Origin of the sequence: Niallia sp., assembly GCF_031978665.1 — a bacterium.
Taxonomy (GTDB): domain Bacteria; phylum Bacillota; class Bacilli; order Bacillales; family Cytobacillaceae; genus Niallia.
This window is the reverse complement of sequence record NZ_DALZDK010000018.1, coordinates 14,919-68,275: the sequence shown is the minus strand read 5'-3', so window position 1 is coordinate 68,275 and position 53,357 is coordinate 14,919. Positions and strand designations below refer to the sequence as shown.

43 protein-coding genes and 1 pseudogene are annotated in these 53,357 nt (G+C 35.0%); 27 read left to right on the top strand and 17 right to left on the bottom strand.

The genetic code is table 11. The features are described from left to right. Window positions 1-439 precede the first annotated feature (439 nt). Window positions 440-1,060 (bottom strand): glycerol-3-phosphate 1-O-acyltransferase PlsY, encoded by a 621-nt coding sequence (gene plsY / locus RTL21_RS11620; protein WP_312096051.1) that lies wholly within the window; start codon window positions 1,058-1,060, stop codon window positions 440-442. A 164-nt stretch (window positions 1,061-1,224) separates the two neighbouring features. Then, window positions 1,225-2,904 carry a hypothetical protein gene (locus tag RTL21_RS11615; protein WP_312096050.1) on the bottom strand — a complete coding sequence of 560 codons (1,680 nt, stop codon included), beginning with the start codon at window positions 2,902-2,904 and terminating at the stop codon, window positions 1,225-1,227. Between the two features lie 168 nt (window positions 2,905-3,072). Here RTL21_RS11615 and RTL21_RS11610 point away from each other — a divergent pair, with 168 nt between their 5' ends. The 6 genes from RTL21_RS11610 to rlmD all read left to right on the top strand — a co-directional run bounded on the left by RTL21_RS11610 (window position 3,073) and on the right by rlmD (window position 9,117). Next, window positions 3,073-3,654, top strand: coding sequence for an RNA polymerase sigma factor (locus RTL21_RS11610; protein WP_312096082.1), 582 nt, complete (start codon window positions 3,073-3,075; stop codon window positions 3,652-3,654). Next, window positions 3,651-4,118 carry an anti-sigma factor family protein gene (locus RTL21_RS11605; RefSeq protein WP_312096049.1) on the top strand — a complete coding sequence of 156 codons (468 nt, stop codon included), beginning with the start codon at window positions 3,651-3,653 and terminating at the stop codon, window positions 4,116-4,118. Before RTL21_RS11610 ends, RTL21_RS11605 begins: the two co-directional genes overlap by 4 nt. Beyond that, a complete protein-coding gene (locus tag RTL21_RS11600; protein WP_312096048.1) occupies window positions 4,115-5,200 on the top strand; it encodes a hypothetical protein in 1,086 nt (361 codons plus the stop codon). The genes RTL21_RS11605 and RTL21_RS11600 overlap by 4 nt, the downstream gene beginning before the upstream one ends. Before the next feature lie 96 nt (window positions 5,201-5,296). Continuing rightward, entirely contained in the window at window positions 5,297-6,214 is a 918-nt protein-coding gene (locus RTL21_RS11595) for a hypothetical protein (RefSeq protein WP_312096047.1), read from the top strand. 430 nt (window positions 6,215-6,644) lie between these two features. Beyond that, window positions 6,645-7,604 (top strand): diacylglycerol kinase, encoded by a 960-nt coding sequence (locus tag RTL21_RS11590; protein WP_312096046.1) that lies wholly within the window; start codon window positions 6,645-6,647, stop codon window positions 7,602-7,604. A 145-nt stretch (window positions 7,605-7,749) separates the two neighbouring features. After that, entirely contained in the window at window positions 7,750-9,117 is a 1,368-nt protein-coding gene (gene rlmD / locus RTL21_RS11585) for a 23S rRNA (uracil(1939)-C(5))-methyltransferase RlmD (protein ID WP_312096045.1), read from the top strand. 59 nt (window positions 9,118-9,176) lie between these two features. Here rlmD and RTL21_RS11580 read toward each other — a convergent pair whose 3' ends face one another. The 3 genes from RTL21_RS11580 to RTL21_RS11570 form a co-directional block, all read right to left on the bottom strand. After that, on the bottom strand, window positions 9,177-9,323 hold the full coding sequence (locus RTL21_RS11580; protein ID WP_483870167.1) for a DUF4368 domain-containing protein: 147 nt from the start codon (window positions 9,321-9,323) through the stop codon (window positions 9,177-9,179). A gap of 320 nt (window positions 9,324-9,643) precedes the next feature. Continuing rightward, the gene (locus tag RTL21_RS11575; RefSeq protein ID WP_312096044.1) at window positions 9,644-10,357 is read right to left on the bottom strand and encodes a GntR family transcriptional regulator; all 714 of its coding nucleotides are present in this window, start codon (window positions 10,355-10,357) and stop codon (window positions 9,644-9,646) included. Window positions 10,358-10,508: 151 nt separating this feature from the next. Next, window positions 10,509-11,708 (bottom strand): enolase C-terminal domain-like protein, encoded by a 1,200-nt coding sequence (locus RTL21_RS11570; protein WP_312096043.1) that lies wholly within the window; start codon window positions 11,706-11,708, stop codon window positions 10,509-10,511. Window positions 11,709-12,046: 338 nt separating this feature from the next. On the opposite strand from RTL21_RS11570, the gene RTL21_RS11565 reads away from it, so the two are divergent. The 4 genes and pseudogenes from RTL21_RS11565 to RTL21_RS11550 all read left to right on the top strand — a co-directional run bounded on the left by RTL21_RS11565 (window position 12,047) and on the right by RTL21_RS11550 (window position 15,861). After that, on the top strand, window positions 12,047-13,393 hold the full coding sequence (locus tag RTL21_RS11565) for a PTS transporter subunit EIIC (RefSeq protein ID WP_312096042.1): 1,347 nt from the start codon (window positions 12,047-12,049) through the stop codon (window positions 13,391-13,393). Window positions 13,394-13,767: 374 nt separating this feature from the next. Continuing rightward, window positions 13,768-14,217: pseudogene (locus tag RTL21_RS11560) on the top strand (DUF4372 domain-containing protein); the annotation flags it as partial. 222 nt (window positions 14,218-14,439) lie between these two features. Further along, the gene (locus RTL21_RS11555; protein ID WP_312096041.1) at window positions 14,440-15,288 is read left to right on the top strand and encodes a sialate O-acetylesterase; all 849 of its coding nucleotides are present in this window, start codon (window positions 14,440-14,442) and stop codon (window positions 15,286-15,288) included. A gap of 63 nt (window positions 15,289-15,351) precedes the next feature. Continuing rightward, window positions 15,352-15,861 carry a PadR family transcriptional regulator gene (locus tag RTL21_RS11550; protein ID WP_312096040.1) on the top strand — a complete coding sequence of 170 codons (510 nt, stop codon included), beginning with the start codon at window positions 15,352-15,354 and terminating at the stop codon, window positions 15,859-15,861. Between the two features lie 416 nt (window positions 15,862-16,277). On the opposite strand, the gene RTL21_RS11545 is transcribed toward RTL21_RS11550, so the two are convergent. From RTL21_RS11545 to RTL21_RS11535, 3 genes are all read right to left on the bottom strand, one after another. Continuing rightward, window positions 16,278-16,769, bottom strand: a complete 492-nt coding sequence (locus tag RTL21_RS11545; RefSeq protein ID WP_312096039.1) for a CBO0543 family protein — start codon at window positions 16,767-16,769, stop codon at window positions 16,278-16,280. A 213-nt stretch (window positions 16,770-16,982) separates the two neighbouring features. Continuing rightward, window positions 16,983-18,857 carry a serine hydrolase domain-containing protein gene (locus RTL21_RS11540; RefSeq protein ID WP_312096038.1) on the bottom strand — a complete coding sequence of 625 codons (1,875 nt, stop codon included), beginning with the start codon at window positions 18,855-18,857 and terminating at the stop codon, window positions 16,983-16,985. Between the two features lie 317 nt (window positions 18,858-19,174). Then, on the bottom strand, window positions 19,175-19,954 hold the full coding sequence (locus RTL21_RS11535; RefSeq protein WP_312096037.1) for a nitroreductase family protein: 780 nt from the start codon (window positions 19,952-19,954) through the stop codon (window positions 19,175-19,177). Between the two features lie 176 nt (window positions 19,955-20,130). Between RTL21_RS11535 and RTL21_RS11530 the strand changes: the two genes are divergently transcribed. The 6 genes from RTL21_RS11530 (at window position 20,131) to RTL21_RS11505 (ending at window position 25,383) form a co-directional block, all read left to right on the top strand. Further along, window positions 20,131-20,631, top strand: a complete 501-nt coding sequence (locus RTL21_RS11530) for a GNAT family N-acetyltransferase (RefSeq protein ID WP_312096036.1) — start codon at window positions 20,131-20,133, stop codon at window positions 20,629-20,631. 110 nt (window positions 20,632-20,741) lie between these two features. Then, entirely contained in the window at window positions 20,742-20,945 is a 204-nt protein-coding gene (locus tag RTL21_RS11525; protein WP_312096035.1) for a zinc ribbon domain-containing protein, read from the top strand. Between the two features lie 163 nt (window positions 20,946-21,108). Next, window positions 21,109-21,531 (top strand): ribosomal maturation YjgA family protein, encoded by a 423-nt coding sequence (locus tag RTL21_RS11520; RefSeq protein WP_312096034.1) that lies wholly within the window; start codon window positions 21,109-21,111, stop codon window positions 21,529-21,531. Window positions 21,532-21,582: 51 nt separating this feature from the next. Beyond that, on the top strand, window positions 21,583-23,523 hold the full coding sequence (locus tag RTL21_RS11515) for a GTP-binding protein (RefSeq protein WP_312096033.1): 1,941 nt from the start codon (window positions 21,583-21,585) through the stop codon (window positions 23,521-23,523). 19 nt (window positions 23,524-23,542) lie between these two features. Further along, window positions 23,543-23,995, top strand: a complete 453-nt coding sequence (locus tag RTL21_RS11510; RefSeq protein ID WP_312096032.1) for a GNAT family N-acetyltransferase — start codon at window positions 23,543-23,545, stop codon at window positions 23,993-23,995. 218 nt (window positions 23,996-24,213) lie between these two features. Beyond that, entirely contained in the window at window positions 24,214-25,383 is a 1,170-nt protein-coding gene (locus RTL21_RS11505) for a 3D domain-containing protein (protein WP_312096031.1), read from the top strand. Window positions 25,384-25,762: 379 nt separating this feature from the next. Here the strand turns inward: RTL21_RS11505 and RTL21_RS11500 are convergent, their stop codons facing one another. From RTL21_RS11500 to RTL21_RS11490, 3 genes are all read right to left on the bottom strand, one after another. After that, entirely contained in the window at window positions 25,763-27,061 is a 1,299-nt protein-coding gene (locus RTL21_RS11500; RefSeq protein WP_312096030.1) for an ABC transporter substrate-binding protein, read from the bottom strand. A 94-nt stretch (window positions 27,062-27,155) separates the two neighbouring features. Continuing rightward, a complete protein-coding gene (locus RTL21_RS11495) occupies window positions 27,156-27,983 on the bottom strand; it encodes a carbohydrate ABC transporter permease (protein ID WP_312096029.1) in 828 nt (275 codons plus the stop codon). Then, complete coding sequence (locus tag RTL21_RS11490; protein ID WP_396954441.1) at window positions 27,983-28,891, bottom strand: carbohydrate ABC transporter permease; 909 nt, start codon at window positions 28,889-28,891, stop codon at window positions 27,983-27,985. The genes RTL21_RS11495 and RTL21_RS11490 overlap by 1 nt, the downstream gene beginning before the upstream one ends. A gap of 290 nt (window positions 28,892-29,181) precedes the next feature. On the opposite strand from RTL21_RS11490, the gene RTL21_RS11485 reads away from it, so the two are divergent. The 5 genes from RTL21_RS11485 to RTL21_RS11465 all read left to right on the top strand — a co-directional run bounded on the left by RTL21_RS11485 (window position 29,182) and on the right by RTL21_RS11465 (window position 36,129). Beyond that, window positions 29,182-30,987 carry a sensor histidine kinase gene (locus tag RTL21_RS11485; protein WP_312096027.1) on the top strand — a complete coding sequence of 602 codons (1,806 nt, stop codon included), beginning with the start codon at window positions 29,182-29,184 and terminating at the stop codon, window positions 30,985-30,987. Next, window positions 30,968-32,554, top strand: a complete 1,587-nt coding sequence (locus RTL21_RS11480; RefSeq protein ID WP_312096026.1) for a response regulator — start codon at window positions 30,968-30,970, stop codon at window positions 32,552-32,554. The genes RTL21_RS11485 and RTL21_RS11480 overlap by 20 nt, the downstream gene beginning before the upstream one ends. A gap of 53 nt (window positions 32,555-32,607) precedes the next feature. Continuing rightward, window positions 32,608-33,207 carry a methyltransferase gene (locus RTL21_RS11475; RefSeq protein ID WP_312096025.1) on the top strand — a complete coding sequence of 200 codons (600 nt, stop codon included), beginning with the start codon at window positions 32,608-32,610 and terminating at the stop codon, window positions 33,205-33,207. Window positions 33,208-33,368: 161 nt separating this feature from the next. Then, on the top strand, window positions 33,369-35,450 hold the full coding sequence (locus tag RTL21_RS11470; protein ID WP_312096024.1) for a bifunctional diguanylate cyclase/phosphodiesterase: 2,082 nt from the start codon (window positions 33,369-33,371) through the stop codon (window positions 35,448-35,450). A gap of 448 nt (window positions 35,451-35,898) precedes the next feature. Further along, on the top strand, window positions 35,899-36,129 hold the full coding sequence (locus tag RTL21_RS11465; protein ID WP_312096023.1) for an excisionase family DNA-binding protein: 231 nt from the start codon (window positions 35,899-35,901) through the stop codon (window positions 36,127-36,129). Window positions 36,130-36,206: 77 nt separating this feature from the next. On the opposite strand, the gene RTL21_RS11460 is transcribed toward RTL21_RS11465, so the two are convergent. Then, window positions 36,207-36,518 (bottom strand): winged helix-turn-helix transcriptional regulator, encoded by a 312-nt coding sequence (locus tag RTL21_RS11460; protein ID WP_312096022.1) that lies wholly within the window; start codon window positions 36,516-36,518, stop codon window positions 36,207-36,209. 147 nt (window positions 36,519-36,665) lie between these two features. Here RTL21_RS11460 and RTL21_RS11455 point away from each other — a divergent pair, with 147 nt between their 5' ends. After that, complete coding sequence (locus RTL21_RS11455; RefSeq protein ID WP_312096021.1) at window positions 36,666-37,520, top strand: VOC family protein; 855 nt, start codon at window positions 36,666-36,668, stop codon at window positions 37,518-37,520. A gap of 650 nt (window positions 37,521-38,170) precedes the next feature. On the opposite strand, the gene RTL21_RS11450 is transcribed toward RTL21_RS11455, so the two are convergent. The 3 genes from RTL21_RS11450 to RTL21_RS11440 form a co-directional block, all read right to left on the bottom strand. Next, the gene (locus RTL21_RS11450) at window positions 38,171-38,833 is read right to left on the bottom strand and encodes a DUF4352 domain-containing protein (RefSeq protein ID WP_312096020.1); all 663 of its coding nucleotides are present in this window, start codon (window positions 38,831-38,833) and stop codon (window positions 38,171-38,173) included. Between the two features lie 59 nt (window positions 38,834-38,892). Then, window positions 38,893-40,251 (bottom strand): alkaline phosphatase, encoded by a 1,359-nt coding sequence (locus RTL21_RS11445; protein ID WP_312096080.1) that lies wholly within the window; start codon window positions 40,249-40,251, stop codon window positions 38,893-38,895. 173 nt (window positions 40,252-40,424) lie between these two features. Further along, complete coding sequence (locus tag RTL21_RS11440) at window positions 40,425-41,138, bottom strand: aspartate/glutamate racemase family protein (protein ID WP_312096019.1); 714 nt, start codon at window positions 41,136-41,138, stop codon at window positions 40,425-40,427. Window positions 41,139-41,255: 117 nt separating this feature from the next. Between RTL21_RS11440 and pdxR the strand changes: the two genes are divergently transcribed. The 3 genes from pdxR to RTL21_RS11425 all read left to right on the top strand — a co-directional run bounded on the left by pdxR (window position 41,256) and on the right by RTL21_RS11425 (window position 44,198). Continuing rightward, complete coding sequence (gene pdxR / locus RTL21_RS11435) at window positions 41,256-42,671, top strand: MocR-like pyridoxine biosynthesis transcription factor PdxR (RefSeq protein WP_312096018.1); 1,416 nt, start codon at window positions 41,256-41,258, stop codon at window positions 42,669-42,671. 73 nt (window positions 42,672-42,744) lie between these two features. Next, window positions 42,745-43,785 (top strand): SepM family pheromone-processing serine protease, encoded by a 1,041-nt coding sequence (locus RTL21_RS11430; protein ID WP_312096017.1) that lies wholly within the window; start codon window positions 42,745-42,747, stop codon window positions 43,783-43,785. Window positions 43,786-44,006: 221 nt separating this feature from the next. Beyond that, window positions 44,007-44,198, top strand: a complete 192-nt coding sequence (locus RTL21_RS11425; RefSeq protein ID WP_312096016.1) for a hypothetical protein — start codon at window positions 44,007-44,009, stop codon at window positions 44,196-44,198. Window positions 44,199-44,261: 63 nt separating this feature from the next. Here RTL21_RS11425 and RTL21_RS11420 read toward each other — a convergent pair whose 3' ends face one another. Beyond that, on the bottom strand, window positions 44,262-44,966 hold the full coding sequence (locus RTL21_RS11420) for an FHA domain-containing protein (protein WP_312096015.1): 705 nt from the start codon (window positions 44,964-44,966) through the stop codon (window positions 44,262-44,264). A 335-nt stretch (window positions 44,967-45,301) separates the two neighbouring features. On the opposite strand from RTL21_RS11420, the gene RTL21_RS11415 reads away from it, so the two are divergent. Both RTL21_RS11415 and RTL21_RS11410 read left to right on the top strand, forming a co-directional pair. Continuing rightward, window positions 45,302-47,974 (top strand): PBP1A family penicillin-binding protein, encoded by a 2,673-nt coding sequence (locus RTL21_RS11415; protein WP_312096014.1) that lies wholly within the window; start codon window positions 45,302-45,304, stop codon window positions 47,972-47,974. Between the two features lie 490 nt (window positions 47,975-48,464). After that, a complete protein-coding gene (locus tag RTL21_RS11410) occupies window positions 48,465-51,194 on the top strand; it encodes a tetratricopeptide repeat protein (protein ID WP_312096013.1) in 2,730 nt (909 codons plus the stop codon). Window positions 51,195-51,344: 150 nt separating this feature from the next. Here RTL21_RS11410 and RTL21_RS11405 read toward each other — a convergent pair whose 3' ends face one another. Next, window positions 51,345-52,994, bottom strand: coding sequence for a glutamine--tRNA ligase/YqeY domain fusion protein (locus tag RTL21_RS11405; protein WP_312096012.1), 1,650 nt, complete (start codon window positions 52,992-52,994; stop codon window positions 51,345-51,347). Window positions 52,995-53,357: the final 363 nt, after the last annotated feature.

Below are 53,357 nucleotides of genomic sequence, written 5' to 3'. Positions count from 1 at the left end.
TCTGAGCCCGAACGCAAGAAATTTAGCCGAAAAAGGTAACAGAGGACCGCTCTCTGAGCCCGAACGCAAGAAAGCCAGCAGGAAAAGGTAACAGAGAACCGCCCTCTGAGCCCGAACGCAAGAAATTTAGAAGGAAAAGGTAACAGAGGACCGCTCTCTGAGCCCAATCACCAGAAAGTCAGCAACAAAAGGTAACACAGACAGCATCTCAAAGCCCATATAATCAAAAAAGAACAAGGGGGGAATGGACCAATCATTTCCCCCTTGTTATAAACACATCAACTTTACTATTCAATTATTATGATCATCTTAAAGTAGGAACCTATCATTCCTATCGAATTTGTACATCTCAGTAGATCATTTTCTGTATTTCGACAGTATTTCCCAGGAAAAGTCCATAATCTACAATTTCCCAAAAAGCTTGTCCGATGAAGGGGGATTAGCCTATTTTCTTCGGGTTAATTCGATCTTTTTTTATATTTTTATCGTTTATTTTTGGTTCTTTGCTATAAATAAAATTAATAATATTAGAGCGGTGTAAAAAGATTAATAGTACTAAAAATAAGAAAAAGAGCCACTCATGCTGGATAGCAGGAGAAAATAGTGCATATAAGAAAATGGTAATCCCTACAGAAATACTACCTAGAAATACATACTTTGTTATAAAAATGACAGCGAAAAAAGCCAAATAGGTAATGAAAAACAGTGCTGGATTGGCAACGAGAAGGGTTCCAGCTGTTGTAGCAATTGCTTTTCCACCACGGAATCTTGCAAAGATTGGAAAGCAATGACCGATGACAGCAACTAATCCAGTGTATAACGGATTTACATCTACCATAAGTAAGTATGGTAAACACGCGGCTAGCGCTCCTTTTCCAACATCAAGCAGTAAAACAGCAATCCCGGCTTTTTTGCCTAATACACGAATGGAATTAGTCGCTCCAGGGTTAAAGCTGCCATGTTTACGTATGTCGATGCCATAAAAAACCTTACCGATAATTAAGGCAGTTGGAAAAGAACCGATTAAGTAAGAAGCTAGGATAATAATAATCAAGTACATTTCTCCTTTGACATAATCTTCAGTTTACTAGTGAAAAACATTCTTTTATTCTCTTCTTTTATTCTATGCAGCAAGAGGGAGAAGTTTGTTCCCTTCTCCCTATATTATAAATAATAGCTGCTGTTTTTTTATTTAATTTTCCAAGTCTATTTAATAAATAGATTTTATTGATGTAAATCTTGTTCTTCTACTACCAATTTTTCAACCGTTACAATCACTTCTTCTGTATCCACATAATCTACCGTTAGTTCCATCCCTTTTTCTAGGAAAATACTATAAGGAAAATCAGTGGAGGAAACTTGGAAAATGGTTTTATTTCCTTCCAGCATGAATTTTACAATCGTGCTATTTTCTATTTCTGATTTATATACATAGCTGACGGTTCCGGTGATTGTTTTTTGATCGGCAATATTGTTAGGAACCGATTTATCATTTTTTAAAAGGGTGACAAGGGCATATTTATAGTCATTAAAAAGCTTTGTTTTTTCTGTATGATAACTATAAACCTTTTCATCCTTGGCATTAATCAGCATAATTTCTCTTAATACATGATTGCTGTCCATAAGGGGAACAACCCATGTAAACTGCCCATAAATTGTATAAAGTAGTGGCGTGCCAGCTTCGTACTTTTGAGCGCGAAAGGTTTTTTCGGCAACATTGATAGCGGATTTACCATTTAAAGATCCGTTTGCTTCGGTGTAAAAGGTAAGAGCACCGGTGCGAGCATTAATCATCGAGTATCCAACCATACTTCCACTATCAGATTTTGGACGGGTGAAATCAGTAAACCAATGTAATTGTAAGTCTTCATTAAATACACCATTTACTTCGTCTATATTCTCCCAAGTGGTTGGCAATTTCATATCTTCTTTTGCAAAAAGAGTATTCCAGAAACCGTGAATATATTTTCCATACCACTCATTCCAGTCTTCGGCAACACTTGTAGGAATGACATGATCAATAAAATCAGGAATGTTGTTCATAGTATAGTCTTCTATTTTCCCAGTAGCGGGGTCAATAATATAGATTCCTTTAATATCAACAATCTCTCGGAATTTATTATATTGCCCATAAGGAACCACATAATATGGTTTATCCTTATCATCTGGTTCAAAGCTTGCCTCAAGCAAAATGGTATCTTTATGTTTATTTCTGACTAGCCTTTTTAAATCCTCATTAAAGTATGCAGATGGAACATACTTCATGGATGATTGAACTAAGACTGCATCTTCATTTTCGTCCTCTGCACTCATTTTAATAAAACCAGGAACGTCATTTCCTTTTACCCATTTGAAAAATCCTGTGTATTCAATAGGTGTTACCCAATAAAGATGATCATCAATTTTTTGTAAAGTAGAATCTCCTAAATCGTAATAGGAAGGATGCGTAATCTCCCCAAGCTTTTTCTCACTGCGATATCGTGCATAGCTTTCCGGTACAACTACGATATGCTTTTCATTTGTAGAGACAGCTTTTTTCTCGATAACGGTAGCCTTTTTCTCTACAAAATGAAATTTATCTCCTGTAATGGTTAATGGATAGATAAATTGAACGTATAGACTAAATAAGACAAAGTATAAAAATAGAATTCCAGTTATTTTATACCCCTTTACTTTTCCAAAAAGTAAATCTAAAAATAAGAAAAAAGCAAGATAAATAGCACCGTATTTAAAAAGGGCCTGTAAGGTATGGTCGATTAGCTGAAAATAATCTACGCAAAAAATAATAAGAATCCCAACAATCAATCGTATGATTTGAAAGACAAGGAACTTTTGTTTTTTTAGATGACTTTTCCAAATAAATGGATTTAGTGTTAAAGCCAGTAATGCAAATAAATAATGCATGCACATTCTCCTTTGATAATTTGCTTTAGAATTTAATACGAAAGAAATGGTAAAAAGTTTCAAATAATAATGGTACTATTACAAAGGAGATTCATGCAAATAAATTTAGATAGAATAATATCAAAAAAAATAAAAAGACTGTAGGGGAATGGCAATCAGTTTACGTCTATTAGTATAGAATGGCTAGGAAAGGGGGGAGAGGCCATTAGTGATCAAGTATTAATTGAAAAAGTAAAAGCAGGTAATGATCACGCATTTCGTCTGTTAGTAGAAAAGCATCGAGACTATTTGTTTCGTACGATATATAGTGTCTTGAAAGACCAAAAAGAAGCAGAAGATGCGACACAGGAAGTGTTTATTAAAATCTATACCTCTCTCCCCAAATACGAGAATCAAGGTTTTAAAACGTGGATTACAAGAATTGCTGTCAATCATGCTATTGATATGAGAAGAAAGAGACAAAGAAGAAAAGAAGAGATGACAGAAGAATTGGAATCTCATATAGGAGGCTCTCAAGCCGATGATGTAGAATTAGAAGTAATAAAGCGGGAACGACAAAAGCTTGTTCAACAAAGACTGGAAGAAGTACCTGCTAATTACCGGGATGTCATTTATGGATTTTACATTCAAGAAAAAAGCTATCAAGAAATGGCATCAGAACAAAATGTTCAAGTGAAAACGATTGAAACGAAGCTTTATCGCGCAAGACTCTGGATCAAAACGCATTGGAAGGAGGAAGACTTTTTATGACAACTCATTATTCTAGAGACCATTGGATGAAGTATGTGAAAGATGAACTAAATGAGACAGAAAGAATCGTGCTTGAAGATCATTTGTATACATGCGATCAATGCTTAGAATTATATATAGATGCAGTAGACAAGCAAGAGGAGATACTTCCTTCGATTTCAGATGAAGCAGCTTTTATGAATGATATTATGAAGAAAATATCCAATGATATGGTGATAGAAAATGTAGGGGAAAAGAAGCGTCCTTTTTATCAATCATCTATATTCCATTATGCAATTGCCGCGAGTCTCACATTGCTTCTGATGTCGGCAGGATTTTTTCAATCGATTATAAAACATACAGAAACGATCCAAAAAGCGGAATTATCCGTAAAACAAGAGCCAAAATCAGGTGGTTTAGTCGATAAGACATTTGCTTGGATGGATTCATTTGAAGGAAATAAAAAGGAGGATTTTAAGAAATGAAAAACCCGATTGTCGCAACAATCCTAGCATTTTTTCCAGGTGGAGGTCTTTTCTATATTGGAAAAAAGCTACGAGGCTTTTTATATGGGCTGGCTGTATTTGGACTAGCATTTATGTCCATTATTATTCAAAGTTCATGGTATTACGGCCAGTGGACATTTATCGTAATTGTTATAGGTTTTATTATCTATTGCATTAGTTTTATCGACACATTAATTACGACCAGCAGCTATTTAAAGGAGCGGGTGAATTTTGCTAGTAATACAGAAACTGAAGAGGCAGCGCCTGTATTAGTAAAAACAACTGAGTCGGAGCGTTTTTATACGATTGTTTTATCGTTTATTCCTGGATTAGGCCATATTCAACTAGGATTAGTATATCGAGGAATAACACTATTAACAGCTTTTCTAGGATTAGGAATTATGATTTTATTTATCACTTTTCTAACGTATACAAATGAATTTTTATTATTCTTGGCCATTTTGCCGGTTATTTGGATTTACGGTTTTTACGATGTCTCCCAGCAGTTTAATAAAAAACTCAAAGGGGAAACACTTGAGGATATTACCATTTTTCAGGACTTTGAAAAGAATAGGGAAGAGGGAAAGAAAAGTAAATTTATTGCGACCTTCTTATCTGTCTTCCCAGGTGCAGGGCATTTATATTTAGGATTGCAGCAAAGAGGGATTCAGCTAATGGCTGCCTTCTTGTTCTCCATCTTTATTCTTAATGAATTACGACTAGGTCTTTTCTTATTCGTTATCCCTATCATTTGGTTCTTTAGTTTCTTTGATGGATTACAAAAAGCGTCAAAGGTAGGAGAAGAAGAACTGGAGGATACCCCTGTTATTGCGTATCTAATTAACTACCAGAAATGGTTTGGTATTGGGCTACTCGTAATTGGATTATATTATTTAATGATTAATATCCTCTTGCCGATTTTTTCACCTATCATCAGAGACATAATAGACATTGATTTACGTTTCTTCTTTTACCAGTATTTCCAGACAGGAATTGTTTGTCTCGTTCTTATCGTCGGCGGAATTCATCTGTTAAAAGGTACGAAAAAGAAAAAAATGTAACAAGTATTGACTAGGTAGAAAGATAGATTATGCCATTGGTTTTTCGAGCCATCCATATTTGACAAAAAGCCAGTGGTTACATAAGGAGAGAAGAGAATGAGACAATGGCGGGTTGGCACTTTTTCGATGGGCCTATCTTTAGTATTTTTAGGAGTATTTCTGTTACTTACACAATTTTTTGATTGGGAAATTGTGACCGTATTAAAAGTTTGGTGGCCCATTATTTTAGTTATTCTTGGAATGGAAATTTTATTATACTTGTTTTCCTCCAAGCAAGAAAAACCTTATTTAAGTTTTGATCTATTTAGTATCATTATCGTAGGAATAATAGGGACAGCAGGAATATCCATGGTCTTTCTCCAAACCACTGGCATTATGGATATTCTAGAACAAGGATTAAAAAGAGAAGAAGTAACAAAAGATTTGCCAGAATTTAATTATGCAATGAAGGATAACATAAAAAGAATTGTTATTGAATCTGAGAGTCAGCAAAATCCAATTACAATAGAAGGAACAAATGAAGAGGTTCTTTCTTTGTTTGGAACCTTTCGCACAGTTCAATCGAAGGAAAGAGATATTGCTAAGCCAGAAGATTATCTCAATGTGTCACAAAAGGGAGATACTTTATTTATCCGCTTAAAGCAATTGCCATACCGAATGTCTGAATTTTATACGGACTATTCGTCCTTGCATACAACGATTCTTGTACCAACGAATAAGAAGTTAGAGATTATTGATTTGAATAATGATATTACATTAAATCCCCGTGATTTAAAAAGTAATTGGACCGTCCATAATGTTCCACAAATTGATTTAATATTGGATGACACAACAAACGTCAAAGTTTCCGTTAATGATACGATTATTAATAATCGTGAGCAGGAGGAATGGGAATATTCCGATACAGAAGAAAAAAATCCGGAAGGCAAGACAACCGCAATTTTGCAAAAGGGAAAAGGCGATTCTGCTATACATGTTTTTGACAGTGGTTCATTAGATTTATCCAATCACTAATTTCAATTAATAGATGATAATTACTCAGAATGTAGCTGAAAAAGGATAGATTAGACTCAAAAGAATCAAGTATTTCTGAGAAAAATCATCCTTTTTTAATCGGGGGTTATTTGCTAATTTTATCAAATAGTGTCACTCATTCGTTGTCAGATTTCCTCCATTGAAGGGGAATTTTTTCACTAGGTGTCGAAAAAAAGTTAATCAAACGTTTGATTAATTGGAAAATTGTCTAATAGAGGAAAGGAAAGTATGGGGAACTAATAGATTGGGTTATAATGTGGGAAGAAACGCTAACGATAAACACACTTACTTTAAAAGGGTCACATAACATGGAAGTAGCTAGAGTTAAAAATTGCCTAAGCAAGTGCTATCGTATATGATGTTATTGGCTATGGAAAAAAATGAATTTTGATTATAGGATGATGAAAAAATGAAAAGGGCAAGAATAATATATAATCCTACTTCAGGTCGGGAAGCATTTAAAAGACACTTGCCAGAAGTGCTAAAAAGATTAGAAGAGGCAGGATATGAAACATCCTGTCATGCAACCACTGGACCAGAGGATGCGACCTATGCAGCAAGAGTAGCAGTAGAAAGACGGTTTGATCTAGTTATTGCTGCAGGTGGTGATGGAACAATCAATGAAGTAGTAAATGGAATGGCCGAACAAGAATATCGTCCAAAGCTTGGAATTATTCCTGTTGGAACGACAAATGATTTTGCTAGAGCATTGCATATTCCAAGAGATGTCATGGGAGCGGTAGATGTAATCGCAAAGGGCGACACAATCCCAATTGATATTGGAAGAATGAATGATAAATATTTCATTAACATTAGTGGTGGTGGGCATTTAACGGAAATCTCTTATGAGGTTCCAAGTAAACTGAAAACGATGCTTGGACAACTTGCTTACTATTTAAAAGGCATTGAAATGTTACCGTTTATCAAAGCTTCCCATGTGAAAATCGAATATGATGGAAAGTTATTTGAAGGGGAAGCTATGTTGTTTCTAGTTGGTCTTACTAATTCAGTTGGTGGCTTTGAAAAGTTAGCGCCTGGAGCTTCTATTAATGATGGTCTTTTCTCTTTGCTAATCTTAAAAAAGGCAAACCTTGCTGATTTTATTCGAATTGCTTCACTTGCTCTCCGCGGAGAACATATAAATGATCCGAATGTTATTTATACGAATGCGAATCATATTAAAGTAAGCTCTGACGAGAAGGTTCAATTAAATCTTGATGGAGAATTTGGCGGCTTATTACCAGCCGAATTTATTAACTTATATCGTCACTTTGAGTTATTTGTGCCAATTGAAGAAATTCGAGATGAAGATCGACCGGAAATCAAGGATTATAAAGAAGTGTCACAAACAGATAATAACCAGAAGTGAGAGGAATAAGAAATCCCCTCACTTTTTGTTTTGTTATCCCTAAATTTTTTCCATAATGAAGAGGTTTGGTTTGCGCTTTCCTGATAATATGATACAATTACCACGCTTATTTTTTTCGGAAATATCGATGTAAAGGAAGACGATAATGAGTAAAACATTACCCGTTCAAAAGAACGATATAATAGATATAGTTTTTGAAGATTTAACCCATGATGGCTCAGGTGTAGCAAAAGTAGAGGGTTATCCACTATTTATCCCCAATGGACTTCCAGGTGAAAAAGCGACCATCAAAGTAATCAAGACAAATAAGAATTATGGTTTCGGCCGATTGATGGAGATAAAAGAGAGAAGTCCTTACCGAGTAGAAGCTCCCTGCCTTATTTATAAGGAATGTGGCGGCTGTCAATTACAGCATTTAAGCTATGAAGGACAATTGAAAATGAAGCATAAGCATGTGAAGGATGTTCTCGAGCGGATTGGAAAAATCAATACGACTGTCCACCAAACGCTAGGCATGGAAGATCCTTGGCGCTACCGCAATAAATCACAAGTTCCAATCGGGGAACAAGAAGGTGGGCTAATTGGGGGATTTTATCAACAACGTTCTCACCAAATCATAAATATGGAACAATGCTTGATTCAGCAAGAGGAAAATGATTATGTCGTAAATACAGTTAAAGATATTTGTTCGAAATATGGAGTCCGTGCCTATGACGAAGCACGCCATAAAGGGGATTTACGTCATATTATGGTAAGAAGAGGGTTAGTTACGAAGGAAGTAATGATTGTATTAATCACTCGTACACAGGATATCCCCAATCGAAAAGCAATTGTTGATGAAATTGTTCAAAAAGTGCCAAATATCAAATCAATTATCCACAATGTGAATAACAAAAAAACGAATGTAATAATGGGAGATATAACGAAGGTGCTTTGGGGAGAAGAAACGATTACCGATTTTATCGGTGATGTGAAATTCGCTATCTCTGCCCGTTCTTTTTACCAAGTGAACCCAGACCAAACAAAGGTACTCTATGAGAAAGCGCTCGAATATGCGGATCTAAAAGGTGAAGAGAAAGTAATCGATGCCTATTGTGGAATTGGCACAATCTCGTTATTTTTAGCCAAAAAGGCAAGTCGAGTATTCGGCGTCGAAATTGTTCCACAAGCCATTGAAGATGCAAGAAACAATGCGCTATTAAATGATATCCACAATGTGGAATTCGCCGTAGGGGAAGCGGAAGTAGTTATCCCCAACTGGTATAAAGAAGGAAATGAAGCAGATGTATTAGTAGTAGATCCACCGAGAAAAGGCTGTGATGAAGCATTATTACAGACCATTCTTGATATGAAGCCGAAAAAAGTTGTCTATGTGTCCTGTAATCCAGCTACTCTAGCTCGTGATTTGCGGATATTGGAAGACGGTGGCTATAAGACAGAAGAAGTGCAGCCTGTGGATATGTTTCCACAGACCATGCACGTGGAGTGTTGCGCGTTGCTAAAAAAAATATAAAATGTTTGAAAAGCTCGTTTAAGTATTCCTATTTAGATGAGCTTTTCTTATTTACATAATCAAACTAATTCGTTCGAAAAGCGATAATAAATTCGTGGAGACCCATCTTCTTTAATTTCAATCCTATCAACTAGGCGGTGTAACATCTCAGGTGTTAGCTCATCAAATTTAATAAAATAATTTAGTTCTTTTTTTATTTTAGCTATATTAGATGCAATGGTCTCTCTTAATTATTGGACATAATGTGTATCGTTGCAGTTATGTTGTTTTACACTGGTGTTGGAGATGACGAATTCTTATTTATTGACAGGAATCTCTTATTTTGTCTGTAATGTTCATATAATAAATTTTCATTCGAAATCTACTACAACGATTTTTCTTTTCTGTCACTAATTGGCTCTAATACTTGTTTGAACATCTTGATGGGAAAGAAGGGACCATAATTTGACGGTCCCTTTTTGGTACGAGTAAACATAATATATGTTTACTCCACAAAATATTGTGAAGAGATGTACCTAGAGTAACGTTATTTTTTTCTGTAATTATGACTATGCGGGTTAAAAGGTGTAAAGTAAGAAACCGAATAATCCAAGTTTATCATTTCGCTATATTCGAACACTTTACCGTTTTGAAGAATTCCTCTATTTATTATTTTCATTGCAGCCACTCCTTTTTTACAGTTAAGAAGTGTAGCATCCTCTTTACTAACATTTACAGGAGTATAGGTTGTGATGAAGTGGGATATTTGATAATCACATTGTTGCACATAATCATGCACAGACTTTTTTATTTCTTCTTCATTTAAATCTGGAAAGTATGAATAAGGTAATCTTGTGGTTTCAATTTGCATTTTATGGTAATTAACAATCCGAACTCGTTTATATTCCCATAATTTTGCGTGATGTCCGTTTAGATCAAAAATCTTTTCTAAGTTATTATCGGGTTTGATCTTTGTTAGATAAATAATTTTAGATTGAATGTCTTTAAATTTTTTTTCAGTTAATGAATTATAAATTAATGGACTTTTATATCTTGTTTCATTTACGAAAATTCCTGATCCTTGAATAATTTTAATACACCCAATATTAACTAATTTTTTCAATGCCTCTCGAATTGTATATCTCGATACCTCATATTGGTCAGCAAGATCCCTTTCTGTAGGCATTTTTTCACCGGTTTTGTATTTATTTTGATAAATCTTACTTAGGATATCATCAGCAATGAAATCACGTTTGTTCATAGTCATTTACCTCTAGAAAAAAGATTTACTTCCTTTAATTTATCTTTTCATATTTTTTACTTGCAGGAAAGTTTTTAATACTTTTTTACAATAAAAAATGCCTCTAAAGAGTAAATGCTCTAGAGGCACTTGAATAAGGAGAGTCTGTACCTTATGGTGTGTGAATAGTGCCATTTGGAATACGTGCTTGGGTCCATTCATGTTTACGATAAATGACCGGATATTCTTTAGACATATCTTCATTAAATTCCACGCCAATACCAACTCTTTCAATAGGATAAATATATCCATCCACTACTTCAACAGAGTTAGGGAACATTTTCTTCGTATTTTCATCTGGTTCTTGAATCTCTTGAATTGCTGCATTATGAAGATGAATATTTAAGTGTGTATTGACCGCGACTCCAATAGGAGTCATATCAGACGGACCATGCCAAGCAATCCGAACACCAAAATTCCCACAAAGTGCAGCTAGTTTAAGTGCAGGTGTAATTCCTCCGATTTGTGAAACATGGCAACGAATGAAATCGATTTGACGATTTGCAATGAGATTTCTCCACTCAGCTGGATTATTAAATAATTCCCCTGTTGCAATAGGTGTAGTACATTGTGTTCGTAATTGAGATAACCACTCATTTTGATCAGGAGGTAATATATCTTCTAGAAAGAAAAGCTTATATGGTTCCAGATCTTTTGCCAATTGGAGAGCTTGGTTAGGAAACAGTCTTTCATGAACATCATGAAGAAAATGAATTTCATACCCAAATTCTTTACGTAATGCCTTAAACATCGTCACGACATCTCTCATATAAATGTCTTGGTCAAAGTATTCTCCCTCACTTAAACCCTTTGTTAAGTGCATATTGTGATTCTTGCCGCCATACAAACCTAACTGACAACGAATATGTCGGAAACCGCGCTTGATTAATTTATCAACATTAGAAAGAAGTTCCTCAAGTGTTAATCCATCGGCATGGGTATAAGCTGCAATAGCGTTCTTTGACTTTCCTCCAAATAATTGATAAAGAGGCATATCCGCTAATTTGGCTTTGATGTCCCATAAAGCCATGTCTACACCAGCAATAGCGTTATTAATAACTGGACCATTTCTCCAGTAAGAATTAACCATCATTACTTGCCATAGGTCTTCAATATTATTCGCATCACGATTTAGTAGTAGAGGTTTTAAATATTCATCTATAATTGTTTGTACTGCTAATGGGCGTTGCTGAAATGTGGCACACCCATATCCATGTATACCTTTGTTCGTTTCTATTTTAACAACAATAAGATTATGTCTACGTGGATTAGTCACAAATGATTTTATATCTGTAATAATTGTGGGTTCCAACTGTGATTCTTCCTCTCTTTAAATACATTTTGTCAAATCGAAGCAATTTATAATCTAAATTAAAACATAGTAAAAACACCAGCGTCAATTTGGTATGGGAAGTAGTTTTATTTAAGTTATTTACCATACCAATTTTAAAAAAACATAAGGGGAAAACCTTGATAAAACAGGTTTTTCTTTTGTGTTTTGGTCTTTTTAAACCGTTTTCAAAGTGCGTTTCAATATGCTATTATGTGCTTGTCAATTCGAATTGCAATTTAGTATCGATTATTTTTGGGAATTCATAAGTAATTCATAAGTAATTCATAAGTAATTCATTATAAGGGGTTGAAGTAACAGTGAAAGAAAGAGATACTGTTCTAAAAATCATCGATTATGTCGGTGGCAAAGAGAACATTAAGAAAGCTTGGCATTGCATGACTAGGCTTCGTTTTGATTTGTATGACCAGTCATTAATAGAGCATGATAAGGTAAAACAATTGCAGGGAGTAATCGGAGAACAACTACAAAGCGATCAATATCAAATCATCGTTGGTACAAATGTGCAAAAGTACTATACAGTTCTGACAGATGAACTTGGGATCGACGGAGAGCATGAAAACGAGCAAGAAAGTGATACGAAAAAAGGTTTCTTCGGACGATTATTTGATGTTGTGTCGGGTGTATTCGGACCAATTGTTCCTGCGATCGCAGGTGCGGGGATGCTCAAAGGGCTTATTGCTGGTCTCATTGCATTAAAGATATTATCAGCGGATACTGAAACAGTTAAAATTTTAGACTTGGTAGCAAGCAGCGTCTTTCATTTCTTACCATTTTTCTTAGCTGCTTCCGCAGGGAAAATTTTTAAAACCAACCAATATCTTGCCATTGCTATTGCAGCTGGCTTTATGTACCCAACCTTAAATGATGCCGCTAAATTAGGGGAAGTTAGCCAATTTCATTTTCTTGGTTTACCAGTACCAGTCATAAATTATGCTGGTAATGTTATTCCAATCATTTTATCTGTTTGGGCATTAAGTTATATTCACAAATGGGTGGATAAGTACATGCCTAACATTTTAAGAACTGTATTTACCCCTACATTAACTTTGTTTATTGCTATCCCTTTTGCGTTAATCGTATCTGGACCATTGGGTAGTTACGTTGGAAAAGGAATCGCTTTAATGGTTGAAGAATTATTTAATATTTCTCCAATCCTAGCGGGTGTTGTGATGGGTGCAACAAGACCAATTGAAATTGTATTTGGTGTGCACCATGCGATCACTCCAATTGCGCTTCAAAACTTCGCCGATAAAGGATTTGACATGCTAATGCCTATGATGTTTATGACAAACATGGCGATTGCAGGTGCAACCTTTGCGATGTTTTTCAAAGCCAAAAGCAAAACAGAAAAAACGATTGCTCTTTCAGCAAGTGTTTCTGCACTTCTAGGGATTACCGAACCAGCTCTATTCGGTGTACTAATTAAAAATAAGAAAGCCTTTATCGCATGTACGATTGGTAGTGCAGTAGCTTGTACATTCTTTGCTACAATGGGTGTTAGAATTTATGGCTATATCCTTTCAAGTATTGTGAGTTTAGTCGCTTATGTTGGACCATATTTTCCTTATGCATTAATTGGAATCGCTATTGCAATAGGTACTTCGTTCGCAATTACTTATCTTATTGTAAAAAACAGTAAATAGTAACTCTCAAAACGTTGATGCCTTGAAGAAAATTAGCTAATTATTGAAGGGAGTTATCTAAACCTTGCAATTATTAGAATTTTCCAAAACACAATCATTTTTCCATCAAGACAAATAAACAAGTTGTTTATAGTATGTATTGATGCTTGACTGCTTTTATGTTGGTCAAGCATTAACTTTATGGCTAACCCCCAAAAAATTATTAGGTGAATATATGAAAAAAATATCAATATTCACTAGTGTTGCATTAATTTAATTTCAACATTAAAAATACTCATAATCTTCACAAATTTAATTTAATGCAAAGAAAAAGTCCTTTATAATGGATAAGTCAGGTGGTAACCCGTCCAAATCCACTAAAAAAGGACTCACGCATGAACAAGATTACACGAAAAAATTCATTTGAGCAATGGTTTTCACCAATAAATATGGAATTATTTAATGATCAGGTGAAAACAAAAAAATTAGATTACTATACGAAAAAATTAACGACGGAGTCCTTTTTAAAGTTACTGCTTTTTGCGCAGCTACAAGAAGTCGAAAGTCTTCATGCGTTGGGAGATTGTCTTTTCGATAACGAACTTCAAAAAGGAATTGACCTTGAATCTATTAGTATTTCTCAATTATCACGGCGAATAAATGGTTTGAACCCCGATCTATTTCAACGACTTTTTCTTGATTTATTGGGACAAATTCATGCCAAAACTCATTACACAAAACTTGTGATGCCACTAAAAATCATTGATTCAAGCACATTGCCACTTAATTTGACCCATCATCGGTGGGCTGAATTTCGCAAAACAAAAGCTGGTGTGAAGTTGCATTAAGGGACAATGGGACAGGTTCCTTGTCCCATTTTCTTATTTTGTCTTTTTATGACGACTATCCATTAAAATATAATTGACAATTAGTCTAATTAGACTATAATGTTTAAAAGTGGTTAGTCTAATTAGACTAACAGTGAATTTAGGAGACTTTCATTTCAAGTATAGACTACTAAAATAAGTAATGGCGTAAATATTAAATAAAAAGAAAGGATGAATAAAATGATTAAATCGTTTTTAATGATAGGACAGTCGAATATGGCAGGCCGAGGATTTATCCATGAAGTTCCACCGATTTATAATGAGAGAATACAAATGTTACGTAATGGAAGATGGCAAATGATGACGGAGCCTATCAATTATGACCGTCCAGTTTCAGGAATAAGTCTTGCTGGTTCCTTTGCAGATACATGGTGTCGTCAAAATCAAGAAGGTAAGATCGGCTTCATTCCTTGTGCAGAAGGTGGAAGCAGACTGGATGAATGGGCCGTAGATCAATCGCTTTTTCGACACGTGCTAACGGAAGCTAAATTTGCTATGGAGAATAGTGAGTTAACAGGAATTCTATGGCATCAAGGAGAAAGTGATAGTATGAATGGTAATTACAAAGTCTATTACAAAAAATTACTTTCCATTGTTGAGGCTCTTAGAAAAGAGTTAAACGTTCCAGATATTCCTTTTATTATTGGTGGTTTAGGAGATTTTCTAGGCAAAGAAGGGTTTGGAAAATACTCTACGGAATATAACTTCATTAATAAAGAGTTGCAAAAATTTGCTTTTGAACAAGACAATTGCTATTTTGTCACAGCAGAAGGCTTAACTTCTAATCCAGATGGTATTCATATAGATGCAATTTCTCAAAGAAAATTTGGCTTGCGATATTTTGAAGCCTTTTCTAAAAAACAACATGTATTGAAGCCATTAAATAATGAAAATGAGTTGATTCATCTTATTCATACTAGAGCAAATACAAAAACAGAAAAGATATATATAAAGACGCTAGAATTGGCGGTAGGGAAAATTTCATATGACGAATTTGAATCTCAGCTCATACAAATTAACAAGAAGTAAACGATAAAAGGATGGGATAACTATTCCCATATTGTTAAGGAAGAATATAAAGAAGGTGTTTTTTTGATTCCATTACTAATTTTAGGCTTATTAAAACAAAAACCAGGTTCTTACGGATACGAATTATTGGCGCTAATGGAAGAGAGACACTATAAATATATAGTGAATTTTACTAAAGGTTCCTTCTATTATAATCTTCAACAATTAGAAGAAAAGCAATATATTCAAAAAGTTGACCAATTAGATAATACTAGAGAGAAGCGTAATTATATTATTACAGAACTAGGTAATAAAGAATTTGAAAAGTTGATGTTTAAGTATGGTTCTAAAACAGATTATATAAACTTATCTTTTTATGCAGCAATGTTATTTGCAGATGAATATAAAAGTGAGGAACTAACAAAACTAATAAACATGCAAATCGAACAAACGCAAAAGAAAATTTTTTTATTAGAACAAACGCTTCAGTTTAATGAAACACTTCCTATTTATTTCAAAAAGATGTTGGAAAATTCCCGTTCTCATCATTTAGTAAATGTTCAATGGTTCGAAGAATTGTTAAAAGATATATGAAATGATAATTAATGTAAGAGATATTGTATTAAATGTACGAATGTGCGAATTGAATGATGGAGTTATTTTCAATTCCATATATAAAAGCAATGGACGTTATATGTACGAAATGAGGATGGGACAAAAGTAAATAGACAATCTGTAAAGTGTAATGTAGCTCTTAAATATAGTTGTTCGGGTTTATCTATGGCAGGAATACTTATGTCCCAGCCTTGTTTTGGATATTAATATTTAATGATAAAAATTTTTTGAAAATGTTTTGGTCAAGGGGACATTTTAAAGATGGATAAGGGTTTTTTGTCGATTGCCTTTAGGCAAATACCTATATTATTAGTGCTTCCTAAGTAGGATAAGATAGATTTTTATACAGATATTGCACGTAAAAAAGAAGAAGCTGATTGATTGAATCAGCTTCTTTATACCACTGGAGCTTTTAATTTATCTTTAAAAAACCATCTATAGTAGATTCGCGAAATAAAATATGTGATCCACATTGTTATTAAGCTCCAATACCATGTCCAATTTTTGTAGTTAATTAACTTCGTGTATTTACAAGCAACTAGTTCAAATCCTGTAATCATTCCTGAAAACATAAAGTAATAACAGAATTTATAAAAGGAATTTCTTTTCTCTGGGTAATACAGATTGAAGAATGAACATAATGCTGGATAAATAAAATATTCAAAAGTAAAACTACTCTTATTAGCCTTTTTGAAAAATAAACGAGATGGATAGGAGATTAGATTTTTTTCAACTACTAGTAAACCAAATATCCAAGTAATAACCTGTTTAAACAAAAATGATAATTGTGCTTCTCGAATTTTACTTCTTGGTACTAATACTATTAATAAAAATGACATAATAATCCAGGATGATAGTTCAATTCTTTTTTCGAGTTTATTTTTCAAAATAATTCACCTCTATGGAAATATATTGATGATTTTTTCGATTTTTTATGCAAATTTAATTAAATTTATTATGAAGGTATTGTATTGGCGAAAATGGGGGAGGACAGAGGTCACACCTCTCATGGTGGAAAAGTAAGGGGATATAAAAACAAAATGGAAATTATGCGAAAAATGCATTTGGAATTATTCCAAGTGCATTTTTGATAGTAATATTTAATGATAAAAATTCCAAGTGATCAGTAACACTATTAGAATCATCATACTACATACGGACAAAAGATAAAAAAACTTCTCCTTAGTATGTATTACTGCTTTCTTCCAATCAAAGATAATGAAAATAATCGTTAGTAAGCTTATAAAGGTTAAGCAATAATTGGCTACAATTTGTACAAATACTTCAGAGTAAGCTCGATTGCTATTAATCAACATCCTAATTGCTAATATAACGACATTAATAATCAATGCTATTCCAGAGAAGTTCAATAAGGAATTCCATTTTTTAATTCTTAATGTTTGTCTCTTTTTTCTCCAATTACTTATTAAATGGATAATACAGAAAGTGGAAGAGGAGAGAAAGAATATCATGCAATATAATAATAACGCGGCACTTGTTGTTAGCCAAACTTTGCTTTTATCTGAAGGTAAAAAATCTGTATATAAGGTAGAAATTTTATGAATCTTATCATCTTTTATTTGAAAAGATAAAGTATCCATGGCTAAAAATAGTTCATTTCCATCCTTATATTTATAGACATAAGGTTCTGTTTGAATATAATTAGCTGTTATTCCCCCCACATTTAATTCCATTTCATTGTTGCTCACAGCCTTTATTTTAAGCTGGGTGAAATAATAATAATACATCTTTATAAATGTGCTATCCATTTTTCGAGCGTAAATATAGGTTCCCTCTGTAGCTTTTGCACTAGGTAATTTTTTTGAACTAGTTAGTTCCTTTTTTCCAACTAATTCTTTTGTTAGTCCATAAGTAAGGTTGGACTCTCCTGCTTGATTTGTTAAAATAATAACGCCAAATCTTTCTTCTGGGACGATGTGAACCATACTAGAGAAAGAGGCAGTGTTTCCGCCATGCAATAAACCTCTCTTATTGCCATCGTATTCCCAAAATCCATGGGCAATCCCTGGAGCATTTTCGGTTGGGGCATAACTCTGTGACAAAAGATTCGTTAATGTATCTATGTTTTTGAAAAGAAGTGAACCTTGACTGTTCTCTGGCATGAGGGCCATTGCGAATTTCGCTAAATCTTCTGCTGTTCCATTCATCTCTCCGCTTGGATATAAAGACATATAAAAGGGATTGGATAAAAGGAAGGTTTTGGGTTCTCCTAGTTCATACCCTTTTGTTTTATTTTGAAAAAAATCCTGGTTCTTTTCAATCGAGATATGGGGAGTTGTATGGTTCATCTCTAATTTTGATAAAATATTACTCGATACATATTCATCGAATTTTTGTCCGCTTACTCTTTCTACAATGTAAGCAGCTAAAGAAGTGGAATAATTGGAATAAGCAACAACTTCTCCTGGCTTATATATTTGTTTTGGTTCGGCTATTTTTAAACCTTCTTCTAACGATTTCACTTGTTCTTTTGAGGAATATCCTAAATCAAAAATGCTATCTTCAAAACCAGCATTATGATTCATTAAATGTAACATCGTAATCGGTTCATCGAAGGTAAGCTTTGTTAACAATTTTTCAGGTAAGTACCTTCGTATATCTTCCTCCAAATCAATCTTTCCTTGTTCCGCCATTTGCATAACCGATACCCAAACAAACAACTTACTTATGGAACCCCACTCTAAAATAGAAGTGTTTGGATTCATCTGTGTTTTCTTGTTTATATCAGCATAACCATAGCCTTTTGATAAAAGAATATGATCATCTTTCGTAATAATAACAATTGCACCTGCAGCTGTTTCTCCGATGTAATCTTTTACATATTCATCAATAAATGCTTCCATATTTTCTAAAGGCATTCCTGAAGGTGTTGTGTTTTCTTTTGCTGAGCTTGTTTCTGAAAAGGATAAAGTTAAAAACAAAAATAATGATAAACCAAGAAAAAATTTTTTCATCTAATTCCCCTTTATTAGTATTTTGTTTCGCTATAACAGGCAGAATTATTGTGAAATATGGGCGGGTTATTTAATTCTTATTGGTAATTTTAACATTAATTGGATAATGTTTGTATGAAACGGAGGTCTTCATTCTTTGTAAGACTTCAGGCGTATATTTTTTTAACGAGGAAAAGTTTCAAACTGGAGAAGGGAAACTTAGTAATTCTGCTTTGGATAATTCATATGGAAAGTCGAATCTCAAAAACCCCCACTATAACGAAGATAAGTGGAGGAGCATTTCTTCGTATTGAGATTATAATTATTAAATTATATTATTATCCGTTATTCATAAAATTTTGTTTTTCCAAGTAATGCAGTACCGTCTGTGAAAATTCGTGATGCGATTCTTTTGTATACTTTGCTATGGTGTAGATTTGGGCTAGGTTTTTTAATCCTAATTGTTCTGTCATTTCTTTTAGTCGAGGGACGTCCATATAGCGATTCCAGCCTTTTTCATCCCGTTCTTTATAGATTTCAAGGATTTCTTGGTCGGAATAATCTTGATAGGTATCATAGTGAACAAGTCCATGCTTTGGCAGTCGATCACGTGGGGCTGGATTTTCAGCTGGATAACCTAAAGAATAGCCTACAACAGGTACAACATTCTCTGGTAAATTTAGTAGTTTGCCTATTTGATCACAATTCGCAAGAGTGGAGCCCATATAACAAATACCTAGTCCTGCATTTTCTGCTGCTAACGCACAATTTTGTGATACTAATGTTGCATCAATGGCCCCTATCATAAAACTCATATAATTATCAAAATGTACAGGCGCATCATTCAACTCAAGCCATTTTCTCATTCGATTGAAATCAGCACAAAATGTAAGGAGGACAGGGGCATCCACAACCATGGATTGGTCCATATGCGCACTGTATAATTGATTTTTAAGCTCCTTATCCTTCGTAACAATAATCGAGTAAGATTGCATATTCCCACTGGATGAAGCACGAATTCCTGCTTCTAATATTTGATCCAATAGTTCTTGGCTTACTTCCTTATCCTCATATTTTCGTATCGATCTATGCCCGTGTATAACATCATTTAATTCCAAACTATCTCACTCCTATTTCTTTATACTATATCTTTCAATTTTTCCTAATGGAAATCCTTTTGAAATGTAAAAAAATTAGTTTTAGGCTATACGTTCGATGAAAAATAAAGATAAAATCTAATTAATGGATCGTTGAAAGAGGAAAAGAAAATTTATGAGAAGAAGGGGAACGAGTCATGGTACAAATTTCTATTGAAAAACCAAGTATCCAACACGCAGAAGCGATTCAAAGAATTTGTTCAACTGGTTGGCGACAAACGGTAGAAGGCAAGCTTAGTGAAGAATGTCAGAAGCAAACGGTTGAATTTTGGTACAATCATGAGCGGATTGAAAAAGATTTGGAAAATGAGAGTTATTCCTATATTGCATTACTTGATTCTGAGGTAGTTGGCGTTATCGGTGGAGGAATGACGGGTGGGAATGTCTCTGAGGTTTTCGTTCTCTATATGGATGAGAAATATCGCTATCAAGGAATGGGAAGGCTCCTTCTAGAAGCATTGACGAAAGACCAAGTAGCATTAGGTGCAACAAAGCAATGGGTATCTGTACAAGAAGGGAATCACAGAGGGATTCCGTTTTATGAAGCAAGAGGGTTTATTTTTCAGGGGAAAAAGATAACAGTGACAGAAACGGGGGAAGAGCAGGTATCTTTACGATATGTTAGAGCTATTTCTTGATTGATCGTTTAGTAATTAAGAAGGAAATGAAACTTAATTGATTTTAATACGTAAAAATATAGATAGATGCACAAATTAAGGTTATCGCTAAGAAAAAGGAGTGTTTTATTATGGAGAGTAAAGGCTGTGTCAAATGCGGTGGGACTGAGGTAGGAACGAAAGATGTAGCTATGTCAGGAACAGGCTTATCGAAGTTAATGGATATTCAGCATAATACGTTCACCGTTGTTTTCTGCAAGAAATGTGGATATTCAGAATTTTATAATAAGCAAACATCAAAAGCGTCTAATATTTTAGATTTATTTTTGGGATAATAAGCTTAAATCGGAACCTAATAATGATGTTCAGAGACCATTCTTTTGATCGGTCTCTTTATTTTTGTCAAGAAAAAACCGGATATGAAAAGATAGCAAGCTTAAAGGGAACTAATTATAATAAAGCTATATACTTTAAATCTAACCATAGTGAGTGACAAACATGAAACAGCTAAATGAAAAGTTCAAAGGCAATGAGCGATTTCATTACATCGTTACTGTTTTGCTGATGATAGTATTAGGTCTTTCATCTAGAAAATACGGTGATTTTATTCCTGCTTTGATTGCAAATCATGCAGGAGACGTGATTTGGGCTATGATGGTATATTTCGGCTTTCGTGTTCTCTTCATAAGAAAAAGAGTCCTATTTGCAGGGATATGCAGTCTCTTATTTAGCTTCGGAATCGAATTTAGTCAATTATATCAAGCAAACTGGATAAATGAGCTTCGACATACGACAATAGGTGCGTTGATATTAGGAAAGGGATTTATTCCAGTTGATTTAGTCCGCTATGTATCGGGAATTTCCCTTGCCTATTTTTTAGATAAATTAGTGCTACATCGTAAACCAAAGCAAAAAGGATAGCCCCTACATAATTCACCACCTTATTTCGACAGAATGGGAGTAGTATGCAAAATGAATAAAACGATTGGAATATTAGCACATGTCGATGCAGGAAAGACGACTTTTTCAGAACAGCTTTTGTATCACACTAATAGCATAAAAAAACGTGGGCGTGTAGATCATCAAAGTGCCTTTTTAGATAGTCATATGATTGAAAAACAGCGAGGCATCACTGTTTTTGCAGATCAAGGCATAATTGAATACGGAAATGCAACGTATTATTTAATTGATACTCCTGGGCATGTTGATTTTTCTCCGGAAATGGAAAGAGCGATTCAAGTAATGGATTTTGCCATAGTCATTATTAGTGCGGTGGAGGGAATAGAAGGGCATACGGAAACTGTTTGGAGTTTATTGAAAAAACATCAGATTCCAACGTTTTTCTTTATCAATAAAATCGATCGGACTGGAGCGGATGCAGAACGTGTTTTGGAAGAAATACGTTCACAGTTTACGACAGATGTTTGTGATATTTCCTCATTTAATGGTAGTGATATGTCAGAGGAGCTGATCGAATTTATTGCCGAACGTGAGGAAGAGCTCCTTGATTTCTATATGGAAAAGGGTTATCAATCAACGTTTTGGATCGAAAAAATGCAAGAAATGATTACTTCCACCAGTCTATATCCTTGTGCCTATGGATCTGCCTTACAGGATATTGGTGTAAAAGAATTTTTCGACTGCTTTGATCGATTAACAACAACAAAGTACAATAAGGATAAACCCTTCGCGGGAAGGGTTTATAAAATTCGCTATGATGAGGCTGGTACGAGAATTACCTTTATAAAAGCAAAGAGCGGTACATTGCATGTGAGAGAGGAGCTTTCGTATGGGAATGGCGAGGCTGAGAAAATCACACAAATACGTAAATATAATGGAAATCAATTTCAGCAAGTAAACAAGGGCAATGCTGGAGAGCTTTTTGCTGTAACAGGTCTTACGAAAGCAGTTGTGGGAGATGGAGTTGGCAAGCTTCTTGAGAAAGCCGAGTATGAATTGGTGCCGACACTTCGTTCAAAAGTAGTGTTTGAACCAGGTATTAATAAAAAGGAGGCACTTAAGTTTTTCCGAATATTAGAAGCTGAGGATCCGTCTTTACACGTGACATGGGAGGAAAGGCTACAAGACATCCACTTACATGTAATGGGAAAAATACAGTTAGAGGTTCTACAGGAGATTGTATTTGAAAGGTTTGCTTTACAGGTTCAATTTGAACGACCGGAGATTTTGTATAAAGAAACGATTGAAACAGATACTATTGGTTACGGACACTTTGAACCATTACGTCATTATGCGGAAGTGCATCTCCAATTAGAGCCTGGCAATAGAAATCAGGGGATTGTATTTGAGAATGCGTGTCATACGGATGATTTACCCGTTGCTATTCAAAATCTCATTCGCCAGCATCTATTTGAAAGAAACCATCATGGGATTTTAACAGGCTCTCCTTTAACGGATGTAAGAATTACCCTTCTGACTGGAGGAGCCCATAATAAACATACACATGGCGGCGATTTTCGAGAAGCGACCTATCGAGCATTGCGCCAAGGGTTAGAGAAAGTGTGTAACCGCTTATTAGAGCCGTATTATTCTTTCAAAATAAAGGTAGATATAGACCAAATGGGCAGGGTTTTGTCTGATATCCAAACGGCACACGGACAATTTGAGACACCTGAAACAATAGAGGACAAAGCAATTCTTACAGGAAAAGTTCCTGTTGCTACATTTCTGGAATATAGTACGACCCTTGCATCCTTCACACAAGGAAAAGGGCAGCTTTCCTTAACATTTGCAGGTTACTATCCTTGTCATAATGAACAAGAAGCAATCGACAGACTAGGCTATGATAAAAATGCTGACCCAGAATATACATCCTCCTCTATTTTTTGCGCAAAGGGTGCAGGATATACGGTTCCTTGGGAGAAAGCAGAAGCAATGATGCATTGTTTATAGAAGGGAGGATGGAAGGCTGATGGAAGTTCGCAAGTTAACAGAAGAGGAGAGTCCTCCCATCGAGTTATTATTAACAGCAGATCCATCTGAGAATCTAGTAAAAGAATATCTTAAAAAGGGTTTCTGCTATATTGCTGAAGAAAAAGACCAAGTTATCGGTGTTTATGTATTGCTACCAACAAAAGAGGAATCAATCGAATTGGTCAATCTAGCAGTCGCTGAAATCTATCAGGGAAAAGGCTTAGGGAAAAAGTTAGTGATGCATGCGGTGGAGGAAGCGAGAAAGCTTGGATATAAAGAGATGGACGTAGGCACTGGCAACAGTAGCATTGGTCAGCTTGCACTCTATCAAAAATGTGGTTTTCGAATTACTCATATTGAGAAAGATTTTTTTCTAAAAAACTATAAAGAAGAAATCTATGAAAATGAAATTCAGTGTGTGGATATGATAAGGCTCTCACAGGATATATAATCCATTTTAGAAAACGATAAATATTAGTAATTAACAGATATATTACAAAGGTTACAACCAAGAATTTACCCGTTGAGTCCTACAGAATCCTAGGAAATCATCTATATTTGTCTCTATGTCTGTAAACTAATTTTAAAGGAAATGACTTATTATTTTAATAGAATCGTAATTTAGAAACCTCTTTCATGTGTTATAACAATAGAGAAAGGGGTTTTTAGATGAGTTCCTTAAAAAAACTAATGGCCATTTCGTTAAGTAGTGTCATCTTTTTGACATCAACGATGATGGTACAAGCAGAAACGAGTCAAGAAACACTTAACGATGCGAAAAATCAATTGAACGAAAATGAGCAATTGATTAACGAAAAAGAAGCAGAAAAGCAAAAAACTTTAAGTGAGTTGGAAGCTGTTCAAGAAGACTTAAAAGCCGTTGAAACAGTGATGCAGCAGAATAAAGAGAAAATAGCAAATCTGCAGGCAAAAATTGAAGAAACACAACAACAGATAGAGAAAAAGAAAGAAGAGATTGTTGTTCTAGAGGATAAAGTACTAGCACGTAAAGACGTTATGAAAGAGCGCCTAGTTTCCTTGCAGAATACAGATCAAACGAATGTCGTTTTAGAAGTTCTGTTAAATGCAAAGGACTTTGCTGACTTTGTTAGTAGAGCAACAGCTATTTCAATTATTTTCGATGGTGATAAAAATATATTAGATCAGCAGGAAGCAGATCTGAAGAAAATTGAAGAAGAGAAACTAGCAATTGATCAGCAAGAAGAAGAATTAACAGCGCAATATGATCAACTAGCAGATTCTCAAAATGAACTGCAACAAAATCTTGCTAAAAGACAAGAAGCAGTTTCAGCTGTGCAGAAAAAGTTTGCGGCTGTTTCGAAAGAAGTGGAACTAGCTGAAAGCCAAAAAAATGCCGTGCTTGCACAAATAAGTGCAGCAGAATCTGCGATAAAGAATGAACAAAAAGAAGCAAAGAAGAGTAGTACAGAGAAGATAACTACATCAAATAAAGTGGCAAGTGTATCAAGTAAACCGTCTACAAGTAAAGCATCTTCTAGCAAAAAAACTTCTAGTAAGTCTTCTAGCAATAAAGATGTTATCTATGTAACGGCAACTGCCTATAGTCATCAAGATACAAAATCTGATTTTACAGCTCTTGGATATAATATAAAAAAGAATAAGAATATGAAGTTAATTGCAGTCGATCCAGCAGTCATCCCATTAGGTTCAAAGGTTTGGGTAGAAGGATATGGAGAAGCTATTGCCGGAGATACTGGCGGGGCCATTAAAGGGCATAAAATCGATGTCTTAGTGTCATCAACTAGCAAAGCAAAGGCTTGGGGACGCAAGACAGTGAAAATAAAAATATTGGACTAATTTAATAGATACTTTCATCCTGTAAACCAGACTCTCTATTGTGAAGAGTCTTTTTTTTGTTCTTAGGCAAAAAAGTATAAGTTACATGAACTAGCTCCGGACATCTAGTTGCGTAAGTAAACATTGAATGATATTACTCTTCTTGTTTCCTTTATTTCACGGTGCCTTAGTAGGGGCTTTTAACTGGCCAAAAAAAGAGGAGGGCCATTTACGATGGCACTCCTTACATCTATCAATTTCAAGGGGGGACTTGAAAAAGCTATTAATGACTATAGATTTATCATAACCAAATAATATGAATAATATATGACGAAATTATCAATAAATTTTAAAAAAATTGTTAAGATTAGGTAGAGAATGCATAATTAGTTTGCATTGCCTATTTTTTAAGCTTTGCCCAAGTTTCATCTAATGCTTTCATTGTATCCTCACGTGATTTTTGTTTTCCGACATATGCCTGTAGGCTAGCTCCGAACTCTTGACCAGCACCATCAGGATATTTCATAAATTGCCAAGTATAGGTTTTTCCTTCCTGTGAATACTTTTGAATTTCAGCTCCTAATGGACCAATGTCATCTGCGGTTGCTTGGATTGTTTCAAATGCAGGAACATACTTGAAATCTTTTACAATTGATTCTTTTGCAAAATCGGAAGTTACCATCCAGTTTAAGAAATCTAAGGCTGCTTCTTTGTCTTTTTCAGGAGCATCTTTATGAACGACCCAGTTTGTAGGAACATCAACCATTAGTTTATCTGATTTTGCTTCATCATCACTTAATGGCATTGGAATAAAGCCTACTTCCAAGTTAGGAGTAATTTTATCTATCATTGGCTGAATCCAGTTACCTTGTTGAATCATTGCTGCTTCGCCAGTTGCAAACAAAGTTACTTGCGTATTATAGTCTGTTGTTAACGGGTTCTTATTACCATAATCAATCGTTAAATCTAGTAAATCAAAGTATTTATCAAAGTGTTCATTGCCTTCAATTTTTGTAGAGCCATCATTTAATCCTTTGATAAATGCGTCTGCATCATCTTGATATGCAAATGGCACATTCAGTCCATGATTAGCTAATACCCACCATTCTCCATAGCCAATGGAAAAAGGAGTAATGCCAGCAGCTTTTAGTTTTTCTGCTGCAGCTTCTAATTCAGAAAATGTAGTTGGTAGTTCGGTAATTCCTGCTTTTTTAAATAACTCTTTATTGTAGGCAAAGCCGTAGCCTTCTAAATTCACAGGCTGTCCATAGATTTTGCCATCAACTGTCATAGGAACTAACGCACTTTCATAAGCATCTCCTACCCATGGCTGGTCCGATAAATCTTCTAATTTATCTAGCCAAGTCAAGGCCTCTTGATACCCACCGTTTCCAAAAATATCAGGAGCAGTATTAGACGCGAATTTCGCTTTTAAGGCTGCTGTTCCATCTGCACCTCCACCGACTGTTTCAATATTAAATGTTACATCTGGATGTTCTTTTGTATATTGGTCTGTTAGTGCCTTTAATTGATCCGCTATTTCTACTTTTCCGTTAAATAAATCTACAACAACTTTATCATCTTTACTAGATTGGTTATTACTTGAGGCCCCCTCATTCGAACAAGCACTTGCGAAAAGAAGTGAAGCTGTTAAGACACCAGTTAATAAGGAATACTTTTTCATTTTTTTAAACTTCATGTGATTTCCTCCTGTTTATAGAAAATATCGTATTTATATGGAAGAGGCAGTTTTATAATAAGAAAATTATTTATGAAGACAACCTCTTTGCTCCTTATTTAATAGATCCGCTAGTAATCCCTTGGATAATATGTTTTTGCATGGAAAAGAAGAAGATTAATAACGGAATGATTCCTATCATAAGTGCGGCTAATGCAAGATCCCATTGTTTTGTATATTGACCAAAGAAAAAGAAGGTTGCAAGTGGAATCGTCCGCAATTCTGGATTTTGTAATACGAGTGACGGTAATAAATAGTCATTCCATATCCATAGGCTATTTAGGATAATGATTGTTACTGTAATTGGCTTTAATAAGGGAAAAACAATTCTCCAAAATACTCCGAAACGAGAGCAGCCATCTATAATAGCCGCTTCTTCTAATTCCACTGGGATTCCTTTTATAAAACCATGGTATAGAAAGATTGTCATCCCAGATCCAAAGCCTAAATACATGAAGACTAGACCCCCAATACTGTTAAGTAAGTTTAAACTGGAGGCAGTTTTAATTAGTGGAATCATGATGGATTGGAACGGAATAATCATTGCGGCAACAAAGGCCATAAAGATTATATTGCTTATTTTCTTTTTTGTTCGGACAAGCATATAAGCGGCCATCGAACAGAATACTACTAGTACAAGATTGCTTGCGATGGTTACAAGGAGAGAGTTGCTAAATACTTTTAGAAAATCTAACTTTTCGAATGCATTAAGATAATTTTCGAAATGAAGGGAACTTGGTAAAGCGGATGTATTGGTTAATATTTCGGCAAATGATTTTAGTGAATTAGAAATAACATAATAAAATGGAATTAAAAAGAGCAAACCTAGTATTATACCGAACAATTCTATTAAAAACGTTTTGCTAGTGTATTTATTCTCCATCAAGATTCCACCTCTTTTTTCTTTGTAATCATGACCTGTATAATGGAGATTGTTGCCACGACAATAAAGAAGATAAGTGCTTTCGCTTCCCCGATTCCGTAGCGATTATTTACAAATGCCTCTGTATAAATATTAAGCGCTAACATTTCTGTTGATTTAAATGGCCCTCCATTTGTCAAGGAAAGGTTTGCATCAAATATTTTAAATGAAGAGGCAGTTGTTAAGAATAAACAGATCGTAACCGCTGGAGCTACGAGCGGGATTTTAATGTTTCGTAGGACTTGAAAACGGTTTGCTCCGTCAATTTTAGCTGCTTCGATTAGTTCTTTCGGAATATTTTGTAATGCTGCAATATAAATGAGCATAATATATCCTGCACCTTGCCAAACACTGACAATCACTATTCCCCAAAAGGCGGTATTTTTATCTCCTAGCCAAGCTAGCTCAAATAGTGGAATGCCAGTTAACTCACCAATAGAGGCAAACCCTCTAATAAATATAAATTGCCAGATAAAACCGAGCAACAGGCCACCAAGTAGATTAGGCATAAAAAACACCGTACGTAATAGATTACTAGATTTTAATTTTTGAGTTACAAGTAAGGCTAGACCAAAGCCAATTGTGTTGGTCAAAATAATCGCCACTATGGTATATAGTGCTGTGAGCTTGAATGACTGAAGAAACTGTTTGTCTTCTGTAAATATATACTGGAAGTTTTCCAAGCCTACCCATTTAATTTCTCCTGTAATTCCATTCCAATCAGTAAATGAATAATAGATGCCAGAAAAAAATGGAACGAGAACCACAATTGTAAACGCAATAAAGACTGGACCTACAAACAGGGAAAATAACCCCACTTCCTTCCAGTTTTTCTTTCTTTTTGTAGAGAGTGAATGTTTTCTACTCACATTTGACTGTTGAACAAGGGGGGGAATTATTTTTTCTACATTATTTTGATTATTCACTTTCTGCACCTCCTATATTTATAATATAATGAGTTTATTAATTTAGGTAACCGTTTACATTGACGAGGAAGGTGTAATATATTGACCAATCCTTTTGTATTATTTTTATGGATACTATTTTGAGAGGAGGGGAGAGAGATTTTTAGAATAACAACCTTTCGTTCTATAGATTGGAATTAAAGTTATTTGAAATTTCTCGACCATAAATGAAATGGGGTATACGGAAAAAACTGATGACTTTTTTACTTCTTGCTACTATTCTTCCTTTTGGAACCGGTATAATTCTTACTTATTCACAGACGATCAATAACATTAACAAGGAGTCCTTTACTTATAACACAGAGTTGATGGAGAAAGGGAAGGAAGAGCTAACTACTTACTTGGAGGATATTGCATTAATGTCCACTGTTTTATATCGTTATACTCCTTTTATGAATGTGTTGACTCAAGGGATTGAGGAGAATAACAAAGAGAATATGGAGGAGGTCCGTCGAGTTTTAGCTTATGTATATAATTCTCGTTCTGAAATAGAACAAATGCATCTATATATTAATAAAGGGAGTGACTCTTTTACAAACTATCATTCTCGAATAAGTGGGAGAGGCAAAAATCAAAATATCTATTTTCATCCTTATTACCGAAAATTAGAGCAGGGTGAAACAAATTATTCATTAATAGAACCACCACATATGATTTACAGTTACAATGGCTTATCGATTATTCCTAACTCTGAGAAGTCAACAGTACTTTCTTTTCACAATAAAATTAGAAATGTACCATCTAACGACATCCTAGGGTTTATGTCTATTGATATAAATCTTTCTAAAATAGATGGGATAGTGAATAGATTATATAAGGATAGTGAAAACCTTTCCATTGTAAATGAGAATGGAACGATTATTTACTCTTCTAATAATGCTTTAATAGGCAAGACAAGTAAGGATGAATGGATTCATGCAATACAGAATAATCCTCACAAAAATAACATGGAATGGGACAGTAAGGACTTTTCAGGGGTAATTTTTTATGAAAAAATTGCTGTTCAGGATAACAGCTGGTATATGATAAAAAGCATTCCCTACTCTAGTCTATACAAAAGTGCAAAGGAAACAGCCTATATGAATACGATCATTGCCTTATTAGCTTTAATCGTTGTTTTAATTATAACCATGGTTATTTCCTTTAAAATTACAGCCCCAATCAAGGTTTTAATCGAAAATATGAAAAAGGTGGAGCAAGGCATTTTTGAGGCGGATTTTGAAATTAGAGGTAATGATGAGATTAGTATGCTTGGGAGACGTTTTAAATCGATGGTATTACAAATCAATCGATTAATAGACCAAGAATATAAATTACAATTGGAAAATAAATCAGCACAGTTGAAAGTATTACAATCGCAGGTAAATCCTCACTTTTTATACAATAGCTTTCAGTCTATTGGCACACTTGCTCTAAAGATGAAGGCAGTTCCTGTCTATTCCCTATTGACTTCCTTATCGGATATGATGCGATACAGCATGAATATGAGAGAAGAAATGGTCCTATTTTCTAAAGAAATAAAACACACTAAATCTTATCTTAATCTCCAGAAACAAAGATTTGAGGAAGAGTTGAACATAACGATGAATATTGCACCAGATACGGAAGAAGTTTACGTTCCAAAAATGATTCTCCAACCAATCATCGAAAACTGCTTTAAACATGGGTTTAGCGAGAAGATAGGGGATGCAACAATATCTATCAGTTCATATATGAAGGAGAATCAATTAATTTTTATTGTTCAGGATAATGGAAGAAGTGTAAATAAAGAAAAATTGGAGTTAATTCGCAAAGGACTATATCGAAGAGAAACAATGAAGGAGGGAACAGAACAAGAATCAATTGGTTTAAAGAATATTTACGATCGTTTGCAGCTTTACTATGGGGAAAAAGCCACCTTAGTAATGGAAAGTGTGGAGAATAAGGAGTTTACGGTAATGGTTCGGATTCCAGTATCTTTACAAGAGGGAGTGGAAGGATATGAGGGCACTAATCGTTGATGATGAAAGACATGTAAGAGAAGGAATTAAGCTTCTTGCTGACTGGGAAGGAAATGAGATTACGGAAATTTACGAAGCAAGTAATGGAGAAGATGCAATTCAAATCATTCAATCATTCAATCCTGAAATTATATTTTCTGACATGAAAATGCCTAAAGTCGATGGCACTCAGCTGTTAAAATGGATGGATGAGCATTATTCCGAAGGGAAGACGATTGTTGTTACTGGTTATGATGATTATCATTATATGAGAAAAGCGATGCATTATGGTAGCTCAGACTATTTGTTGAAACCAATTGATCCGGAAATGCTCAATGATACATTAATAAGAGTCGTGAAAGAGTGGAAGCAGGAGGAAAAGGAAAGGAAAAATAAACGGAGTAAAAACCAGCTTATTAATAAAATGAAGCCGGCATATCGAGATCAAAAGTTAACACAAATTATTAACAATGATCCAGTAGTCAAAAGTGTGTGGGAAGAATTTCATTTAGCGAAAGCACAAACATATACAATTGGACTTCTACAAGTAAGCAATGTAGCTATTGAGCAATTTAACGGGGATAAAGATCTTACCTTTTTTACTCTATTAAATATAATAAATGAGCAGCTTAGCAAGAATAGTAATGGAATTGCCTTTCATTATATAACAAGGAAAGGAGAAATTGTCCTTCTTTTAAAAAAGAATAAAGCAGAATCAGTTTTCATAATCAATGAAATACATACTAACATTCAAAACATATTAGGATTAACTTGTACGATTGCAATTGGTAGAGAAGTAGACTCGGTGACACAACTGAATCTTTCTTATCAACATGCTAAGTCTATTATAATGAATAGAAATGTTTTGAGAAATCGCCAAGAAAGGATTGTTATGGAAAATGAAGAGAAAGAGATTAAAAGCTTAATGGCTTATGCTAGTTCCATTAAAATTGCCATTCAAACAGGTGAATTGCATGCTTTTCAGTCACTTATTGGACAAATTCAAACAGATTTAATTAATAACCAGCATTTAACCTTCAGGCAGCTTTTTCATTTGGAAAATGAATATCAGATGATAAGTGCTAGATGGCACAAGGAGTTTAACCTTCCATATAGCCTATCTACAGATTTAGAGGAGCAAATTTATCCATTTATTAATAAAGAGGATGAATTTCAATTAGAAGCATATAAAGACAGGAAGAAAAGAGAAATTGCGTTGTTTCTTAAACGAGTCAAAAGACAGAATACTAGAAAGTCCCAAAATATTATCCACGAAATTGAAAAGTATGTAAAAGCAAATTTTCATAGGGAGATTAAACTTCAGGAAATTTCGGAGCATTTCTACATAAGCAGAGAATATATATCGAGAAAATTCAAACAGGAATACCATATAAATATTTCCGAGTATCTAATATCTATACGAATTAAAAAAGCGCAAGAATTATTGAAAAGTAGTAATCTAAAAGTGTACGATATTGCAAATATGATTGGTTACCAAGATGACAAATATTTTCGCAAAGTATTTAAAAAAATAGTAGGCGTTTCCCCAAACGAATATCGTGAGATGAAAATAGATAAGATAAACTGAAAAATTTATTCTTACATCTTGTTCTAGGAGATGCTTAGGAATGATGAAAAAAGGTGTTTACATTGAATTACGACAAATTACTACATATCGAAACCGAAGAAAAACAAGTAGGTTTTAATAAATCGTACCACTATCATCGGTATGAACCAACTCCATATAATCATCTAGAACAGTTATTAGACAAATTCCCACTTCGAGAAACCGATCATGTAGTCGATTTTGGATGTGGGAAAGGTCGCTTGAACTTTTTCATTCATTATTTATTTCAATCTACTGTAACCGGAATTGAAATGAATGAAGAATTTTATCAGGATGCTCTTGTTAATTTGCAAAAATACACGAAACGTAGGAAGAAATCAAAAGAAAAGATAAGCTTTTATCTAGGGACAGCAGAAGATTACTCGATTCGAAAAGAAGAAAACTATTTTTACTTTTTTAATCCTTTTTCCATTCAAATCTTTCGAAGGATTATCAGCAATATCATGTATTCGCTGGAAGAGGGAAATCGTGAAGTACGGATAATCCTATATTTTCCTTCCGATGAATACCGATTTTATATGGAGAATCACCCCTCTTTCTCTATAGTAGGAGAAGTACAAGTAGGGAAAAATAAGGATAAGGACAAGTTTATTATTTATAAGTCAGTTTACTAACTATGATTAGTATGGGAAATAATACCTCAAATCAAAATATTGTATAAAGGTGACTTATCCTATATATTCAATTGTATAGGTAAAAAGACTTAGTGAAGTCTTTTTTAAAATTGTAAAATACGTAAATGGGAATAGAACCTGATAAAAAAGAGATATCCCTCATGCGTATTTATAGAGGGGAAATTACTATTTTTACATTGCCAAGCGTTGATCAAGTAACTTATATACAGGTTGAGTATTCCATTCCTATTATTGTTTTATCGGTCTTTATTGCGTGTTTAGCTTCCTATACGTCACTTTCTATGAATGAGCGTATTGTTTATCATAGTTTTTTTCACCGGTATATTTGGTTAGGTTTAGCTTCTATTACAATGGGATTCGGAATTTGGTCCATGCATTTTATTGGAATGAGTGCAGCTATGCTTCCGATTGAAATGAGTTTCAATATACCATTAACGATTCTTTCTATAGTGCCAGCTATATTAGCTACATTCTTAGCTTTCAGTATATCGAGTAAGGCAAAAAAATCTAGTAAATCGATTGGTTTTGCTGGAATATTTATGGGGATTGGCATAAGTTGCATGCACTATATTGGAATGAAAGCAATGATTTCAGAGGCTGATTATGCCTACCATTTTGGTTATTTTATTTTATCTGTCCTCATTGCTATTCTAGCGTCCTTTTTTTCGCTGTTTATTTTTTTGAGGCTACAGCAATATATGAATAACTTTATTGTTAAAATTGTTACCTCCCTTTTAATGGGTGTAACGATATCGAGTATGCATTATACAGGCATGTATGCCGTCCGGTATTATGTAGATTCGGAAATGGAGCTTATTCATGTGCACGCACATCATGTTAGTATCAAAGCAATTATTCTTGGTGTAACCATTGGTATCTTTATTATTTTATTAATTTCTATTTTGTCTAGCCTGCTAGATCGCTATGTAGACTACCGCTTAAACTATTTTGATGCATTAACGAAGCTTCCAAACCGAAGACAGTTCGAAAAGCTGATTGAATCATCTGCTTCTATTAGTGGTCTGGCAATTCTTCATATTCATGATTTAAATAAATGGAATGGTAAGTACGGTTATTACTTTGGTGATAAGATTATTTGTTATATTGAAGAATTATGTACAAAGTTAATGCCACTCAATATAGAATTGTTCCGATTAGAAGGGAATCGATTTGCATTCTTAAGTATGACTCCTGATGATTTAGAAAAATTAATCATAGAATTGAATCATTTAACTACTATTTTATCTAGTCCGGTGACGATTGATGATCGAATCATCAAAGTAGAGACAGCAATCGCACTATCTATTAATGAGATAAGAAGGTCTCCCAAGCAGTTATATAAAAATGCTATTGCTGTTTTAACCCATTATTCCATTCGCTTTGAAAATGAAATCATAACGTACGATCAAGAAAAACATAAACAGACATTTGCTAATCATCTTGTGAGTGAGATAGAGGATGCGCTTTTAGAAAAACAATTATACTTAGTCTATCAGCCGAAAGTATTTTTGAAGTCAAGGAAAGTAGCAGGATTAGAGGCATTATTAAGATGGAATCATCCTTTATATGGAGAGCTTTCACCAGGAGTTTTTATTCCTATTTTAGAGGCATCTGATAAAATGTGTGATGTCGCAGATTGGGTCATTGAAGAGGTGTGCAAGCAAATTGCCATATGGAAACAGCAAGATAGAAATATGCCTGTAGCTATTAATATTCCTGGTTCCTATGTGACCTCTCCAAGACTAATGACAAGCTTAACAACCAATGTTGAGAAATACGAGTTAAGCCCTCATTTAATAGAATTAGAAATAACAGAAACAAGTGCTGTTGATAATATTGAAGGAGCTATTCAATCCGTTCAGGCTTTCAGAAATGTAGGATTTACAGTAGCACTCGATGATTTCGGAACAGGGGTTTCCTCTTTATCTTATTTAAAAAGAATCCCAGTTAACACATTGAAAATTGATAAATCCTTCATTGATGGGGTTCCTGAATCGCAAAAAGATGGAGAAATTATTAAAGCTATTATGGCCCTCGGAAGCTCCTTGCATTTGAGCATTGTGATAGAAGGGGTGGAAAGAGAAGAACAAATTGAATATTTATCTTCTATCAATGAATTGCCGATTATCCAAGGATATTATTATGCAAAACCGATGAATATCTTCGCTTTGGAGGAGTGGCTTTTCCATTTTCAAAAGGGGAAACCAGCTATCTATCATTAGAGGAATTAAGATCATCCCGATCAACTTAAAAAGAAAGGATGATCTTTCTTTTTATAAAAATGTCTGTATAAAATTGTTGGGAGTTTGTAGAAAGAGTTCATTCTACTTAGGAAGGAACGCTATTCTGCGTATAGTTTGATATCCTTTGAGAATACTCCTGTATTTTCAGTGTCACAGGAATTTTTCTCTAATTTGATAGATGTAGAACGTAGAGCATTTGACTTTCTAGTTTTAGAGAAGAAAGACTGATAAAATATGAAAGAGAAACAACAAAAGATCATTACTAAAAATAAGCTGTTTAGAACGAAACTCATTTATGCATCCTCCTTTGATTGTGCCGATATCTTAACTATACAGATTGATAATGAAGGCAATATAAAGAAAGAGTTAATTTTAAATGGAGTCCGTGTAAAGAAAAATAGCAATTGGATAAAAAAGAGGTGTATCGATGTATTTATCAGTGAAGGAAACCGCAGAGTTACTTTCGATTTCAGAAATAAAGGTGGAAAATCTTATTTTACAAAACCAAATCAGGGCAATTTATGATGGGAAGGATTATCTTATTAATAAAGAGCAATTTAATACGCATTTTAAGCAAGTAGAAAAATACAAAAAGTTTGTAGAAGAAGTATGGAGCGAACCGATTCCTGAAGATTTGGATATTAAAGATGAGGATTAAAACGTTCTAAATAGTAAATAGGATATCATTGCAGTAAGCACGGGAAGATACTGCAGCGATATCCTTATATAATGATATTACACTTCTAGCCAAGAGTGGGACCAATGTTCAATTTCTTTCATAATTGGTTCTAATGAACGCCCTTTTTCTGTTAAAGAGTATTCAATTCTAACAGGAGTTTCAGGGTAAACCTCTCTTACTACAATTCCAGCTTGCTCTAAATCCTTTAATCTCTCCGATAAAAGTCTTCCGCTTATTCCAATGGAGGATTCGATAGAACAGAAGCGTTGAGGACCGTTTAATAGCTGATAAATAATTAAACCAGTCCAGCGTTGGCTTAAAATACTCATTGCTTTTTCAAACCGAGGACAAATCGTCGATTGGTTCATTTTACATCCCCCCTTCCAATTATTATACAATAATTATTATTTTAAGTAAAAATATTGTGAAACGTAATAAGATTACTTTACAATGGTTAATTATTAAAATAAAATTACTTACATAAAGTAAGTGGAAGTGGTTAGGAGGAGAGAGAATTGACATTTCATGCTGATCCAAATATTTATACGAAAAGTGTTACATTAAAAGTATCTGATTTAGAAAAGTCCCTTTTATTTTATAAGGAAGTGATTGGCTTTTCTATCGCAAGTCAGGAGAAGAAAAAAGCAGCTTTATGTGCAGGAGCAGGTGAGGCATTCCTATTTATAGAGGAATTAGATCAAGTCGAACCAAAAAAGATGCGAACTACAGGGCTTTATCATTTTGCGATACTAGTTCCATCAAGAGAGCAGTTAGGGATGATATTAAATCATATATTAGAAACGGGATATCCTTTACAGGGAGCTTCGGATCATGATGTCAGCGAAGCGATCTATTTAGCTGATCCAGATGGAAACGGAATTGAAATCTATCGCGATCGAAAATCAACAGATTGGGTATGGGATGGAGACTTTGTTAGAATGGATACCGCCTATATGGACACCAAAGGAGTTCTCGCAGCTTCTAGTAATCGTCCATGGAACGGTCTATCTGAAGGAACAATTCTTGGACATATCCACTTACATGTTGCAGAGTTAAAAGAGACCGTTGATTTTTATGTAAAGGGATTAGGTTTTGATGTTGTGCAAAAATATGGTTCACAGGCTTTTTTCCTTTCGACTGGACACTATCATCATCATATCGGCTTAAATGTCTGGAATGGAGTTGGTGCTCCTGTGCCAAATAAGAATCAGGTTGGATTAGCTTATTATGAATTGAACATACCTGGTAAAGAGAAATTAGAAGAAATAAAACAAAAACTTACTGAGCTAGGAGCAACGATTACAGAAGAAGCGGGAACATGCTATACAGCTGATCCTTCTGGAAATAGGATTCGTTTATCAAATAGCTAATTATATTCTAAAATAGAAGCATTGGTACTTCCCATAAGCAACAAGAGAGGATGGGACATAAGCATTCTAGCTAGGTGAAAGCCAAACAATTACACGAAATTTCGTATGATTGTTTGGCTTTTTAATTAGCTTTTAAAAAAGCTGTTTCAGTTGTTATCACCCGCAGCCTGAATACACTCCGCTTTCCGTGGGGCTCGCGCTAAAGCCGCGGTCTGCCTTTGGCCTGCAGGGTCTCAGGCTGTCTCGCTAATCCCACAGGAGTCTCCGTGTATTCAGGCTGCTCCATATTTCCTATTAATTTATTTTTTATTAAAAAAACAATATTTTTTTAGGAAATAGCCTTTAAAAACGGAGTGGAATGGAGCGGAAGACACTCGACTCCTGCGGGAAATAGAGGAAAGGCTGAGACCCCGCAGCGCAGCGAGGAGGCTCAGCTTCCTCCCCGCGGAAAGCGAGTGTCTGTAGCGTAATGGAACAAATTCGTTTTTACACTTGACTATATTTAAAACATAAATAATCAGTATAAAAAAGGAACCTTTATTTAATAGGTAAATTAGGGATTGTTCGTCTTTACAGATTGGCTATTAAGTTTTGTCCCAGCCCCTTGTTAATGCTTTGTCTTTCATTGATTTAAAAGCCTTAAGAAATATTTATTCAAAGATGAAATCAAGCGTTTTTGCTCCGGCCAATTGCTTTTCTTGCTGATTATAAACATCACTCGTGCTTAGTTGAATTTTGTCAATTGCAGCATTTTCCACAATAAAGCCTATATTGCCCTTTTTTCGTTCTCCAGCATTTAAAACTCCGTTAAGCTCTTCCAAGTAGATGTCATTCTCCCAAGTGATCATTTCATCAGCATTTGTTTGAATAAAGGCTACAGGAGAGAAATTTTTTTCTTTATCGGAAAGGTTTTCGATTTCCACAAAAAACTTGATAAAGGTGAATTGCTCCTCATGTGTATACGTATGATAAAAGTCAATTAAGCTGTATGCTGGTCTATAATCGATAAGCTTTGCATCTTTAACTGTCAGCTTAATGGAATCGATGGTTAAGCTCTTTGCTTGTCTATCAATAGCCTTTAAGGTTGCTTCTCCTTTTCTATCACGGTAGAAATCGCCGGCACTCACTAAAGAAGCATCATCAATCACTTGAGGGTTAGGAATATAGGCATCAGTCGACACTTTTCTGACATTTACGGCTTGTTTGTCTGTTTCTATCGTCTCCATGCTAATATTTTTTGTAATTGGCTCTTGATTGCTGCTGCATCCAGCCAGTAAAAGTAAGGCAAATAAATAGAGATAAGTTTGTTTCAAGGTTGTCCCTCCTAATCGGAAAAGCTTCCCTTCATCAGAAGAGGAAGGGAAGCTTTTTATTAATTATCTTGTATCTTCACTTTCGCATTCAATAAGCCGAAAATAATCTTCGCTTGGTCTGTATTGTCTTTCTGTCCTGCAAAAAGGTTGCTAGAAGGTCCATAGGCATAGAGAGGTACGTCTTCGCCAGTATGACCGCCAGTTGTCCATCCAGTATTGGTTCGTTTATTAAAGATATCTTCAATGGCATTGTCAATCGTTGTAAGGTTCTTTGTATCGGCAGCTTTTTGAACGGCTTCGATTTCCTCTTGCTTTAAAGATAGATTGATATAATCTTTTAAAGTAGATTCCACATCAGCGCCATTCACAATTAATTCAGCCATAAAGTCAGGTGTCCGTTTTGCAGCTTTAATTGGCTCGCCATACCAGTTGTAATCCCCATTAGCAGCAATGGAAAAGCCTCCTGTAGAGTGGTCTGCAGTAGCAACAACTAATGTGTTCTTATCCTTCTTCGCAAAGTCAATTGCTGCCTTGTATGCTTTTTCGAAATCTTCCATCTCACTCATTGCTCCAACGATGTCATTATCATGACCAGCCCAGTCGATTTGACTGCCTTCTACCATAAGGAAGAATCCTTTTTTATTTTTGTTTAAGCTTTCAATCGCCGTTTTGGTCATTTCCTCTAAAGAAGGAGTTTCTTTTTCCCTATCAATCATTTTCGGCATGCCTGCTTCGGCAAATAAGCCAAGAACCTGAGTATTTTTGTTTTTCAGTAATTCACTTCGATTTGATACATAATTATAGCCATCCTGCTTGAATTCCTTCGTTAAGTCTCTATCCTGACGAATGAAAAGATCTGTACCTCCGCCTAAGAGAACATCGATTTTATGCTTGCCGTTAATCAATTCATCAAAATAATCATCTGCAATGGCATTCATGTTTTTGCGGCTAACATCATGTGACCCGAAGGATGCTGGTGTCGCATGGGTAATTTCAGATGTTGCAACAAGACCAGTGGATTTTCCTTTTTCCTTTGCAGCTTCTAAGACCGTTTTCACTTCGGTCTCGTCATTATCTACTGCAATCGCATTATTGTATGTTTTAATCCCAGCTGACATAGCAGTTGCTGCAGAGGCAGAATCCGTCACATTTTGTGCAGGATCTTCTGGATACGTCATCTGCTGTCCTACTAAATAGGGATCGAAATATGTATTTTCCGCCACTTTTGTTTCTGGATTATCTTTTAAGTATCGATAAGCGGAGGTGTAAGAAACGCCCATCCCATCTCCAATAAGGAAGATTATGTTTTTCGGTTTCCCATTACTGCTTGTCCAGTTTTTTGCTTCAGCCTCTGTTCCTGTTAGTACTGTTGCTAATCCAGCAATAGATAAAGAGGATATTACAGCGATTGGGAGCATCTTTTTTTTCCATGATTTAAAGTTCAAGTTTTTTCCCTCCATTTTTTTGACTGCCTTTATTATCGTGGAAGGAAGTTAAGCTTGTTTTACAGTAGTTTAGAGAACATGTAAAAAAAACTAGGATAAAGGTATCCTAGTAATTTAGTAGCAGTCTGAATTTTTGTTCGTGTGAATTAGCTATTTTCGATAGCGAATTCTTTGCCAAGAGCATAGGAAACAGCAGCTTTCGCATGTAGGAAGGTTGTATCGAATAATGGAATAGCGCTATCTTCTTGTTTGATAAGTAAGGGAATCTCTGTACATCCTAATATTATACCTTCAGCACCGTTAGAAAGAAGTTTTTCTATAATACGCAAATATATTTCCTTCGATTCAGGAAGGATGATTCCTTTACATAATTCATCAAATATAATGCGATGCACGGCTTCTCTATCTTCTTTCTCAGGGACAATCGTTTCGATCCCTTGATGTAACAGAGCTTCTTTATAAAAAGAATGCTCCATTGTAAACATGGTTCCTAATAAGCCGACCTTTTTCAAACCGGCCTCTTTCGCTTCGTTTCCCGTAACCTCTGCAATATGAAGCAGGGGAATAGAGACGGATGCTTGTACTTCTTTTGCCATCTTATGCATTGTATTTGTGCAGATTAATAGTACATCTGCTCCACCAGCTTCCAATGTTTTTGCAGCATTTATCATTAATTCCGTTGCTTTTTCCCAATGTCCTGCTTTTTGAAGGGCCACAATTTCCTCAAAGTCAAAAGAATAAAGAAGGCATTTTGCGGAGTGTAGTCCGCACATTTGTTCTTTTACAAATGTATTAATATATCGATAATAATCTGCTGTTGATTCCCAGCTTAATCCACCTATTAGTCCAATTGTTTTCATTTATAAACTCCTTTTCGGCCATTTTTCCCCATGATAACATGGTATACTGGTATAGAATAGAGCCAGAAATTATATACTTTTATAGTACCAGTTAGCTTTTGTTTAGGAGGATTTTCCATGATCTTTATTACAATTGATCGTTCGCAATCTATTTCTCTTACGCATCAAATATATGATCAAGTTCGAAATGGCATATTGGAAAAGCAATTAAAGGAAGGAGAAAAACTGCCCTCATCAAGAGAATTGGCAGGTTCTATTGGCGTTTCTCGGAATATTGTTTTAGAAGCTTATGAGCGATTAATTGCAGAAGGATATTTAGAGGTTAGACCAAAATCAGGAACATTTGTAGCACAAGGTACTTCTCTTCCATTTATGGAAAGAAAAAAGAAAATGGATTTTCCTAAAAAAAATAATGATTCCGCAAAAGTATTTATCGATTTTAAGGCAGGCAACCCAGCGATCGATTATTTTCCTAGGAAAAAATGGGCACAATTATCGAAGGAAATTTGTTTGCATTCATCAGAGGAAGCCTTTGGATATGGAGAGGCATCAGGATCAGCTGAATTAAGGGATGCACTCGTTAACTATTTAAAAAGAGTCAGAGGGGTACAATGCAGGGCGGAGCAAATTTTTATTACATCTGGTGCTACTCAAGGTCTGAAGCTCATTACAGAAATGCTTGGCAAAGACGATAATCCAATTGCAGTGGAAGATCCGGTAACAGATGAAATGAGGAATATTTTTACTTATAGCAAGGCGAAAATTATTCCTGTTCCCGTAGATGAAAACGGAATTGATCCGAATGGCTTACCGCAAGATGCCCCAAGCTTTGTTTTTGTTATTCCTTCCCATCAGTTTCCGTTAGGTGGTATTCTTTCTATTCAAAGAAGGCTACAATTAATAGAATACGCTCAAAAAATGAATTGCTATATTGTAGAAGATGATTATGATAGTGAATTTACCTATGAAGGAGCTCCTGTCCCATCCATTCAAGGAATAGCGCCAAACCATGTTATTTATGTGGGGACATTTAGCAAGATTCTTTCCCCTGGATTACGTATTGGCTATGCTATTTTGCCAGAGGAATTAGTTGATTCCTTTGAACAAATTAAATGGTTTTCAGATCGGCATACTTCCTCACTGGAACAATTAGTATTAGCACGTTTTATCAAGGAAGGATATTTAGATCGGCATGTTCGGAAAATGAAAAAAATATATAAAGAGAAAAGAGAGCGATTAGTTTCAGCTATTCAGCAAAATTTTCAATATGCTACAATCATTGGTAAATCAGCAGGTATGCACTTAGTAGTAGAAATTCCCGGCATCGATTTTCAGCCAGCATTAATACATAAAATTCAGGAATCCGGAGTGAAGGTATATCCGATCGAACAATATAGTTTAGAAAAAGGGAAGCATAAAGACAGATTTGTGATGGGGTATGGAGGACTAACTTTAGAAGAAATCGAAGCGGGTGTACAATTATTGCGAAAAACCTTGAATGAAATATCCTCTTTTAATGGAAAACCTATCTGAAATTCATTCTTTTTTAATGCGAAATATGTAAATATTTATATAAGTAAAATAACATCCTAAGGAGTATGTAAATATGAATAAATCAAGAAAAAGCATCTTTTCAAAAAAGTGGTTAGCCATACTTTTTGGGGTACTCATTATTCTATTATTTATCCCAACCCCTTATTATTTAAATCAGCCAGGCTCTATTGAGGCACTTGCGCCAAAAGTGACGGTAGAAGATGGAACAAAATCGGAAAAAGGAAGCCTTAATTTAACAACTGTTTATTCGATTAAGGCAAATAATCCATATATATATCTATACGGATTAGTCGCACCACATACGGAAATACGAAAAGAAGAAGAGGTAAGAGGGAATCTTAGTGATGAAGAATACAACAAGTTATTGCTTCACATGATGGATACCTCTAAGCAAAATGCTATTATTGCTAGCCTTCATGAAGCAGGAAAAAAAGTTCAGTTCGAATATAATGGTATTTTCGTTGCTCAAGTATTAGAAAACTCCAAAGCCAAATCCATTATTCAAGTTGGGGATATTATCAAAAAGGTTGATGGACAAGAATTTGCGAAAAGTGAAGCGTTAATCGCGTATTTAAAAGAGAAGCAAGCAGGAGACACCGTTCAGCTTGAATTTATGCATGACAAGAAAAAGAAGGAAGCAGCTATTGAAGTAATTGAATTAGATAAAAAGACAGGACAAGTCGGAATCGGAATTGCTCCTGAAGATAATATGACGATTCAACCTTCCATTGATGTTGCGATAAATAGTGAAAATATTGGTGGTCCCTCAGCTGGATTGATGTTTTCTTTAGAGGTTTATAATCAAATTGTGGAAGAGGATTTAACAAAAGGATATAAAATTGCTGGTACTGGCACAATGGATGCAGAAGGAAACGTAGGGCAAATCGGCGGAATTCAGCACAAAATAGTTGCTGCGCATAAAGCAGATGTAGAAATATTCTTTTATCCAAGAGATATAAATGAATACGATACAAATGAAAAGGAAATTAAGGAACAAATGAAGGAAGAAGGATATACAGATATAAAAATTGTCCCAGTAAGCACGTTGAAAGAGGCAATTGATTATTTGGAAAAGCTTCCTGAGAAGAAATAAGCTGAGCTGGAGGTTCCTTTCTGCTTATGAAGTCCATTTTAAAGTTAATATATACGACTGTACAAAAATCTCCTTACATACGAAGGAGATTTTTGCTTTTAAAAGACCAGCTACTATCACCAAAATCTAGCGTTTAGAAAAGAATGAAATGGGAAAGTTATATATAGAAAGCGAAAAAGTGCGAAGAGCAGTCAGCAAAGGCATTCACAAGGAGGTACACCATGTCAGAATTTTTTGATGGTCTTTTTAATATTCTTTATGGAGCTTTCGGAGTTCCTCTTCTTTTAATTGTTCTTATTATTCTTGTCATTGTTGTATCGCAAAGAAGACGAAAAAAACGGATGAAGCAAGAAGATTGGATGGGTCATTCCCCTGTAGAGAAAATTGAAAAAGAGGATGAAAAGAAAAAATAATGAAGAACTTAAAAAAGGCGACAAACATAAGAGAGTTTGTCGTCTTTTTTTGCCAAAACCGTTTTAAATCACGCTATTTTTTTCATTAATAAAAGAAAGAATGTATCCTTTTCCTCTTATGTTTTCAATGCTAATGACAAGCTTTGTTTTTTTGCGTATCCGATAAATGATGGAATTGATTTCTTCATTACTTACATCAATTCCGCCTACACAATTTGGGATTCGCTCTGACCATACACATTGGATCAGGTCTTCTTTTGAGACAAATTGATCCTTATTCTTGATAAGGAAATCGATACATTTAAACTCTTTCTCCGAAAATTTCCACGTTTGATTATACCAGAACAATTCTTGTTTAATTGGATCGAGATAAAAATCCTTTGATAATCGTTTCTCTATTCCGTGAATAATCGGTATAATATCGGAAGTATCATCAATAATAGAAGCAACAGAAAGTTTAATTAAATCATTTGCTAGTGAAATTTTATCAGAAGCTTTGAGAATGGTCTCTTCATGTGCATTTAGGCGTCTATGATTTAAAAATGTTCCATGCTTACTATTCAAATCCTTGATGTAACATTGATGATTTTTGTAATAAATTGCAAAGTGCTTTCTTGATACAAAAATATTGCGAAACGAAAGATCAGGATCCCAGTTCGTCCCTTTTCTTCCTGCAATCAAAATCGAATTATTGTTATTCATTGGGATAAAGTCTCCCGCCTCAAATGGCGCCCCCTGTTCGACAATTAAGAATATTGACTCCTTCATATTTTTACTCCTATAAAAGAATTATCATAAATGTATCATTCATTATCTATTGATTAATCATTATATTATTATGTAAACTTCAAAAAGAATTCTTCCCTTATATCATATCAAAAAAACTGGTTGGAGGGTATGAGCTGCAAATTGGAAAAATCGTATTTTAAACGAATTTTTAAAGCCATATTCTATAACAATAAGACAGAGACAAATAAAGTAAAACGGTGCCTATTCTCTCTACTAAATCATACAAAAAACGAAAAATGAGGTGAAAAACCTGCTATCAAGAAAGTAAATATAGACAAAATGGATTTGTTTATATTTTGTTAGCAGCTACTCGAATGACTGAAAACAATCATTCTCGCGTTGAGCGAAGAAAAAAAATACAAGAAGAACAACGTTCATCAAAGAATCAAAAACCAAAGAAAAGATTTTGGAAAAAGTTCTTATATTTTAGTCTTATCGTTGGGATTTTGCTTTTTTTGGTTGGAGTGGGAGCAATTATCTTGATTATTAAAGATGCTCCGAAGTTTGACGAAACCTTATTAAAAGACCCTTTATCCTCTAGCTTATTTGCTAGTGATGGGAAAACAGTCATCGCTGAGGTAGGGGCGGAAAAACGTGATGATATAGGAATGGAACAAATTCCAGAGGTATTAAAGGATGCTGTATTAGCAACCGAGGATTCTCGTTTCTACAAGCATCATGGAATCGATGTAAAACGAACATTGTTTGCAATCTTTAAAGTAATTACGACAAGATCACTAGAAAGTGGTGGTGGAAGTACTATAACACAGCAACTGGTAAAAAATTCCTTTCTGTCAATTGAGCAAACACCAACAAGAAAAATTCAGGAATGGTACTTGGCAATACAATTAGAACGTCGCTTCACTAAAGAGCAAATATTAGAAATGTATTTCAACAAAAACCTATACGGTGGCGATGTATATGGAGTAGCAAAAGCGTCTGAGCGTTTCTTTGGGCTAAATGTGGACGAATTAGATCAATTAACACTTGAACAAGCTGCGCTATTAGCAGGAATTCCACAAAGTCCGAATCGATATATGCCAACCGTTGAGGACAATCTTGAACGGGCAGAAACACGAAGAAATATGGTTCTTAACTATATGAATAGACATGGTTATATTTCCAAATCAGAAATGACAGACGCACAAAGCACCCCCGTTGAAGAGACGATTAACATTCAGAAGCCGAAAGCAAATAAATATGAGGCATTTGTGAATAGCGTTTTAAAGGAGGTACAAGAAAAGACAAATGCGAACATTTTTGAAGATGGATTAGAAATTTATACAACCATCGATCCGGATATACAACAATTGACAGAAGATGTACTGTCAACCAATGATTATGTAAGCTTTCCAGATAATGAGAAGCTTCAAACAGCTGTAGTAATTACCGATACACAAACAGGAGAAATTAAAGCCATTGGTGGCGGGAGAAATTTTCAAACTAATTCCTATAATTATGCCACTATGATGCAACGTCAGCCTGGTTCGACAATTAAACCGATTCTTGACTATGGACCTGCCATTGAAAAATTCAAATGGTCAACAGGGCACAAGATAAAAGATGAAGAATATCATTACAGCGATGGGACTCCGATTCGAAATGCAAGTCGTACCTATGCAGGAAGTAAGACGATTCGAAATCACCTTGTTTGGTCACGTAATATTCCAGCATTAAAAACGTTTCAAGAGGTTGGCGCAGATGCTGCAACCGAATTTGCTAGAAGCCTAGGCTTCCCGATTTCAGATGAGCAAAAAGGAAATGAGGCAAACTCCATTGGCGGAATTGATGCGGCATCTCCACTTGTGATGGCCGGTGCCTACTCTGCTTTCGGTAATGGTGGTTACTATATGGAACCCCATACCGTAACAAAAATTGTCTATTCAGATGGGCGTGTTGAGAAATTAGCACCGACTGAGAAAAAAGTAATGGCAGATTATACAGCTTTCTTAGTAACCGATATGTTACGGTCAGTAGTTCATTCAGGTACAGGGACGAAGGCGAATATTCCTAGTATAGACCTCGCTGGAAAAACGGGAACGACGAACTTTGATGAACAAACCGTTACGAAATACAGCTTACCAAAAAATGCTGTAAGGGATGCTTGGTTTGTAGGGTATACTCCACAATATACTGGAGCCGTATGGACTGGGTTTGATAAAACGACATCTTCGAGTGACTATTTAAATAGCACAACGGACGACCTTTCTTTACTCGTTTTCAAAGCGATTATGTCAAAGACGGCGACAAGTCAAGATCGATTTAAGCAACCAGACAGTGTTGGAAAATTGGGAATGGAGTATTACGTAAAGGGTGGAGAAAAACCACAACCGCCAAAACCCGCAACACCAACCGATTTTGGCGCAGTTTATGATGAAGAAGCAAATCATATTCAATTATCATGGAACCACGCTACTATTAGTGGTTTTGAAACAAGCTTTGAAGTTTCTTATACAGTAGATGGAAAAACAACAAACTTAACGTCTACAGAGGATAAAAGGGTCGTTCTTCCAAATCCTGAAAAAGGAAAAGAATATGCCTTTACGGTTGTGGCAATTGCAGAAGGTGTAAAAAGTGATATAGCTTCAACTGCCATCAAAATTGAGGAACAAGCCAAAGTACCAAACAGTCCCAGTAATCTACAAGCAACTTATGATCAAGCATCAAATAGCATTTTGATTCATTGGCAACCTAGTAATGAAGGCGAAAATATCCAATACATTGTTTCTTTTACGGTTAATGGAATCCCGCAAACCTTAGCACCGACGTCAGAATTACAAGCCACATTGATGGGACTTCAGCCTGGTCAAACATATATTATTACAGTAACTGCCACAAATGAAGTAGGTTCTAGTGAAGCGGTATCTACGTCTGTTACAGTTAATCCGACTCCTGAATCTGGGGGATGGAACGGAAGCGGAGAAGATAATGGACTTGGTGACATTATTCATCCTGATTCAAATGCAGTGAATGGCATAACTCCATAAGTTTATAAGAAAATGGTTACCAGCTCACCAATGGTTGACCATTTTCTTTTTTTTTTGCATATTCCGTTTATATCCAAAAACGAATCAAAGAAAGATTTTGAGGTAGGTCTTAAGATGCAAGGAACTTTTTTTTTCGGGTAAATAAGGAAGCGGAAAAAACAGGGAAGAAAGGTACGATTGGCACTAGAGGAAGGGAATCATAATCAGTAATCTAAATATAATAGTGTCATTATAAAAGAGTGAGCATTCTATGTTCTTGTGGTGGAAACGTAACTTAAACAAGAAAAACAGGTAGGAATACCTAACATTTTAGAAGAATTACTTAACTGTTATTATATTGTAAAGAGATTGAATCGATATAGAAATCCATGAAATAGTCTGTTTTGCTACAATGAAGGATAGCCTACTAAGACATAATGCGAAAGTTTAAGCATAAATATATTATTTAGAAATGGATTTAAACACTCTAAATGAATAGCAGGGGGAAGTTATGACGTTAGAAAAAAAACTAATAGAAAAAACATATTATGAAGGATACTTAAATGATAGAGACGAATCGCCAATTGAGGTTTTAGGTCAATTATATATTGCGGAACAAAGAAAAAATGTTCCTGATTTAACTTCGATCCGCTTTGCACAAGGTGAATTATATTTTCAATACCATGACTATGAATCAGCTATTTTTAAATGGGAAAATATTAGTAATGAATTAGAGCCATGGGCGAAAAAAAATCTTGCGGATGCCTATTTGGAATTAGAGGAATATTCTACTGCAGAAAGCTTTTATAAATCAATCGTCACCGATTCTGAACTTTTAAAAACAGAAATATCTATGCAACTATTTTCTTTATATTTCCAAAAAGAAAATCATGAAATGGCATTAGAAATTATCAATAATCTTGTCATTTCAAATCCTGATTATGCCAATATAACAACTGTGGCCAAATCGTATTATGAAGAACAACAAAATTGGGAAAAGGCAATCCAGCTAGCTGTGAACGAAGGGAAAAGAACGGATGCATTAAAATGGTATGAAGCACTGATTCATTATAGTAATCTCGGTGTAATCAATCAGTTTGAACCAGGATATTTTATGGAAAGTTTGAAGAATCTGCAAGAATTAGATTTTGCTACTTTTGAGAGATTGGCAATATCCCTATGGAAAAACTATGAAGATACTCCATATTATCTAACATGGATAACCGTGTTTAATACAATTTATGAACCAGCGCCAAGTGAAGCTGAAGAGGGACTGTCACTCATTTTAGAAAAAGCGTATGCTCGTTTAATTAATGGCAGCTATCCGATTAAGGAAGTACAAGAGATAATTCCAGCACTTTTATCTAATTATTTCCTATCTTCTACTGGAAATCAGGTTTTATCTGCGGCATCTGCTGTTTTAGCTTGGAATGAAATGTTCAAACATTCTATTGAATATTCGGTTGTATCGAAAGCGGAAATAGTCATTAATGAAACTTCTGAGACGAATGTATCATTCCAGCAATTTATGCATTTATTTGAATCAATCATACAGTGGGCAGATAATCATGATATTCCACTTGACAAGAAATTTGCGCAAAAGGTACAGGATTATCTACCATCCGATCATTATCAATTATTGATGGTAGGCTCACCTGGGAGTGGCGTAAATGCATATATTAATGAGCTTGTGGGAGAAACTATTCTGGCGGAAGAAGCAAGAGCAATCTTAACGGTAAAAGATAATGATTATCTTGAAATTAATGAAGTAACTAACTCTGGATTGAGACCGATTGATACACTCACTAACTTCTATGATGAATTATTGACACATCAACATTCATCTGAGAATCCGAGCGTATTTCAATTAGATACCCCTTCTCATTATTTAAATCAAAATCGATGGACAGTTACGACGGTTCCATTTGTAGAAAATGAATCTTATGCAGATTATGCGATGCTTGCTGATAGTCTTCTATTTGTCATTAATGAACGCTCTGTTATTTCCTATAAGGAATATGAACAGTTAAAGCAATGGAAAGAAAAATCTCCATTTCTAACGATACAATTTTTGATTTATATAGATGATGCGGAAAATGAGAAAGTTGCAACCAAGCGTTTACAAAAGGCAACGGCAGCCATTCAGCACTATTTCCCAAGTAGCAAAATCTTTATCTATTCCAAGCAAGAGGATAGAAAAATTCAATTAGATGAGGTTAGCCGCTACTATCAACAGCATTTCAATGGAAGAAACATGAACGAAGAAAGACTGCAAAGCTGTATCTCCATTATTCAAGATTTAATTACAAATCTATTAGATAAACGTTTAGATTTGGAAAATAGTTTAAAGGGATCTCTAGAATTGTATGAGGAAATGGTAAGTAAGCTTACAGGCGCTAAAAATCAGCTTATGGATATGGAAGCGTCAAAAATTGACTTAATTACAAAGCAGTTTGAAGAAATCAAATCGGAAACGCAAGAGGCACTTAAGAAGGATATTCCAGCTATTTTAAAAGGATGTAAGGATTTTGTGCAAGAAGATAGTGATTTTACTAAAATGCATGTTTCTCTAAATGAAGAGATGAATAAACGTGTAAATCAGTATATAAATGAAACATTATCACCGCGAATCCATCGGAGCATTGAGGAATGGATTCAAACTTCTCATAAGCAGTTAGGAGAAGGACAACAATTCCTGCAAGAACTTTGCGAAGGCTTTAATGGAATATATAAAGAGCATCCATTAGAGTTAACCTGTGACTTTGCGATTATAGAAGATTGGAAAAGAGATGCACGCCGTTTGGCAAGCGGACTTCGTATCGATCCGTTAAATATTTTTAATCGCTTTAATGCGTCGCAAGTATTTTTAAAGAGTGCAGGGAAATTACTTGGAGCCATTCAACAAAATAAAAAAATGCTGCAATCTAAATATCAAAAGTACATCGAAACAGAAGACTTTTCTGAAGTAGCATCAACTGTTTCAACAGCTGTTTTACAGCATTTTGATTTCTATGAAAAAGGATTAGAAAATGATATAAAGATGTTCTTTATCAGTCCAAAGGTAACCTTAGAACAGGTTGCAGAAGAAAAATCAATAGATATTGAGGAATACAAGAATTTATTAGAACGCTTAAAGAATAATCCAGAAATGTTCCATGATCCATTGAAATTATTTGAATTGCGTTTGCTGCAATATGATTGGCTTGCAAATACAACAAAGCCAGCAACAACTTGGATATAAGGAATTTAACAAAGGGAGAAGCATAGTCGAAATATCGATTATGCTTCTCCCTTTGCTTTATAAGTTTTCTGAAGTTGATTTGTGTCTATCCGGGCACCCAGTGGCTGATGGGATTCACGTCCCTGGGTGCCCGGAGTTTGAAAAGTCCTTTTAAAGCTTAAATGAACTCTTTAAGGAAACGATGCGGTTAAATACAGGCTTTTCAGCTGTTGTGTATTTAGGATCCACATTAAAATAGCCATGACGGAAAAATTGGAATTTATCTTGTGGCTTAACATCCTTCATATTTGGCTCAATAAAGCCTTGGATTACTTCAAGAGAATTAGGATTCACATAATCCAAGAAAGTCTTGCCTTCTTCCATTTCCTCATCTTTATCAGAAATAAGTGGTTCGAATAAGCGGAATTCGGCAGGGATAGCTTGAGTTGCTTCTACCCAATGCAATGTTCCCTTTACTTTTCTGCCAGTAAATCCAGTTCCACTTTTCGTTTCTTTGTCGTACGTACAATGAAGCTCGATTACATTTCCTTCGTCATCCTTTATTACTTCTTCGCATTTGATGAAGTAGGCATGCTTTAATCGCACTTCGTTGCCAGGGAATAAGCGGAAGTACTTCTTCGGAGGATTCTCCATAAAGTCTTCTTGTTCAATATAAATTTCACGAGAGAATGGAATTTGTCTAATCCCCATCTCTGGATTTTCTGGATTAATTTCCGCATCTAACAGTTCCACTTGACCTTCTGGGTAGTTAGTAATGACTACTTTTAAAGGATTTAGAACACCCATTGTACGAGGCGCCTTTAATTTTAAATCTTCACGAACAAAGTGATCAAGCATCGCAGAGTCAACTGCTCCAGAACCCTTTGAGATTCCTAATTCCATACAGAAATTACGGATTGCTTCTGGCGTTACTCCTTTTCTTCTTAAACCAGAAATAGTTGGCATACGAGGATCGTCCCAACCATCTACAAATTTTTCATCTACAAGAAGCTTTAATTTCCGCTTGCTCATAACAGTGTTCGTAATATTTAAACGGCCAAATTCAATTTGTTGTGGTACGCTTTCCATTTCACATTCACGAACAACCCAATCGTATAGAGGGCGTTGATCTTCAAATTCAGTCGTACAAAGAGAATGGGTTACACCTTCAATTGCATCCTCTAATGGATGAGCAAATGCGTACATCGGATAAATGCACCATTTATCTCCTGTATTATGATGGGTTGCATGTGCAATACGATAAATAACAGGATCTCTTAAGTTAATATTAGGAGAAGCCATATCAATTTTTGCACGAAGAACCTTTTCGCCATTACCAAACTCCCCGTTCCGCATCGCTTCAAATAATTGTAGATTTTCTTCAATGGAGCGAGTGCGATAAGGGCTTTCTTTCCCTGGTTCTGTTAATGTACCACGGTATTCGCGAATTTCATCAGCAGATAAATCATCTACGTATGCTAACCCCTTTTTAATTAATAGAACGGCACGCTCGTACATTTCTTCAAAATAGTCAGAAGCAAAGAGCAGATTTTCCCATTCATATCCAAGCCATTCTACATCTTCTTTAATAGAGTTTACATATTCAATATCCTCTTTTAAAGGGTTTGTATCGTCAAAGCGCAAGTTTGTTTTGCCATCAAATTCATCTGCTAGTCCGAAATTAATAAAAATAGACTTAGCATGACCAATATGCAAATAGCCATTCGGTTCTGGCGGAAAGCGAGTAATAACCGTATCATGCTTTCCTGTTTCTAGATCTTCTTTCATGATGTTTTTTATAAAATTAGAGCCAATCTCCAAGATTATAGCCACCTTTCTAATATGTATGAATACTTTTAGTGTTTAGTATTGTACCTAGTAATTCGTTTATATCGAAAATATCAAAACGATCTTAGTATGATTATATCAATAATATAACCAATATTTTATTATAAACTTCATAGAAAGGAAACGAAAGTACAATAAATTTGTAAATTTTTATGGTTTTGGTTAATAACCTGTATAGTTTTGGATTGATTTTGAAGAAATATCCATTTTTGTTTGGGAAAGTGGTTTCCATAAGCAGGATGAACGCCGAAAAAGCCGAGGGAATCGGGAAAAGTGGTTTTCATAAGCAGGATGAACGCCGAAAAAGCCGAGGGAATCGGGAAAAGTGGTTTTCAT

Coding starts and splice junctions, on each gene's coding strand:
- plsY (WP_312096051.1), bottom strand. CDS start 1,060: ATGTACTTGATTATTATTATCCTAGCTTCTTACTTAATCGGTTCTTTT.
- RTL21_RS11615 (WP_312096050.1), bottom strand. CDS start 2,904: ATGCATTATTTATTTGCATTACTGGCTTTAACACTAAATCCATTTATT.
- RTL21_RS11605 (WP_312096049.1), top strand. CDS start 3,651: ATGACAACTCATTATTCTAGAGACCATTGGATGAAGTATGTGAAAGAT.
- RTL21_RS11600 (WP_312096048.1), top strand. CDS start 4,115: ATGAAAAACCCGATTGTCGCAACAATCCTAGCATTTTTTCCAGGTGGA.
- RTL21_RS11595 (WP_312096047.1), top strand. CDS start 5,297: ATGAGACAATGGCGGGTTGGCACTTTTTCGATGGGCCTATCTTTAGTA.
- RTL21_RS11590 (WP_312096046.1), top strand. CDS start 6,645: ATGAAAAGGGCAAGAATAATATATAATCCTACTTCAGGTCGGGAAGCA.
- rlmD (WP_312096045.1), top strand. CDS start 7,750: ATGAGTAAAACATTACCCGTTCAAAAGAACGATATAATAGATATAGTT.
- RTL21_RS11575 (WP_312096044.1), bottom strand. CDS start 10,357: ATGAACAAACGTGATTTCATTGCTGATGATATCCTAAGTAAGATTTAT.
- RTL21_RS11555 (WP_312096041.1), top strand. CDS start 14,440: ATGATTAAATCGTTTTTAATGATAGGACAGTCGAATATGGCAGGCCGA.
- RTL21_RS11540 (WP_312096038.1), bottom strand. CDS start 18,857: ATGAAAAAATTTTTTCTTGGTTTATCATTATTTTTGTTTTTAACTTTA.
- RTL21_RS11530 (WP_312096036.1), top strand. CDS start 20,131: ATGGTACAAATTTCTATTGAAAAACCAAGTATCCAACACGCAGAAGCG.
- RTL21_RS11525 (WP_312096035.1), top strand. CDS start 20,742: ATGGAGAGTAAAGGCTGTGTCAAATGCGGTGGGACTGAGGTAGGAACG.
- RTL21_RS11520 (WP_312096034.1), top strand. CDS start 21,109: ATGAAACAGCTAAATGAAAAGTTCAAAGGCAATGAGCGATTTCATTAC.
- RTL21_RS11515 (WP_312096033.1), top strand. CDS start 21,583: ATGAATAAAACGATTGGAATATTAGCACATGTCGATGCAGGAAAGACG.
- RTL21_RS11510 (WP_312096032.1), top strand. CDS start 23,543: ATGGAAGTTCGCAAGTTAACAGAAGAGGAGAGTCCTCCCATCGAGTTA.
- RTL21_RS11505 (WP_312096031.1), top strand. CDS start 24,214: ATGAGTTCCTTAAAAAAACTAATGGCCATTTCGTTAAGTAGTGTCATC.
- RTL21_RS11500 (WP_312096030.1), bottom strand. CDS start 27,061: ATGAAGTTTAAAAAAATGAAAAAGTATTCCTTATTAACTGGTGTCTTA.
- RTL21_RS11495 (WP_312096029.1), bottom strand. CDS start 27,983: ATGGAGAATAAATACACTAGCAAAACGTTTTTAATAGAATTGTTCGGT.
- RTL21_RS11485 (WP_312096027.1), top strand. CDS start 29,182: ATGACTTTTTTACTTCTTGCTACTATTCTTCCTTTTGGAACCGGTATA.
- RTL21_RS11480 (WP_312096026.1), top strand. CDS start 30,968: ATGAGGGCACTAATCGTTGATGATGAAAGACATGTAAGAGAAGGAATT.
- RTL21_RS11470 (WP_312096024.1), top strand. CDS start 33,369: ATGCGTATTTATAGAGGGGAAATTACTATTTTTACATTGCCAAGCGTT.
- RTL21_RS11465 (WP_312096023.1), top strand. CDS start 35,899: ATGTATTTATCAGTGAAGGAAACCGCAGAGTTACTTTCGATTTCAGAA.
- RTL21_RS11460 (WP_312096022.1), bottom strand. CDS start 36,518: ATGAACCAATCGACGATTTGTCCTCGGTTTGAAAAAGCAATGAGTATT.
- RTL21_RS11445 (WP_312096080.1), bottom strand. CDS start 40,251: ATGCTCCCAATCGCTGTAATATCCTCTTTATCTATTGCTGGATTAGCA.
- RTL21_RS11440 (WP_312096019.1), bottom strand. CDS start 41,138: ATGAAAACAATTGGACTAATAGGTGGATTAAGCTGGGAATCAACAGCA.
- pdxR (WP_312096018.1), top strand. CDS start 41,256: ATGATCTTTATTACAATTGATCGTTCGCAATCTATTTCTCTTACGCAT.
- RTL21_RS11430 (WP_312096017.1), top strand. CDS start 42,745: ATGAATAAATCAAGAAAAAGCATCTTTTCAAAAAAGTGGTTAGCCATA.
- RTL21_RS11425 (WP_312096016.1), top strand. CDS start 44,007: ATGTCAGAATTTTTTGATGGTCTTTTTAATATTCTTTATGGAGCTTTC.
- RTL21_RS11420 (WP_312096015.1), bottom strand. CDS start 44,966: ATGAAGGAGTCAATATTCTTAATTGTCGAACAGGGGGCGCCATTTGAG.
- RTL21_RS11415 (WP_312096014.1), top strand. CDS start 45,302: ATGACTGAAAACAATCATTCTCGCGTTGAGCGAAGAAAAAAAATACAA.
- RTL21_RS11410 (WP_312096013.1), top strand. CDS start 48,465: ATGACGTTAGAAAAAAAACTAATAGAAAAAACATATTATGAAGGATAC.